Source organism: Vibrio sp. 10N.261.51.A4, from assembly GCF_041471945.1.
In the GTDB taxonomy this organism is placed as follows: Bacteria; Pseudomonadota; Gammaproteobacteria; order Enterobacterales; family Vibrionaceae; genus Vibrio; species Vibrio crassostreae_C.
The window spans coordinates 1-57671 of the sequence record NZ_JBFRPJ010000012.1 but is presented as its reverse complement, the minus strand read 5'-3'; the positions used below and the strand labels follow the sequence as shown (position 1 = coordinate 57671).

Genomic DNA, 57671 nt, shown 5'->3' with positions numbered 1-57671 from the left:
GACATCTACCACGAATTTATTTCAGGTAAGATAGACACGCCTGAGAAATATGAAGCACACCGTGAAGAGATGGCTGAGACAGTTTGGGCTCAATTCCGCGAGAATGACTCAGCGACTTGTCGCTCTTGTCACGAATTCGATGCAATGGAAGAGTTCGAGCAATCTCGTGATGCAGCAAAAATGCATGCTTATGGTCGTGAAAATAACCAAACGTGTATCGATTGTCACAAAGGCGTTGCACATTTTGCTCCTGAAGCTCAGCTAGATAGCAAAGCGTTCGATACCCTGATCGCATTTACGAAAAACACGCCAGCAGATGCGAAAGTGGTTTACCCAGTAACCGATATCGCAATGGGTGACTTCGGCAGTGTAAACCCAACAGCAGAACTGCAAGTGGTTAAGGCTGAAGGCGACAACCGTACTGTGACTTTGAATGCATTCCAAATGAAAGGTGCAGAGCAAGTGCTTTACTTCGGTGAAGGCCAACGTGCAATCGTTGCGACATTGACAGACAAAGGTCAAGAAGCACTGACTACTGGTGACTATAAAGCAGATGCTTATGGTAACGAGTGGCGTTCAGTTGCGCTAACGGGTGATATCACTTCTCCAGTTGTCGATAAACTAAACCCAATCTGGTCTTACGCAGAAGAGTTGGACAACGTTTACTGTGCAACGTGTCACGCGAAAATTCCTTCAAACCACTTCACTGTGAATGCTTGGGGGCCTGTTGCGAAAAGTATGGGCGACCGTACAGACATTTCTGAGCAAAACCTTGAGCTGCTGACTAAGTACTTCCAAAACCACGCGAAAGACGTTGTTGGTCACTAAAGAGAATTAGAAGGATAAAATTATGACTAATATGACACGTCGTGGATTTATGAAAGGCACAGGTATTACAGCTGGTGCGTTGGCATTCACATCTTTGACGCCGATGAGCGCAATTGCTTCGGACAAACGTGGTTCTGGTGTTCTAACATCAGGTCGTATGGGACCAATGCTGTGTGAAGTGAAAGATGGCAAGTTAGTGTCGACGACGAATGCACTGGCACAAACGGTTCCAAATAGCCTGCAGACCACAGGCCCTGATCAAGTACACACCAAAGCGCGTGTTAAGTACCCTATGGTTCGTAAAGGCTACTTGGCTAACCCATCTGCACCTGAAGGTGTACGTGGTAGTGATGAATTTGTTCGTATCTCTTGGGATGAAGTGTACAAATTGATTCACCAACAACACTCACGTATTCGTCAAGAGCACGGTGCGGAATCTGTATTCGCAGGCTCTTATGGCTGGCGTTCAAGTGGTGTTCTGCACAAAGCGCAAACGCTTCTACAACGTTACATGAGCATGGCTGGTGGTTACTCTGGTCACTTAGGTGATTACTCAACAGGTGCTGCGCAAGTTATCATGCCGCACGTTGTGGGTTCGATTGAGGTGTATGAACAGCAGACGACTTACCCAGTTATCCTTGAGCACAGTGATGTGGTGGTACTTTGGGGCCTAAACCCAATTAACACCTTGAAGATCGCTTGGAGCTCAACCGACTGTGCAGGTCTTGAGTTCTTCCACCAGTTGAAGAAGTCGGGCAAGACAGTGATTGCGATTGACCCAATGCGCTCTGAGACTATCGAGTTTTTTGGTGACAACGCAGAGTGGATTGCTCCTCACCCAATGACTGACGTAGCCATGATGATGGGTATCGCACACACGTTAGTGAAACAGGGCAAGCACGATAAAGAATTCTTGGGTAAATACACAACAGGTTACGACGTATTCGAAGCTTACTTGATGGGTAAGGAAGACGGCGTAGAAAAATCTGCTGAGTGGGCGTCTGAGATCTGTGGTGTGCCAGTGAAGCAGCTTGAGCTACTTGCGGATATCTTCAGTAAGAACCGTACTATGCTGATGTCTGGCTGGGGTATGCAGCGTCAACAATACGGTGAACAACGTCACTGGATGTTGGTTACGCTAGCGACAATGCTAGGTCAAGTTGGCTTGCCTGGTGGTGGTTTCGGTCTTTCTTACCACTACTCAAACGGTGGTAACCCTGCTCGTGATGCAGGCGTACTTCCTGCGATTTCAGCGTCACTTGGCGGTGGTTCTTCGGCGGGTAACGATTGGGCTGTTTCAGGATCTGTGAACGCATTCCCTGTAGCGCGTATTGTTGAAGCGCTAGAAAACCCGGGTTCAAGCTACCATCACAATGGTCACAACCTAACGTTCCCAGAGATCAAAATGATCTGGTGGGCAGGCGGTGCGAACTTTACTCACCACCAAGATACCAACCGCTTGATCAAAGCTTGGCAAAAGCCTGAGCTGATTGTTATCTCAGAACCTTACTGGACAGCAGCAGCTAAGCACGCGGATATTGTTCTGCCAATTACTACATCGTTTGAACGTAATGATATGACGATGACGGGTGACTACAGTAACCAACACTTAGTGCCAATGAAGAAAGTGGTTGAGCCACAAGGTGAAGCTCGTAACGATTTCGATGTATTTGCGGACATGTCTGAGTTACTTGCTCCGGGTGGTCGTGATGTGTACACCGAAGGCAAGACCGAGATGGAATGGCTGTATGGTTTCTACAAAACCGCACAGCAAGGTGGTCGTGGTCAGCGTATCGTAATGCCTAACTTCAGCAAGTTCTGGGAAGATAATCAGTTGATCGAGATGAAGTGGAACGAGAAGAACGCACAGTTTGTTCGTTACGCTGATTTTCGTGAGAACCCAATCATGAACCCACTAGGTACACCAAGTGGCAAGTTCGAGATATTCTCAAGAACCATTGAAGGTTACCAACTAGATGATTGCCCTGCACACCCAACTTGGTTAGAACCAACAGAGTACACAGGCAACGCTAAAGATGGCGAACTGCAACTGATGACAGCGCACGCCGCGCACCGTCTGCATAGCCAGTTCAACTACGCGAAGATCCGCGAAGAGTATGCGATTGCAGACCGTGAACCGATTTCAATTCACCCTGAAGATGCGAAAGCTCGAGGCATTAAAACGGGTGACTTGGTTCGTGCACATAATGGTCGTGGACAAGTATTGGTGGGTGCATTAGTGACGGACGGCATCAAACAAGGCTCTGTATGTATCCATGAAGGCGGTTGGCCTGATTTAGATAAAGAGACAGGCCTATGTAAAAACGGTGGCTGTAACGTGCTTACGTTAGATATCCCGACTTCTCGTTTGGCGAATGGCTGTGCTGCAAACTCTGCGCTTGTGAAGATTGAAAAATACACAGGTCCAGTATTAGAACTCACGGCATTTGATCCACCTAAAAACGGCTAATCTTTAACAAGTAATAGCTAACTGAATGAAGCCAGCCTAATCGCTGGCTTTTTTTGATCCTTTTCTTGCGATGAAGACTATTACTCAATGTCGGCTAGACATCCCATAATAATCAATGACATCTAAGCGAGAAATAAGCTCATGAATCGAATCAATCCAAAGAAACTACTTCGCAGTAAATGGACGGCCGTTAGCCCAATAAAGAAAGAAAAACACTTCATGGTCACAGAGGTCGAGTTTGAAGAAGGGGAGGTCATTCGTTGTTTAATAGAAGCGGTGATAACCAAACGTGAGGAAGACATCAACTGGCGGGATCTCACCGACAAGGATCATTGGCTTCCCGGTTGGAAATAAGGATAGCAAGTAGGGAGCAGTCCTTATTTCTAATTACCCGCTGCTGCACGTCCTTGCCAGTATTTAAGGCCTTCTAAGACACCCTCAGCATGTGTTGCTCTACTCGTGTATACGTTGTCTCTATCCGATAGGTGAGCAACCTCTGGGTAATGGTTAGCAACCAGTATCGAGTTTACGCCCTCAATCGTGAGCATTGAGGTGTCGTTAGCTGAATCACCTGCGACACACACTTCTGCAACGCTCAAATCGTGTTGTTCGAGTAGGTGGTGAATCGCAGTCGCCTTGTTTACGCCTTTTGGTGTGATATCTAAGTACCAATCATGAGAGTAAGTGAGGTGAACATCTAATCCGTGCATCTCCAAGCTAGATTCAATCAGTTCGTGTTGAGGCTCTGAAAGCTTTCCTTCAAAGGTGATCTTGTAATCGCCTTGATGGTTCTCTATCCGCTCACCCATAAAATCAAGGGGTGCGAGAGCCGTCTCTACCTTTGATTTGTTCCAAGAAGCTTCCAGTTGGTTATGCCAAACATGGTCTGGTTTTTGGGAATGAACATGATGAATTTTAGTGCCCACATCGCTAATAATACTGTGTGGTTTCGGGTAGTTATCCGATTCTAAACCCACTCGAATCGAAGGTAATGTTCTTCCTGTCGCGATGATAAAGCGAATATCAGGTTGCTCTGTGAGGTAATCAAATAGCTGGTTAACACCGTGAGATGAGCCCCCATCAAGCGTACCGTCAAAGTCACACACCAACATTTTTATCATTCGAATTCCTTGTCTTTTTCTCTATTTCGGCACGGGAAAATGTTTATTTCTTTTATAAAGAATGGCTCAGCAATGAGTACTCTACAAGGCGAAGTCCAGCTTAGATAACCATCAATTGACAGTTTGCAGCAAGTATCACAGTTGGTGTGATGTATTAAAATTCTTGGTCTAAAAGGTTGATTTCAACTCGCTGACTTTAGCTGGTTGACCTTTGGTTTTTAGGTAGATATTGAGAGCTGATCTTATCTTTTCTACCGACCTAACTTTCGCCTCGGAAACATCATGAAAGCTTAATAATTAGTTCGCGTTCGAATTATTTGTGCACGAACTAATTATGGCTTTTGTTGGTTCATTCAGCCTATTAATTACTCTAATGTAAAACTAATATTCAATAATCTACGACTACGTAATACATAATATTGGCCGTACGCTTATCTAATTTATCCCTTTTATTATCAGTAGCTTGCTTTGTTTTTGCTTGTTTTTGCTTGTTTTTGGTCTTGTTATTGCTGGTCTGGTTTCAGTCTGTTGCCTTGTTTTACCGAACGAAGAACCTTGATTTACACGTGTCAATTACTTAGAGTGCTAATTGTTTTTTGGGTTTAAATAACCAATTTAAGTTTAAATAACTGATAAAGGATTAGATTACATGGATCCCATACTGGAAGTTAAGGGACTGTACAAGGTGTTTGGTGAAGACACCGACCGTGCTTTTACAATGATTAATGAAGGCGCAAATAAAGATAAAGTTTTCGAAGAAACAGGGCTAACGATCGGCGTTAACGATGTTTCTCTTAGTATTCAAGAAGGCGAGATTTTCGTCATAATGGGACTGTCAGGATCTGGCAAATCAACCCTAGTACGCCTCCTTAACCGCTTGATCGAACCTACCAAAGGCAATGTGCTTCTTCGAGGCAAAGACATTGCCCACATCTCAGAAGATGAACTCCGCGAAGTTCGCCGCAACAACATCTCCATGGTTTTCCAAAATTTCGCTTTGATGCCGCATATGACGGTTATCGAGAATGCCGCGTTTGGTCTAGAGCTTGCGGGTGTCGAAGTTGAACAACGAAAGCAATCAGCACTTGAAGCACTTGAGCGTGTTGGCCTTGGCGCATATTCAGAATCTTACCCAGATGAGTTGTCTGGTGGTATGAAGCAGCGTGTTGGTTTGGCTCGTGCACTAGCATGTGACCCAGATATCTTGTTGATGGACGAAGCGTTCTCGGCGCTCGATCCTTTGATTCGTACTGAAATGCAAGATGAGCTTATTCGCCTTCAAAATGACGATAAACGAACCATTGTTTTTATCTCGCATGATTTGGATGAAGCGATGCGTATCGGTGACCGAATTGCGATTATGCAAAATGGCGAAGTGGTTCAAGTCGGTACTCCAGACGATATTCTTAGTAACCCAGCGAATGATTATGTCGAAGCTTTCTTCCGTGGTGTGAACGTAGCAAGCGTACTTACTGTGAAAGACATTGCGCGTAAGAAGCCAGCTGCGGTATTTAAAAAATCAGAACACGATGGCCCAGCGTCCGCTCTACAAATTTTGATGGATAACGACCGCGAGTACGGCATCGTAGTTGAGAAGAGCAGCCGTTACTCCGGCATTGTCTCTATCGACTCGCTTCGTAAAGCCCACAAAGAGAACAAATCACTCATCAGCGCACAGCTCGATGATGGACTAACGCTGAACCCTGATTTACCAATCAATGATGTGCTTGGCCTAGTTGGTGGTGTGCCTTACTCAGTGCCTGTTGTGGATGAGCAAGGTAATTACTTTGGCGTGGTGACTAAGTCACGACTGTTACAAACATTGGATAAGGGGTAGATCATGTCGTCTGAACAAACAAATAATGACCCATGGTCTCAATCGGCTCCTCCAGCTCAACCTGCAAGTGATCCTTGGGGTCAATCCGCTGATACCTCACCGTCAGCGGATTGGTTAAGCAGCGAAACCGTTGAAACGACACCTTTTGATCCACTTGACCCTTTTGCAGAGGCTGTGCTGCCTGTTGACACTTGGGTTGAGTCTGGACTGAATTGGTTAGTTGAGCACGGACGCCCACTATTCCAGGCAATCCGTGTGCCTATCGATTTTATCCTAAGTTCATTTGAAACGGCGTTGGTGTCTACGCCAGCACCATTCATGTTGATCATCTTGTTTCTAGTGGCATGGCAGTTTTCAAACTTGAAGCTTGGCGTTGCAACGGCCGTATCTTTGACTTTCATTGGCTTGATTGGCGCTTGGTCTGAAGCAATGACCACATTGTCACTGGTCATGACATCCGTATTCTTCTGCCTATTGATTGGCTTACCCATGGGGATATGGCTCGCTCGAAGTAACACGGCGGCTAAATTCGTGCGCCCAATTTTGGATGCTATGCAAACCACACCAGCCTTCGTTTATTTAGTACCGATCGTCATGTTGTTTGGTATCGGTAACGTTCCGGGTGTCGTGGTGACCATCATATTCGCACTTCCTCCTGTTGTTCGTTTGACCATCTTGGGTATTCAGCAAGTTCCGGAAGAGTTGATCGAAGCGGGTCACTCATTCGGTGCAAGCAAAAAGCAGATGCTTTACCGAATTCAACTGCCACTTGCATTACCAACTATCATGGCGGGCGTGAACCAAACACTGATGTTGTCGTTATCGATGGTGGTTATCGCATCAATGATTGCGGTAGGTGGTTTAGGTCAAATGGTACTGAGAGGTATCGGCCGTTTGGATATGGGGTTGGCCGCTGTTGGTGGTCTCGGCATCGTTATCTTAGCCATATTATTAGACCGAATCACCCAAGTACTGGGTGTCAACGCTGGTAATACAAAATTACGCTGGTATCGCATGGGACCTGTTTCCCTTGTACTGAATGTACTTAATCGCGGTAACAAATCAGAACTTCAATTAAGGAAAAACACCAATGAATAATTCATGGAAGAGTAAACTTGCAGTAAGCATCGTTTCGACATTAGCGGTATCAACTAACGTGTGGGCTGCAAGCCTACCGGGTGAGGGCGTATCAGTTCAGCCTGTTCAATCGTCTGTAGCGGAAGAGACGTTCCAAACATTGATCGTTAACCGTGCTCTAGAAGAACTGGGTTATGACGTGAAATCAACTCAAGAAGTGGATTACAACGTAGGTTACACTTCAATTGCAAAGGGTGATGCAACGTTCCTAACAGTAGGTTGGTTCCCGCTTCATGCTGACAAATACACAATGGCTGGTGGTGATGAGAAATTCTACCGTGAAGGCCAATATGTAAGCGGCGCTGCTCAAGGTTACCTAATTGATAAGAAAACGGCTGAAAAGTACAACATCACTAACATTGGTCAATTAACCGATCCAAAAATCGCGAAGCTGTTTGATGCGGACGGTGATGGTAAAGCAGATCTAACAGGCTGTAACCCAGGTTGGGGTTGTGAGATGGTGATTGAACATCAACTTTCAGCGTTCAAACTGGACGATACGGTGACTCACAACCAAGGTAACTACGCTGCAATCATCGCAGACACGATTTCTCGTTACCAAAAGGGTGAATCAATCCTTTACTACACATGGACACCTTACTGGGTAAGTGGCGTACTGGTGCCTAACGAAGATGTGGTTTGGTTAGAAGTACCTTTCTCAGCACTTCCTGGCGAACGTTCGAACGTGGATACGACGTTATCTAACGGTAAAAACTACGGCTTCGAAATGAACTCAATGCGCATCATTGCGAACAAAGAGTTTGCTAAGAACAACCCATCAGCAGCGAAGCTTTTCGAAATCATCAAACTTAACATCAATGATGTAAGTGCTCAGAACATGATGATGAGTAAAGGTAAGAACAGCTCTGCGGATATCGAAGCGCACGTAAACGGTTGGATCAAAGCGAACCAAAGCACGTTCGATGGTTGGATTACAGAAGCGAAGAAAGCTGCACTGTAACTTAGACTTGGATTTGTTCTGTCTTACCAGACATTTTGATTTGAAATGATGAGCGTGTTGAGTGATTGTGTAGAGTCACTCAATCACCTTCAAATCAAGTGAAATGGCGACAAGAGTGAACATTAAAAAGCCAGCAGTCTATTTGGATTGCTGGCTTTTTGTTTTCTGTTTCTATTTTGAGTTTTGAGCTTCTAGCCTTTAATTACAGCTCTAGCGTTCACCTTGAACTTCGAAGTCATCGCTGACAAGACGAGCTTTACCATCTTCTTGTACTGCCCAGTGTTCACGGTGTACAACACCAAATGCTTTATTCATTGTCCAACTCGCGGTAAGAATGTAACCGCCTTCTGGGTGCTCTTCCCATTTCACGTCAGTGTAATCAACGTCTTTGAAACCTTGGTCTATGATACCTTGCCAGAATGCTTGAATCGCTTCACGACCTTCAAAAGTACCAAATGGACGCGCTTCCATTACACAGCTTTTAGTATATTGATCGGCACAACCTTTCGCATCTTGGTTGTTGAAAGCCTTTTGCCACGCGTTAATGCCTTGCTTACATGCTTCTAAAATTTGGTTGTCTAACATTGTCTTTCTCCATAACAGTCTTGTTTCGAGCACTGTCTTTTTTATTTGGTATTTCGATAAGTTGAATTGAGTTTAGTCTTGGAAATTGATTTTAAAAACAGAGATAATGGAAAATACTGTTTGTAAAAAGAGAACAATAAGATGAGTAAGCTAAAGCAGATGTCGATTTTCGCTCATATCGTAGATCAGGGTTCAGTCTCGGCTGCGGCTGAAAAGTTAGAGTTGTCTAAATCCGTCGTCAGTCAACATCTCAAAATTCTAGAACAAGAGTTAGGCGCCTCTCTCCTTAAACGCACAACACGAAGACAAACTTTGACAAGCATGGGTGAGCGCTTTTATTTGAGTTGCAAAGACATCAATGTGATCGCTGAATCGGCTTGGGATATGGCAAAAGCCGAGCTAGAAGAGCCACAAGGCCGGATTCGTATCACAGCTCCGAATGCCTTGATGGATTTATTGGTAGCGCCTGTTATTGCCGATCTGATGAAACAATATCCGAAGTTAAAGCCAGAACTGATAAGCGACGATCAGCATTTAGACTTCATGGAGCACGATATTGATCTCGCGGTACGAGTGGGTAGCTCGCGCGACAGTAATCTTAAGCAGAAGAGGTTAGGTGAGTTTAAAGATGTGTTATGTGGCGTTGAAAGCATGCGTGAACGTGAGCTTGAATCGATTCCTTACATTGCAAACTCTTGGCAGGGAAAGCAGGTGACTCATCATTTTAGTTCTCAAACTGAGCAGGACTTTGTCTACCAACAGCAAGCTAGTTGCGTCACCAATTCGTTCCACAGTTGCCTTGCACTGATTAAATCAGGTGTTGGTATCGGTGTGATTCCAGATTTCTGCATTCCTCAGTTATTTGGTGATGTTGTCGACGTGCTGCCAAGCTTTGAATTACCCACCAACACGGTTTATGCGCTAAATCCATTCGCTTCAAATACGCCTATCGCCATCAAGCTGTGTATCCATGCGTTGGAAGAAAAGCTTAAGCAGGATTTAGTATAAGCTTTCTATCGTTGGTAAAATCCGGTGCTTAACCATATTTACTAATAAAAGAAATAACATGTTTATTACTCAGTAATTCAATCTTGTCGATAGTCAGTACGCAATAGCGGTAGTTTTTGTTTTTGAAGGTGATGTTCGACTTTTCTTCTGTTGGTTCTGAAAACTTCCATATTTCAAATCCAAGGTTTTTCATCAGCTCCAATGCATTTGGGTTTTTGATCATCATAGAGAATTTCTTGATCTTAGTATTGCTTGCAAGAAGCTTCATATCGGAAATCAGGTTCGCAATAGATTGTTCGCGCTTCTCAGAGTGACCGCTAACCACAATGTAATTTAAGTTCTGGTTAGAATCTAAAGAGCAAGCTTGCTTAATATGTAGATGCTTATTTTGGTATTGCTCGAACACCTCTTCGTTGAAGAAAAAACCTAGGCTATGACTAACAATATCGCCATTAACATCGACCATTTTTCTGCCATGCGCCTTTTTTTCACTGCAATAGAGAAACAGATCTATGGTATCAAGGGCTGAAGGATCCATCTTTGTATATTGTGAAATCAGCTTTATTCTATCTATTACTGCTTTGTCATTCTGATCTGTCATTAGTGGCATGATCTGACAGTCGCAGCCTTCTTCTATTTCCCCTTTAGAGATAGACGATATTCGGCTTTGAAACGAAAAGAACCTCTCACGAAGGAAGTCTTCAAGTAATGCACTGTCTTCGTTATCTTCTGAATCAAAGGATTTCAACGTTGTATACAAGTCCAGACCAAGGCAGTCCAATAGCTTTAGGGCTTTGTAATTACTTGGTTTTACTTTGCTATTTTCCCATCGATTTATCGTTACGACATCTACAGAGCTGAATTCATCATCTAAGTGATTAATGTATGCCGCAAAATCCTTTTGCGTTAACTTCAATTTCTTGCGCGCTTCGCGCAGTAATTGCGGAAATTTCATCATGGTAGAATATTCATCTTTGATTAGTGACATTACGTTCCGATTAGTCAGATACTCTATTTTATCAATCGTTAATATACAGTAGCTATAATATTTATTTTTGAATGTAATATTACATTTTTTAGCAGAAGGTTCTGAAAATTTAAATACTTCAAACCCCACACTCTTCAAGAGTCTCATCATATTGGGGTCTTTTACTAAAACAGAATATTTTTTAATGTTTTTGTTCTGAGAAAGTAACTGTATATCTGAAACTATATGCTCAATAACATGATCTTTTGTCTCTGAGTGTGAGCTTATATTAAAATAATTTATGCTTTTGCTTGAATTTAAAGAGCAGGCCATTCTTAGATCTAGCTCTTGAGTTTTTAATGTTTCAAATTGATGGTCTTCAAAGAAAAAGCCTACGTTGTGACTCACAATGTCGCCATCAACATTGATCAGCTTGTGACCATGTGCTTTTTTCTCACAGTAGTAGAGATATAAATCAATTTGGTCCAGTGGCGAAATATCGACTTTTGTGAATTTAGAAAGTAGTTTGATTCTGTCGATAACGCCAGTGTCACACGGCTCTGACATTAAAGGCAGTGACTTAAAGTTGCGTTTGCCTTGTTGTTGATTCAGGCCTGATAGAGCTGAAATTCTACTTTGAAATGAGCCATAGGATTCGTTTAAAAACAGTTCGATTAACGTGTCTTTTTGTTCGGAATTAAAGCTCCTTATTGTCTCAAACAAATCTCCGCCAAGGTACTGTAATATCTTGAGTGCTTTGTATGTACTAGGCTTTACCTTGCTGTTTTCCCAACGATTTATCGTTACGACGTCAACCGCATTAAACTCGTCGTCCAGCTGATTTAAGTAGGTTGCAAACTCTGTTTGTGTAAATTGAAGTTCCTTTCTGAAGTTACGTAACAACTGTGAAAACTCACTCATTAAAACATTAACCTTCTGATAATTAACTCAATGTCTTGATTCTAATTTAGACATCAGATTCTCTATTTAACATCTTCAGTAATTTGTTTTTTACAGATGTTAATTGTTCGGATTATTTGAACTGTATGTTGCGCATGTCCCTAACAGGCTAAGTGCCAAATTAGTGACGTCAAATCTATGGCTTTTTGCCTAGACACTTATCAATCTACTGTGAAGTGCGCGTTAATGTTTAGATACAATCTTGCCTTTTTCTTATCCATTTTGTTGTTTCCATTTGCCTCCTATGCGGACACAACGGGTCTTGTTATGGATCTGTCTGTTGACAGTGCGTCTTATGACAACGACCAAGAGGTGGCTTATACGCTTGTTTTAACGAATGAGTCGGATAAAGCTATTGCTGAGTTGGACGTTAAGGATGAGCTGTTAAATATCTTAACGACAGATGACCAAGGGAATAATGTCAGCGCGTTCTCGCAAGTCTCGACTCAAGCGCAATCCTCCTTCCTGTCATCTCCAGGTGATTACAGTCGCTTCGGAAACTTAGATGCATCAGGTGTGCGTATTGCGGCTGGTGGGTCGGTGACCTACACCATGGTCGCCACCGTTTCTGCTGACGCAGCCGGTACGATTGATAACGTCGCAAGTGCGAGCACTGGACTATTGGATGCTGTTGAATCAAATACAGAATCCATTCAGCGTGGTGTGTACCAACATGATGTTGTTGTTTCAGTCGATAAGACGAACTATCAACTCAATAACAAACTCACCTACAAGATTAAGGTTTCGAACACTGGCGATACGTTTATTCAGACGATCGACGTTCAAGATGTCATTTCAGACATAAAGGCACTCAATATTGAAGGGGCTTTGCAACAAGCCTTTACTGACAACGTTAACTCAGTAAGCAAGGTTGAAGGCAGCAAAAGCGATCCAGGCACCTTCGCCGAATCAGGGGACTTATCAGTAAGTGCTGCGTCGATTGATATAGGTGGGTCAGTGACTTACGAAATTCAAGCGACCGTTGCCGACAATTTAGTCGGCGACATTGTTAATGACGGTATAACCGCTGAAACACGCGATGACTTGGTCACAGTTGATGAGGTTATCACTCCACCCACTGAGCCTAGTATCACCCTGACACATACCTTGAACCAATCGGATAACTACCTAGTCGACGATGAGTTTTCCTATACGGTCACGGTTGCTAATCAAGCAAACACTGGTATCGCGTACCATTATTCGGTTCAGCAGTTTCTTGCGGATCTTGAAACCGATCTAGGTAACGATGTCAGCAACGAAAAGAACGCAACTGACACGGTTGGTAACCCTTACGATTTTTGGACCAATGAAGTGACCTCGATCGGTTCTAATAGCCTTTCTGAACTCAATGCATCTGGAAAGGAGTCCAACAAGTCACTAGAAGACAAAGTGTCTATCTATCCCGGTGAGCAGATTGTTTATTCCGTTGTGGTGGACGTTAGCCCTGTGTCTATTGGTCAAATTCCCCAAGTTGCAGCCCGAGTGGTTGATGCTGATGGCCACGCAGATTCTGGCGATGCTTTGGCCAATATTCTCGATTCGAAAGACGTTCTGACGACGTCATCAAGTCAAATTACACGTAATAAGAACACCACAGATACGACTTATGTTCCGGGGATAGTCGGTGATAACGAAGTGGTCTATGACATTGTTATTTCTAACAAGGACACAGAGTTCTTCGCCAACGATATCGAAGTTGTCGATAAATTTGCTTGTATCGTGACAGAGCAAGCGGATGGCTCTAATGCTTCAGCATTTTCCGAGTGGAAGCTTGAAGTCGCTGATAGAAGTGGTGAAGGATCGAATTATGGTTCATTTAATTACAATACTTGGACAACAAACGACATCAATTTGAAAGTCGACCTCGCACCTGAGGGCTTCGTTCATTATAAGCTGACCGCAAAAGTGGCAGACACCAGTGTGGGGCAGATTGTTGATGATGGTACCGATGCCGGCTTGTGCTTAGGGGATAACTTAGGCGAGTCGGGTTCTGGCGTCCAAATGCCAAACTCGAAATTAAAGGTCCAAAAGGAAGTGGATTCTCGTTACTACTCAGCTGGCGGTACCCTGAACTACGACATCACGGTAGAGAATAACGGTGACGGCTATGCGATTGATATACCGGTTTATGATGATTTAGTCTCTGTCATGACTCAGTCTATTAATGATACACCGACTAAAGCGTATTTGAGCTGGATTATTACTGCGAAATCTTATGCCTCTGACGGCTCAATTTCGACAAACAGTGATCCCGGCTTTACTGATGACATAGAAGGTAATCAGAAGAATCAAAAGATCTTAGATGTGAAGGCAAAGCTAGCTCCACACGATAAGATCGTTTATAGCATTGCCGCGATCGTAAACCCCATTGCCGATGATGAAATCCGTAATGAAGTGACGGTTGACAGCGTACTTTATTCCGATAGAGGCTCATACCCACGAGATTACTACTTAGTATTGGATAAGCGTGTTGATGGTCATGACGAACAAAACGCGTATACCGACACCACCAATACTGTCACTTATACGATCAGCATTACCAACCCAGCAGGGAACGGTTTCGCCTCTAACATCAATGTTAAAGATGAAATCAGTACCATAGAAGCAGAGTTACTTCACGAGCCGGGTGAAACCAAGCCCGTGTTCTCTTCGTGGACGATCAGTGCAGAAAGAGAGGCAGACTCCCCGTGGGTGAAAGCCGTGACTGACCCTGGATCGTTCTCGGATAACAATGATCTGGATGCCACCGCTCAGATCCCGCCAGGTGCGACGATTACTTATACCATTGTTGGGACACTCGATCGCAGTGTCGACAGTGAGATTCTTTGGGGAGCATTCACCAATACCGCAACAGTGACGGGACCAGATACTAATCTATCGGATACGGTACGTACCTATCCTAGCGAGCCGAATCTTGTAGTCGCTAAGACCGCTCAAAATACCGACTTTGTTGTAGGTGAGCGCGCTACGTTCGATATTTATATCTATAACCGCGGTGTTGGCTATGCAAATGACGCAACGGTACAAGATAGTATTTCAGCGCTTAACTTCTTTAATAGTTGGACAATTGTAGGTTCGACCAACACAGATAAACCGGGTTCTCGTTACGGTGACATTGCTAACGACACTGACATCGATACCGACGTTGATATCACTCCCGGAGGGTGGGTTCACTATGAGGTGAGCGGCATTGTTAAGTCTGACTATGAAGAAGAACAAGTATCGAACCGTGTTGATGTTTACGATCCTATTACAGACCGTGACCACAGCTCTTCCGCTCAAATAGATAACTCACACAGTACCTATGACATCAATGTTTCATTAGCCAAAACGACCGATGTTGTCCGCTACACGCCGGGTGAAGATCTCACCTACACCATCGTTATTGGCAATAACAGCGACACTGATGAGACCGATCTTATCTTCATGGATCGCCTGAGTGAGATCACTACTACGCTAGCGAATGATAAAGATGGTGAAGTAGAAGATGTTCTTAATCAAAACCCGTTTGACTATTGGTCTGTTGATACTGGCTCTGGTTTCGGCCCTCAAACGACTGAAGATGTGGAGTTCCCAGTTTCAATTCCGGCCAAAGACTTTGTCACGGTGCGTATTAAGGCGCATGTCAAAGACAATGCGGTATCTAACGGTGTAGCGGACAGAGACGGCGGCATAATCCGCAACGAAGCCGTGCTGATTCATGATGATAATGCCGGTTGTACTGACGATTGTGAGTATGCCAAACGTGCCGTGGCTGAAAACCATCAGGTACATAATAACGGCGGCGTTGTTCGCACTACTAACATTAACCGCTACTCTCCGGGAGATGAGTTGACTTATACCATTAGGTACAACTCTCAAGATGGACATGGTTATCGAAACAACGTAGACGTTAACGAACTGATTAATGACATATCAGTGGAGCTACAAGATGGCAATTCAGGTAATCCATTTTTCGATGATTCGGTAGGTTCAAACAAGTTTACGGTGGCGGTTGCTAAGAGCGATCCTGCGAACGCGGGTACAACAGATGGTACCAAAGACGGTGATGTTGCGAACGACACTGACATCGTAACCTCGATTGATATCGATGCTGGCGAAGACGTGACTTACACAGTAACAGGTACCGTAAGACCGGATGCGGTCGGTGATATTCATTATCGAGATACCGTCGTGATTCCCGATGGCTACCATTTAGATTTTGATAAAACGACTGATGAAGCGGTGTACGAGCCCGCTCAAACCGTGACCTATCACTTAGTGATTGAGAATGACGGCAAAGGTAACGCTCACGATATTCCAATCGTCGATAACCTCGAAGATATTACGGTCAGCTTAGTGGATGGTAATACAGGACCAGCGTATTCAGATTGGACCATCACATCGATCGCAACTGGAACTGATTCTGAGTATGTGGATGCGGGCGCAGGTGCTGGCAATGTTTACACATCAACCAACAGTAACCTAAATGTTGAAGCCGATATTCCGATGGGCGCTAAGCTTGAGTACCAAGTTGTCGCGACCATCAATGACAAAGCCAATGGTGATGTTGTTAACGTTCTAACCGTTGATGGTGACACGATATCTCATGATATTCGTCAAGAAGCTCGAAAAGTTGATTTTGAAAAGAACATTCTGGCGTATTACGACACGGATGAAAACGAACTGGTTGGCGCAACTAACTACATGCCAGGTGGTTATGTTGAGTATGAAATTTTAATTGAGAACATTGCGAGCGCCCACGTTGATGATATGAGCTTGCGTGATGACATCGACCAAATTAACACTCAATACTTTGATGGAACGCGTGGCCCTGCCTTTGATAGCTGGACGATTGAAACATTCACTGATAGCTCAGGTATTTCCAACCCAGATGTTGATAACTCAATCCAAGACAATAAGCCGATTGATACTCACTTCGATATCTCGGCAGACAACTTTGGCCGAGCTGCATCGTCAGCGTTTGTCCGCTATGTCATAAAAGCCAAGATCAGTCCGAAAACGGTTGGTTCTTTTACCAACAAAGCTTTCATCGACGAAGACAATGGCAATGAGTTGATCGCGGTATCGCCACCATCAACGATGGCGGATCCTGAAGTCACGTTCTCTAAAAAAGCGTTTTATGATGCAGGCTTCTCTTCGCAAAAAACTGAATATTCTCAAGCTTCTGGTGAGAGTGAGGTTTATTACCGCGTTGAGATTAAGAATGCGGGTGATGGTATTGAATATGGTTCTCGCCTAGAAGATGCGATTTCGGAAATTCAAACTCGTATTGCAGAAGACAGCACCACCACAGGTGGTGATCCTGTTGGACAACCGTTCTTGGCTGGCTGGGAAGTTAGCCTAGATAAAACGGCTGCGACAGGCTCTATTACCGACGCGATTGACTTTGTACCGGGCAATAACATCGATATTGATAACGACATTGTTATCGCGCCTCAAGAAAGCCTAACGTTCACTATTCATGCTCAAATTCGTGAAGATGCATTGGGTGACATTCAAAATAAAGCGAATTATGACGGTAAGGTTCGTACTGCGACTCTAATGCCGCTTGAAAATAATACCAGTGTTGAAAAACGTGTGGTGTCGATCAACGGCAACCCGTTCAGTGATGGTGATACCTATCTTCCGGGTGACGAAGTTGAGTATGAATTTGTAGTCACAAACCCTGAGAACGGTTGGGCGAATGATATTCAGGTCAAAGACACAATCACAGACATTCAAGTCGAAGTGATTGGCGGTAAAACGGAATCCGCTTTTGTTTCTGGCGATATGACCCATGAAGTCAGCAATGGTATTGATGCCAATATTGATACTTATGTACCAAGCTACAACACCAGTGGCAACCTTGACATTGAAACCGATATTGCCGCGGGAGAAGGGCTGACCTTTAACTTAACCGGTGTCGTTCGTGACGACGCTTTGGGCACGATTGATGCGAACCAAGTGACCGCAGGAAGTGGCTCTGCAACGTCGCAAGTGATCCCCCCTAAAGATGCCGAGCTCGATTACTTCAAAACCTTGGTGTATACCGATGGTGAATCGGCAGGGTGTTCTGTTCCTTCAAACGATGGCAGCGGTTGTACTTACGCACCACGTGGTGATGTTGAGTATCAAGTTACGTTAGATAACACAGGCGATAGCATCGCAAATGATGTGAGCGTTATTGATGCGATTCACACCATCAAAACCGAAGATGGTGATGATGCGTTCTCTAGCTGGACAACGGCTATTGCGGTTGAACCTGCAGGCACTTATGACGTGCAAGGTAACTACAACGGTAGCGTCCCATTGAATGCAACTGTCGATCTTCGTCCTGGCGAGCGTATTGTGTTTGATGTGAAAGGCACCGTGTCGACTTCAGCGACAGGCACTATTACCAACACGGCGCAAGTGAACGGTGATAACACCAACGACATCGTACTTGATCCGGGTCGCTCGAATATCCTAATTGATAAATGGACGGATACGCCTGAGTACGTGCCGGGAGGAACAGTGAATTACTACATCGACATCACCAATGACGATGTGGATTCTGGCCTGTTTTCTATTCGAGACATCATCAGCGGCTTTGAAGTCGAGACTGTCGATGGCTCAATGAAAACGGCACTGACAGAATGGACGGTTGATTACGATGTGCTTTATAACTCGGCGCCGTCAAACCCTGACGCTAATGACTTCTCTGAGCTTGATAAGCTAGTTGGTCAAAACAGTCCAGACATCGATTTACCTGTTGAATCGATCAAGATGGCTGGGCGAGACGATGCCGGGACGGGTGGTGGTGATAAGTACACAGCTGTCCGTATTCACGTTCAAGGCAAGGTTCGTGATGATGCGATTGGGCGCTTTACCAATACGGCTTATCTACGACATGGTTTGGACGATTCGAAGATCGCTCGCTTACGAGAAGGCTTTATCACTCCGAAGTCGGGTCAATTGGTTCTAACCAAAGAAACGACGCCAATTGCAGAACCTGATGCTAAGTATCAACCGGGTCAACCTATCTCATACAAGATCACCGTGGCTAACACAGGTGAAGGTTACCTTGTCGATCAAGTCCTGACGGATCGCATCGATACCATCATGACAGAGGTGGCTAACAGCCCAGATCAAGAGCAAGCGTTGACAGGTAATTGGATCATTAGCGACGAACAGCTTGATGGCAGTGGCGATCCAGCCCTGAACGCTCGCAAAGATGTGGTTAATAACGCACAGGGTTATAGTGCGACTTACAGCATTCACCCGGGTGACAGTTATTCATTTGTCGTGACCAACACTGTTAACGATAAGGCCAAAGGCGAGATCACTAACGTCGTTAAAGTTGATAGCGACGACGGTGAGCACTCTGCAGACGCGACCTACATTCCAGAAGATGCGCAAGTTGAGATCACTAAAGATGTCGATAAAGCAGAGTACCTTCCGGGAGAAACACTTCAGTACACCGTGACCGTTAAGAATAACGGCTTAGGTTGGGCTGAAGATGTTGCTATTGAAGATGCGCTGAAGTCGGTTGAAACCACGATTACAGGTGGTACGACTGAACAAGCTTTTGACCCTGCTTCAATCCAAATATCGGCGGTATCGACAACCGGTGAAACCCCAGTACCGGATGCAACCCGTGGTGAAGACCTTCATGAGACGCTCGATATTGCGCCTCAAGACAGTATTGTTTTCACTATTCAAGTTGCGACTAATCCGTTGGCGACAGGCGATATTACTAACATCGCATCAGCGACCTTTGACGGCACAACATTTGATGACAGTGCTACCAGTACACCAGTGTTGGCGACGGTTTCGGTCAAGAAGACGGTTGATACGCCATCGTATGAAGTAACCAAGCTGATTAACTACGACATCACCGTAACCAACAGCTCTGATGCGTTTGCATCTGGTGTTCAACTTCAAGACATCATCAGTGACATTCAAGTCGACACGACCGCGGATAAACAAGAGTCGGCATTCCTACTATGGGAAGTGAGCTTTGACGCCTCGGATGATCGCTCTGTTGTCACTCCCAAGACGTTCGACTTGAGTGAAGATATCGATGTGAGTATGGATGTGGCGCCACAAAGTACCGTGACATTCCATGTTAAGGCGTTGATTCGTACGACGGCGATTGGCGATATCAGTAACACGGCAACCATCACTTATAACGGAACACCACAAGACTCAACGGTAGTCATGACACCGAAAGACTCTGAGTTTGTTGCGACGAAAACTAACGTACAAACCGAGTATGAGCCGGGTGGTGAGCTGGAATTCTTGATTACCATTGAAAACACCTCTAACAACTACATCAGCGATTTAAGTGTTGTCGATGACATGAGCACGATAGAGGTGGGCTATTACGATGGTACCACTGGGCCTGCTTTTGTTGCTGGAACCACTTCTTTGGTTGTTGAGTCAACCACGGTAGGAACGACGACGGAGCAAATTAGCCCGATTGAGTACAGTGTGGATATTGCACCGCACGGCACAGTTGTGTTCCGCTCAAAAGGCACCGTAGTCGATACCGCGACCGGACACATCATTAATACTGCGCAAGTAGATGGCGGCGATGTTATCAGTCCTCCAGTTCAAACAGTTGCGGCTGTGGTTCAAGCTGAGCTGTTTACCGATGCCCCGTATTACGTGCCGGGAGAGCAGGTTGAGTATCACTTAGTGGTGCAAAACATAGGCCGAGGTATAGCCAAAGATGTCGCGCTTTACACCCAGTTCTCTGAATCCATGGGTGATCATATTGATGGTAATTTTAGTAATGCGTTTGATGAATGGACACTAACGGCAACATCAGAAGGGGCTGAAACTCAACCTGGCACCTTTGATGACGACAAAGACCTGTTCACCTTGGTCGACATATCGCCGGGCGGCAAGATTGATTACACGTTCACATTGACGGTCAACGAAGACATGCTGACTAATATCGATGTGCTTGGATACTACCTCGACTTAACTGGTAGCCCAGCGATGCGCGCTCGTTCTAAAGGCATGTTGGCATCAGAAACCTCGATGCAGGCAGTGGCAGATCAAGTATCTGCTTTGGATTTGCCGCCAGTGGGTGCTGATCTGGTTGTTGAAAAACGTTCTGATAAGCCTGAATACACCGAAGATGACGACAGTGTCACTTATTACTTAGCCGTGACCAACAACGGTCAAGGTAACGCGGCTAATGTTCGTCTAACCGATGAGATCAGTGGACTACAAAACAGCACAGGTAATAAAGTCTTTATCGATTGGACAATTGAAGGTGTGGAAGTCGACGACTCGGGCGCGGTTATTCAGCGTCATTCTTTCCCGTCGAATAAAGACTTAGACACTACCGTTAACCTGAAATCCAACAAACGAAATGCTTACGCGTTTGAGGTCGTGGGTACGCTAGGTAAGGGCTTGGATGACGACATTACCAATACCTTTACGGCGACCGAATCTGACGGTACCGAAACCAGCGACAGTGTAACTACTCATATCAAGAAGATTCCTGATAATTCTGGAGAGTTGGAGCTGACCAAGTCTGCGTTGCAAGATACCGCGCAAGTGGGTGATGCGGTTGAGTACGAGATCATCGTTGAGAACAACAATGAATCTTACTTTAAGAACGTGACTGTGGAAGACCGTTACCCAGGTGGTCTGAAATACATCGTGGATACATCAGAAGTTGTGCTAAGCGGCATTGATGGTGAGTTCGGTACGGAAGACGATCAGGTTATCTCTCAAGATCCATCAGATACGGGCAAGTTAATGTTCACATCGTTGAACTTTGATCCGGGCGAGAAGCTGCGTATTCGTTACTTATTGCGTGTCTCGGTAGGTGCCACTTTTGGTGATTACATCAACACCGCAGTAGCGAAGGTTGATGGCTCGGCTGTTTCTAATGAAGACATCGCCAAAGTGACCATTGAGCCGGACAAGGTGTTCGATACCTCATCGATCATCGGTAAAGTTTTTGAAGATCATAACAAAGATGGATTCCAAGCTGATGCAACCGCGTTTGATGTTGAGCTAACTGCGAACTTAGCAACACAAGGCTACATCGCTGATTCGACGCACATCATTCGTGATGGTCAAGACGTTGCTATTCAAGATGGTGCGATAACCACTGCACTTGAACAAGGTTTGGAGCTTGGTGACCTTTGGGGACATTCAGTGAACCGAACACTGCCAGAAACCAGCAAAGTGGTGATTCAATTTAAAACTCGCACACAGCAAAGCTTTGATTTCTACGTCACAACCGATGCGGGCTCTCGTATCGAGTTCGACGCACAAGGTCAGATTCAGTTTAAGCATGAATCGGACAAGAAAAAGGGACTGAGCGCGGAAAACCTCAACGTAACCAGAAACCTGTATCGCGATGGCGAGGATTACCTGTGGGAAATCGTTATCGAGAACAAAGGTATTTACGAAGATGGTATTCCGGGCGTTAAGTTGATGACGGTTGAGGGAATCGTTATTTACACAGACCAGTACGGTCGTTACCACGTGCCCGACCAATGGGTACTCAATAAGAAAGGTAAGAACTTCCTCGTGAAGTTGGACACTGATTCGCTCTCCACCTCCATGGAAGTGGTGAGCGAAAACCCAAAAGTGTTGCGAATTACCCCGAACAAGCTCACCAAGTTCAACTTTAGCGTTCATCGCAAAGACCAACAAAGTGAACAGAAGTAAGCCATTGGAACCGTAACTGGAAATTGTATGAAAGTATTTAGTAAGTCTCGTTTAGCGACGTGTGTGTTAACGGCCATTCCTGTGATGGCGGTAGCGAAAGACACAGGTAAGCTTGAAAAACTCGGTTCTGAGACGACTGGCATTGAAATCACCAAGCCGAACCAAGACCAAGACAGCTCGCGTATTTACTTAGAGCAAGGCGCTATTTGGGCAAGCCGTGACATCACTCGCTTTGACCCAGTATTAGATGTCAGTGTCAGCGATGAATTAGAAGTCGAACAAGGCACACTGCGTGACAGCGTCGGTTTCACCATTACCACCAACTACGGTTACTACATCAAAAAGTACCAGTTGGAAGTGTACCGAGTGGGTGACTTTGGTCTGTCTGAGCCAATCGCTGTGCTTGAAGGCGATAAACTGGCGAACGACTCTGACATCAATTGGGATGGTCAAACTGATGTTGATTATCAGTTTGAGGTCGGTGAGCAGCTGATGTTCCGCCTAAAAGCGTGGGACAAAGATGGCAACATGGATGTGACCACCGTTGGTGTGACTGACTTAGTTAAGCCGGACTCTGAAGTCGATATCGACCGAAACGATAACGACGATGAACAGAGCAAAGGTAAAAGTTACGGACAGGCAAAGCTGATGCGTCACAACATCCCGACCAATGCGGGTTTAGCGAAGTTCATCGGCACCGGTTTGAAAGGCGTTGATAAAGTCATCATCGGTGAAGATGAATTTGATGTCGAAGATGGCAACTTATACGCAGAGCAGTACTTACCAACAGATTCCTACATTTTCCCAACCAAGGTTGTGTTTGATAACGGTGATGAACGTCGTTACAAGCTTTACGTTCGTATTCCAGATACGTACTACGCACAAACTGGCTTGGCTGATCTTTATGTTGGTAAGAATAATGTGTCTGGTAATAGCGATGCATTAAGTGTCGATGACCAGTACCAAGATGACATCTACAACCAAGGTCGTTTAGCGTACTTTGGTCAGGGTAAATTTGGCGACAAACTTCGTGTAACGACTCACTTTGATACGCGAGAAAGTGAAATCAAAGACATGTTCAAACATCCGTTCGCCTCCGACGATTCGGATGTGTTCGATATCTTTGAAGACGACGATGAGCTTTATTACGGCAACTATGGCGATAGCTCAAATATCGAAAAAGTGGTCAACACCAAGGGCAAGGTTTACCTCAATGTTGAATACGATAAGTCTCAATACTTGTGGGGTAACTACAACACGGGTTTAACAGGCACCGAAAACAACGATTACAACCGCAGCCTCTATGGTTTCAAAGCTGATTATCGTACTCGCGATACTACACAATACGGTGAAGATCGTTTGAACGTGGTCGGTTTTACCGCAGAAGCTGATTCCTTGTATGCACACGATGAGTTCTTGGGTACAGGCGGTTCTCTGTACTTCCTTCGTCATGGTGAAGCGGTACCGGGAAGTGACAAAGTTTACGTAAAAGTAAAAGATGAATCTGGCCTAGTGCAGAATGAAATTCCACTTGAGCCGGGCGTCGACTATGACTTTGACCCGTACCAAGGTCGAATTATTTTGACCAAGCCACTCGACAACATCCTATCCGACAGCTTTGGCAGCGTGATTGAAAACGGCGATGATTACGAAAACTTTCTGGTTGTCGATTATGAGTATGTTCCACAAGGTTCAGATTCATTAGACGCGATGTCTTACGGTGGTCGTGCTAAAGGTTGGATCAACGATTACGTTGGTGTTGGCGTGACGTATGCAACTCAAGAAAAGGACAACCAAGACTACGAGTCTTACGGTACGGACTTAACGTTGCGTGCAACAGAAGGTACCTACATTAAGGCTGAGTTTGCACACAGTGAAGGTACTCAAACTGAGTCGAATTTTGTCTCTGTTGATGGCGGCTTAACCTTTACGCCAATTGGCGACACATTGGAAGACCGCGAGGGCGACAGTGTCCAAATCACAGCTGTCACCAGCCTTTATGATCTTGCTCCAACCATTTTTGGTGCTGTTGGTAATGACCTGAAACTTTGGTATCGAGACAAAGACGCGGGATACAGCTACGCAAGCAGCAGCGATGATTTAGAGCAAGAGGCATACGGTGCTGAACTTCGTTTGCAAGCTACCGATCGCTTGGCGGTTCTCTCTCGCTTCTCGACCAATGAAGAGCGCGATGTCGATGGTAATCTAGAAACAGATACTGAAACGATTGAGATTGAGACTCAAGTCAAAATCACCGAGCACATCAAAGTTTCGGCGGCAGGGCAACAAACTGAAGAGCTTAACCAAAACGACGAACACAGCGATGCGACCTTGGCGGGTGTGCGTTTGGAATACATGTGGGATAGCGACAATAGCGTCTACTTTAAAGGCCAAACCACAGTCTCTCAATCGGATGACTACGACGAGAACGATAGCGCATCGATTGGTGCTGAATTCCAAGTATTGGAAGACTTGTCGTTGGGTGGTGAATACACCGACGGCGACCGTGGCCAAGTTGCCGAAGCGACCGTGACTTACGATGTGTCTGATGACCACTCTACATACGTAACTTATGTAGATGATAACTACGAAGGCCAAAACAACGTGATTGTTGGTCAGCGTGCAGACCTCACCAGCAGTGTCGATTTTTACCAAGAGAACCAGTTTGTTGATGAAAATGATGGTCATGGCCGTATCGACTCGTACGGCTTTGGCTACGATGTGACGGAAGATGTCGAGATGGGGATCGGTTATCAGCTTGGGGAAATTGAAGATGACCAGAGCATCACCACAGAGCGTGAGTCCATCAGCTTCAATGCTTCAATTGACCTAGATGACATCACCCTAAGCCACAAATTTGAATATCGAGTGGATAAGAGTGAAGACGACCCTGACATCGCTCAGCGAGAGTTGCAACAAATCGTGACGACCAACCGTTACACGCATCACTTAACGGAAGAGTACACATTGTTCGGCAAGTACAACTACTCCATCACCGAAAGTGAAACAACGGGCGAAACCATGGCGCAATTCACTGAAGCCACTGGCGGCCTCGCGTATCGTCCGATCTACAACGATCGACTCAACTTACTGAGCCGCTACACCTACATTGCAGATTTCGATCAACTGGATCGCGATGTGGATTATCAAGATGAAACCAGCCAGATCATTGAAGTTGAAGCGATCTATTCAATCGACCAACACTGGGACGTCGGTACTAAGTACGCCCATAAAGACAAACAGCAAGCTTTTGAACGAGCGTCTGGTTCGAATGAGTTGGTCAAAAGCGATATCGACCTATACGGATTAAGTGCTTCTTACCGCGTGATGAAAGAGTGGGATGTGACGGGTGAATACCACTGGAAAACAGACACTCTCAACGATGAGCTAGAACACGGTGCATTAGTTTCGGTGAACAAGCACATCGGCGAGAACTTCAAAATGGGGATTGGTTATAACTTCTCTGCGTTTGATAGTGACTTAACCAATGATGATGACTACGACGCATCTGGTGTGTTCATTAACTTAGTCGGTAAGATCTAAGCCTGCCCAAGTGGGTCGAAAGTTAAGAGTTGAGAATTCAAAGTGACAGTTAAGAGTAAGATGAAAACAATTATTTTCCTAATAAGCGCAGTGATGAGTACTTTGCTGCTTTCCGGCTGTGCAACCGACACCTATGTGAGTCAGGAGAACCGAGACAAGTTTGCTGGCATCGATGTGTCTAAGTTTTTAATAAGCGAGTGTTTGGCGCCAGAGCGTGAGGTGCACATCGCCATCGCAGAGCATTTTGCGTTTGATAAATATCAATTACGCGACCTCGACAAGATCAACTTAGATACCTTTGTTAAAGAGATCAGAGGCTTAAAAGGGCGCATCACGATTGTCGGCCATACTGATTTCAAGGGTTCTCTCGAATATAATGAGCGCCTTTCACAGCGACGCGCTAAATCGGTCGCAGATTATTTGAAAGGGCAACTAGACCCAACGCAATATGACTGGGAAGTAAAACACCTTGGTGAGACTCAACCCCTTCTGCTTGGTAAGACAGATAAAGACCTAGCGGAGAACCGCCGTGCATTTATCGTGTTTGAAGAAGCTCAGAAGTACGAAGAGATGCCTTTCTGTGAGCCACCAAAACCAGAACGTAAAGTTTATATGGCAATGACGCCACACTTCGATTTCGACAAATCAGTGCTTAAGCAAGAAGATCTAACTCAGTTAGATGACTTCACAACTAAGTTGAGTGGCCTGCAAGGTAGCATAATGGTGGCAGGGCACACCGACCAAGCGGGTTCACTTTCTTACAATGAAAAGCTAGCAGAGCGCCGCGCAGAAACGGTGGTTGAATACCTCAAAACCAAACTCGACCCTAAGCAGTTCATCTGGGAAGTGAAGTCATTTGGTAAGTTGCAGCCTGCGATTAATGAACGCTCTGAAAAAGCCGATGCATTAAACCGCCGCGCGTTCATTGTGTTCAAAGAATCTGATATTACCGCCGAACAGCAGGCTCTTGCCGGCAGTGAAAAAGAGGCGGTGAGCAGCGAGAGCGAGTAGAGTTCACCGAAGAATAACGAATAGTTGCCTTTACAATAAAACGCAAAAAGCCCCATACGTTGGGGCTTTTTGTTGCTTGCTCTACGGATTAAGTTGGGTCGAAGAGCTATTCTGATGGCAAATTTTGTTTCAATTCCAGAAGCATTCGGTAGGCACTTTCTCCTGACATCTCATACGGGTTGAACTGGTCTGATGTTGAAAACTGTAAATTAACCAGTTCAGTTAGGCTAGATTGTGGAATGTCACCCATAGACCAATCACCAAACTGCCTACAATCGATTTCTTTGAAATATAAAATCATGACGTTTTTGTGTCGCGTGTCATTCAAGATATGATTGTAAGTATGGTTCACTGTGGTTCTCGAACCTTCAATACATTGCAGGAAATACTTATCATTGTGGCTTAGAAGGCCTGTTAAATGGCTTTGCTTATTGCGGTCGTGTGAAATCTGAAGAATGTCGTTCAAAGCCTGAGAATCGCAACTTTCACAGAGCGTACTGACATAAATTAACCGAGTTAGGAACATAGGCATCATTTCGATTTTTTTTTCAAAGGATATTAATAAATATAAGCCAAGATCATGGAATTGCGAGTTATTGATTTAATTGTCACTCGGTGGCTTTTGGAAGAGAAGAGGGTGGGGATGAAGTAGAAAAGGGCAGGTTGCAAGATACGCTAAAATGACTCGAATGTTGGCCATTCAATTATTTTAGCGACCTGCTTGTGAGCTCGTTAGTTGTTTAGAGTTGAAATCGATTCAACGTTAGAAGAGGAATCAAATCGAACGTTGACCAACACATTTTCACGTTCGAAAGTCACATCATCAAAGTCAGTCGTTGCGATCTTAAATCCATTTCTTGCGAATAAACTCGTCACCGTTGTTCGTTGTTTCTGTTCCATACCGCATGTCAGTAGTTCGTTCATCGTGATCTTCATTAGGTAACCGTGTGCATAGTGTAAGCGTACAGACTCTACATTATGAGATCAATTGCTTAATCGATAAGCTATATTGATATGTTCAATTGAGTGATTCAGGTATTTAACAGCCGGATGGATGGTGGGCAAGGGAGTTATGCGACCTATGACAAGTGGAGCGTTATGTGACCACTGTTCAGCATTCCTTGAACACGAAGTTTGTCGCAAAAATCGCGTTGAAATAAGTGGTTACAAAGCAGGAGGAATTATGCCCGCCGTTTGGTATGTTTGGTCGGTTATTGGAAATATTATCGGCCTATATCTCACTTAACTAAAGTACATCGATTTACGATGAGTAGACTCCTCAATAAGCCTTCTTTTTATTTGAATTTTATATGCTAAGTGGTGTTGTTATAATTGGTATTAATTGCATAGGCTTGATTTTAATATTGGTTTGATTTATAAAACAAGCATTCGTTCATTAACTTCATGATTATATTAGTTTTTACTAACCTTTAAATAACATGGAGAAAGGCGATGAATAAGAACCAAACACGCAACAGGTTAGCGAATTTAGTGCGACTTCGTAGGTCATACAAAGCATCAGACTTTCTGGTGGGTTCTGATGAACTCCGAGTTAAAAAAGATGTGTATAGCTTACGTAAAATCAAACAGTTAGAAATTCGTCAATTGGGTCTTAAAGAAAACGCAATCAATATCGTTTCGTTGGCTTTAGTCCTCTCGGCGGCGACTTGGGCATTTGTTCCTCAGTTCGGTTTACCAATGCTTGCACTGACCTTTATTTTGGCGTTTGTTACATGGCGACGATATGAGTTGCGTGCAGAGTTTAAAGGGGCCGATGAAACTGGCGACCATTGGGTTTCCGTGGCGCGCGGTTGTACTCGAGAAGAGTTCAAAGTATTGAAAAACGTTGAATTGGCTTTACGCGATCAGCTGTCTTAGTGGCTAGATCTGTTAAGGTTAAGGTCTTATAAGCGTTAAGCTCCCATAATCAACAAGGCTCGTCATTGTATGGCGAGCTTTTTATTTTCTGAAAAACACAGGTAGTGCAGGTTACTTTGAGAGGCCAATGCTTATATGTGTAATGGGGGTTGATATGAATCTTAAGTCACGGCGTTTTTGATGCTCTTTGTGGTTTTGAATATAGGGAGAGGGTGGAAATGAATACACGAGTCAGTGAGAGTTCTTTTAAAAGGCTCATCCAGTTAGTTGGTTGTGTTTTGATTATAGTGTTGAGCAATAGTCGACTCTCCAATGCTCAAAGCATCGAGTTTCCTACTTGTGTACAGAGCGAGGTTTTGAATACAGAAATCCACCTTTATGTTGATGAATCGGTGTTAGATGAATATTCCAAAGCATTTATAGCCTCTAAAATAGCGACATGGGAAAGCTATTCGAATCTGGTGTTAAAAAACTCCTGCGTCCCTATGACGAGAAAAGTCACTAAGGTGACTTATACGTCTGAAATCGACAGCCTTTGGTTTCAAGATTTGGGCGCAGCAGAGAGGTTATTAAAACTCTCGATGGAAGAACCGATTCCAGAAACAACAGAAGACGGCGTCCCCATTTTTACTGGGATAGTATTTTCTAATTATAATTTTAGCTTTGAGTCTGATTATTGTGGTATGTCTTCTTCGGTATCCTACTTTTTTTCTTTAGCGATAAACTGCCCTGATTACTTAATGGAGCATGAAATTGGCCATTTAAGTGGTGCTAATCATGACTATAAAACGTTATTGAAAGATTTTGATAGTATAGAAAGTTACATTTCTGGAACGTATCCAAGAGCTCCTCAATATTCCTTCGGTACAATTTGTGCTGACAGAGGCACAGTGATGTCTTATGAGCGAGATGTTATACCTGCATATTCCAGACCGGACATCAGAGTAGATGGCACAAAGTGCGGGGATAGCAAATACCACAATAATGCGAGAGTGCTTAGAGAGTTCGCACAAGCTTATTTAACCCCATGATTGCCTAGTTGGTAGTCTGTTGTTTTATCGAACGTTATAACGCGTTCAATTCAAAGTGTTTGTCCTGTGATCTTTAAATCTAAGACGGGCGTATTTCTTCCAGTTTATAAAGGAAGAGTATGCATGATGCTATCTAAAGAGAATGAATCAAGAATTATCGAAATGGCGTGGGAAGACCGAACGCCATTTGAGGCAATAGAGCACCAATTTGGTTTAAATGAATCACAAGTGATTCGTTTCATGCGTAGCCATCTCAAGCTTGGCAGTTTTAAGCTGTGGCGCTCACGTGTTTCTGGGCGCTCGACCAAGCATGTAAAACTACGCAGTTCGGACGTTTCGAGAGGTTATTGTCCAACTCAGTACAAGCATTGTTAAAAGAGGGGATGCCCAACCAGTATCCCAAATCAACACACAGATATGGGAAATGAAAGGAATGAAACAATTTTTCGCTCTACTTATAGTGCTGCTTAGCTTCGGCATCAGTCATGTTCAAGCGAATGATACGCGACTTAAGCAAGCTTACGAAAATCACCAAAGCGACGTTCAGGTGCGCGGATCGGGTACGGTGTATCGAGTACTTCCTGATGATAATAAAGGCTCTCGACATCAGAAATTCATTTTGCGACTCGATAGCGGACAAACCTTGTTAGTCGCACATAATATTGACTTAGCGCCTCGTGTTCAGGGACTGGCAAAGGGCGATCGAGTTGAATTTTATGGTGAATATGAATGGAACAAGAAAGGTGGCGTAATGCACTGGACGCACAAAGACCCTCGTAATCATCACACTCATGGTTGGTTGAAGCATAACGGGAAAGTATACGAGTAAACACCTCCGAGACTTTTCCTTTCAAGGCTATAAGATAAAAAGGAATTTTGATGTTTAAGCTGGAAACTGACAGGTTGATTCTTCGAGATATGAGTCTCGAAGACGAGTGTGCCTTTGTTGCGATGTCTCAAGACGCTAAGTATCAGCGTTTCTATGATGAAAGTGATTGTGAACCTAACAAATATCGAGAGCTAACCCAGTTGTTTGTTGCACAGGCTTTGGAAGTACCACGCCAGTCCTATCAGCTAGCGGTTGAAAGCAAAGATTCGGGGAAGTTTATTGGAACCGTTTGTTTACGTCTTGAACGCGATAAACAAGCTTCAATGGGCTGTGCTTTCTCAAGGGAAATTCAGGGAAAAGGGCTTTCTATAGAAGCTTCTGAAGCCCTCGCTGATTTTGGTTTCTCAGAGTTAGGCATACACCGTATCTACGCTGAAACCATCAGCAAGAACTTGGCTGCGATTAAATTATGTAAGTCACTAGGAATGAAACAAGAAGCGTGTTTTAAAGATCATCGATTCTTCAAAGGTCAATGGTGGGATACAGTTGTGTTGGCGGTTCTACGTTCTGATTGGAAAAAGGCTTAGTGATGGAAAGTGGTATGCAGAAGCTAGATAGAGGGCTCGATAGAGAAGGGTTCATTCAAAATCTTTATTCGCCAAAGAACATTGCGCCTGAATTTCAAGACGTGGTGTCAGCAGTCGTTGCTAAGAGAACTTCCAAGTCAAGTTGATGGTATCTACTTGTATGGAAGCGTGCCTAGAGGAACGGCCATTGTTGGTCGCTCTGATTTGGATGTTTCTATCGTACTCGCTACGCCTGTTGGTCAGAGAGAAAAGGAAGTATTTAACCTACTTTCCGACACCATACCCCAAACCTATCCGCAAGTGACCAAGCTTGATATCGATCCTGGCTTCCTGCGGGATGTTCTGCAACCCAACGAAGAATTCCATTGGCAGTTTTGGCTCAAGCATTGTTGCTGTTGTATTTGGGGGAATGATCTATCTATAAAGTTTCCACGATATAAGCCCAGCAATGAAATAGCCCAAGCTCTTAATGGCGATTTATCGACTTTTCTTAAGCAAATGCCCTCGAGTTTCAAAACAATGACTGATGCGGATATCGTTAAGGTAATTGGTAAAAAGTTAGTGCGAGCGGCGTATTATTTTGTGGCTGAGCAAGACGGCAGTTGGTACACCAATCTGAGCCAGTGCGCTGCAGTCGCCAAGCGCTATTACTCCAATCAAAGCGACGATATTGAGCTAGCTCATCAATACGCTCTCGGAAATTTGATATCTAAAACAGAAGCTTTTGAATTGTATGAAAGGCTGAGTAAAAAGCTTGTTGTAAATTAAGCATTAACACAAGCTAGAACAACAAACTTAACTACTTTTGTAACGGCTTTAGGAAAATTAGATGGATGTCCACGAGTGTGTTTCTTTTATCATGCTGAAGGAATCGCAGGTATTACTAGAAACGCGTAGTGAGTCTAGGGAGACCGATCCCGGTTTAATCACTATACCTGGCGGCCATATTGAACACGGTGAAAACCAGGTTCAGGCGCTGTTTCGTGAACTTGATGAAGAGCTTAATGTTGTTCCGATTGATTACCAATACTTGTGTTCGCTTTACCATCCTACGAAGGAACTTCAGTTGATTCATTATTTTATCGTGAGTGACTGGAAAGGAGATATCACCGCTCAAGAGACTGATGATGTTAAGTGGTATTCACTAGGTTCAGCTCCTGTTGGTATAGCAGCCGATGGTATTGCTTTGAAAGAAGTAGAGCGCGTGGGTAGGTATCTTTAGTTTGGATTCGATAAGATGCTTTGGACGTTTTTTGAGGGCTCAAAAACGGTGAAACCCCGATGTTGGTAGCATCGGGGTTTCGAATTTCTAGATTTCTCGACTGGTAAGATCGATTATCTTTTCTATGCAGAAGGCTGGATTAATCCAATCTTATTCCTTGGTAGGGAATTAGATGCGGATGAAGTCCATGTGCTCAACTTTTGGCTTGAACGCGTGACGTTGAACGTCTTGTGGCTTAACCTTAACTTCTGCGCCGTCAATCAGTAGAGTGATTGCTTCGTAGAATTCAGGCTTGTCCATTTGGTTGATCACGTCAGCGTGAACAAGTTCGATAGCTACAGCTTCAGCTTCGCCACCGTAGATTACAGCTGGGAATTTACCAGCGTGACGTAGGCGGCGGCTCGCACCTTTACCTAGTTCAGTACGTACTACTGCTTCAAATTTCATAGTTTTACTCTCAAATTAGTAAAAATTAACTTCACACCTCAATGCGACCTTGAGTGTGTGGTAATGCTTAAACATAAAAGTTCATGCTTAAGCGAGCGCGGATACTAACATCACATTCCAATATGAGCAAGTCAGAAGCCCATCTCAAAGTGAATTTCCTTCGATAATGGGTTCGTTTGGAGATAAAACGTTCGCTAACGCTTGTTTAGCGTATTTTACTCCCTTTTACATCGCAATCCTTATCTATTTATATCACTGCTAAATCATCAAGTTAATGAACGGAAAATGAATGTTTGCCTAAGACTTGGTTAAGTCTTAGTTCGTTAATCTTAGTGTTAATTAAACAGCAGAATGAATAGGTGAAAATATGAAACCGGTAAGCATTGTCGTAATTACGCTAAACGAAGAGAAACGCATTAGCCGCTTAATGGAAGAGTTGAGCGTGCAAACCCACCAAGAGTTTGAAGTGATTGTTGTCGACTCGAACAGTGAAGATAACACCAGAGAAGTGGCGCAAGCTTATGAAAACGCGTTGCCAAAATTAACGGTGCATCACATGGAAAACCGTGGTGTGAGCCTTGGCCGAAACACCGGGGCTGCTTTGGCGCAATACAACCGAATCCTTTTCTTAGATGCTGACGTGAGCTTGCCTCGAAACTTCCTTGCGAAAGCGCTTTATGAACTAGAAGAGAAGAAGCTTGAAGTGGCGGGTGTGTACATGAGCTCGAAAGGTTTGCCGCTTGTACACAAGTTTGGTTACGGGCTATTTAACGCAGGCTTGTTTACTACTCAGTTCTTTTTCCCGACGGCGATTGGCGCATGTATTTTCTCGACTAAACGGGCGCATGATGAGATCGGCGGTTTTGATGAAGAGATCGTCCTGTGTGAAGATTGTGACTACGTAAAACGTGCGAGCAAAACATGGCGATTTAGATTCCTAAATATGACTTTTGGTTTTGACCCACGTCGCTTAGACCAAGATGGCGTTGTGAAGACAGGCTCTACTTATCTTAAAGCCAATGTAAGACGCTTCTTTAAAGGAGAAATGCGTAATAACGAGATGAACTACAAGTTTGGTCACTACAAAGAACAGTAAGCGTTGAGGTTGTTATGTTTGATGGACTAGGGTTGTTTCTGGGAGCATTGGGTGATGCTCTCATTGGCCCAAACCTATTTGTACCGGGAGAGCCGTTCTTTATCGCAGCGGGCTTTCAACTGTATTCAGGTGCATGGATGGCGTTGGTTTTGGTGATGCTAGGTGGTTTGCTTGGTGATCAACTCAGTTATTTCATTGGTTATAAATACGGTGTTAAGGTGCAACGAAGGCTCATTAAGTTTCGCCCTAAAACCAAAAGATTAATTGCGCGCTGCCGCTATCTGGTTGCTCGCAAAGGCACATACATCATTCTTTTTGCTCGTTTATTAGGGCCTATCGCTTGGGTTGTGCCATTTATAGCTGGCTCGCATCGTGTACCGTGGCGTAATTTTAGTGTGTTGGCGTTTATCGGTTTGGCCCTTGGTGGAGGGCAGTTCATTGCTTGGGGCATGTTACTGGCGCACGGCGTTGAAAACTTCCCGTGGCTTAATAGCCTTAAGATATTTATCTCGGAGCATAATAGCTTGATCGTTGGTGTGTTCGCGGTATTAGTCTTCACCATTATCGGTTACCGAATGAAGTGGCGATGCTTAGTACTTAAGTCTAGTGCGCTGTTGTTGGCGTGGGTATTGTTTGCGAACTACGCTCACTTTTTCTGGAAAGCGGATGACTTTCAGAATCAACCAGAGACGGCTCAAATAAACAAAGTCGACTGGAACTCGGTTACCTATAAAGCGTTCCCCGGTAAATCTTCGTTCTACTCGGCGCAAGCGATCAACGTAATTTATGTTGGAGCAACCCCAAGAGACTTAATGAAGCAATTAGGCTGGATAGAGAATCAAACCTTCTCTCGAAATGAGATTGAATGGGTTGGTTATCTCGCATTGCTTAGAGAAAAAACGCCGCCAGTGTCTGATTTATATTGGCGAGACAAGCCGCAAGATATGGCTTTTCAATTGCCGGGTAACCTGATGAAGCGCAGCCATATTCGTTGGTGGCGTGCAGGTGTTGATATTAAAACTAACCAGCCTCAGTGGTTAGGCGCAATTAGCTATGATGATGGCCTTAAAGTCACGCCTTACTCAGGCATTGTGACCGTGCTTCATAACATTGACCCTAATGTTGATGAAGAGCGAGATCGGCTTGCTAATCAGATACGAACGTTACTACCAGACATCGAGTTAGACAAGTACCCATTAGCAACGGTGGAAGTGATCAATGACGATCATGACTATTACACTGATGGCCGGGTATTAACGATTGGAGCAACGACCCTTAGTGATAATTCACAAACTTTGGATGTTGCTGTGAACGATATATAGAGTTGTATATAAGGTCGATAGAATTAAGCCCTAGCATTACGTTAGGGCTTATTGGTTCAGCCTTTACTTACTTTAAGCACCAGAGAAGCTTTTAAGCCGCCCATTGAGCTCTTGCTGAGCGTTAGGCTGCCTCGGTAACTGTGTGCCATTTCATTTACGATATTAAGCCCTAAGCCTGTTCCTGGTGTGGTTTCATCAAGTCGGACGCCACGTTTGGTCACTTGCTCAAGCTTCTCTTCAGGAATGCCTTGGCCATCATCTTCAATCACCAACTCTATGTTGCCATCGTCGAGTTCATTTGCATGGACGCGAATAATGCTGCCCGCCCACTTGTAACTGTTCTCGAGTAGGTTGCCGACCATTTCATCAAGGTCGGTTTTTTCTACTGCCACTTCAATCTCAGAGTCTAGCTCGTTAATCATGGTGACTTGATTGGCAGCGTAGACTTTATCAAACGCCATTGAGATAGCTTCGACACGCTCACAAGGTGAAGACTTCACCGAAAGAATGTTCATTGCACCTGCCATACGAGCGCGGCCAAGGTGATAATCAATTTGGCTTTGAATCTGATGAATGGGCTGTTGCAGCAGTGCCTTGTCATCCTCTGGAAGTCGCTCTATCTCATTTTTTAGAACTGAAAGCGGTGTTTTCAACGCATGAGATAAGTTACCCGCGTGGTTACGAGCTCGTTCTAATAACTCTTGATAGTGAAAGAGCAGGGCATTGAGGTCAGAGACTAATGGAGAAACCTCTTTCGGGTAGTTATCGCTTAACCCTTGTTGCTCGCCGTTTCTTAGCATTACCAGTTCGCGTTGCATCTTGCTGAGCGGTAATAACGACCAACTGACTTGAATACCGATCAACATCAGCACGCCAACAAACAGCAACATTAGGATCAACCAGACTTGACCAGTAAGCTCTGTCAGTGTGGATTCTAATGGATCTTCATCAATACCAATGGTGATCGTGACAGGGTCGCTCAGTTCAGGCAGGTAGATATCTTGCTCGATGTAAATCAGCTTTTCTTTCTCTGGCCCTTTGACTGATGTGTGAATCGGTGAACGCTTGATGGTGAGGTCTTTATCCCATAGCGAGCGAGATCGAATGATCTGCTCTTGGGTAGCGGCGCGCCAATAAATACCACTGTAGGGCTGGTTGAACCTAGGATCAGACAGACGCTCTGCCATGATCAGGTTACCACTGTCATTGGTTTCGATATTGGCGGTTAACTCATCCATGGTTAAGCCAAGCTGCTGCTTCATGTCATCGACGAGGTAGTCGTTAACCAGTTTCGGAATCCCGACACCAGCCGCTAATATCATCGCACCTAGCCAAAAAGCCGCAGCAAGGAGCAAGCGGCTTTTTAAACTGATGTTTTTAAGTGTTCGTTTCTTTAGATTCATGCATTTCCAACCTGCCTTTGCTCATCGTAACTTATCGTATTGCGATGATCAGAACAGGCTGTCCACTTAATTAATGGTTGCTCTTGGCGTGATTGACGACTGAGCTATTCAGCATTCAGTTGGTAGCCAAGGCCACGAACGGTTTTGATGATCTTTGGTGCGATTTTCTTACGAATACGACCGATGAACACTTCAACCGTGTTTGAGTCTCGGTCGAAGTCTTGCTTGTAGATATGCTCAACCAACTCAGTGCGCGAGATAACCTTGTTTTGGTTATGCATGAAGTACGCGACAACTTTATATTCCAGCGCCGTGAGGCTAACTGCTTGACCTTGCCACAACACTTTAGAACTGCGTGTGTCTAGGCTTAGATCACCGATTTGAAGTATCGGAGCAGCACTGCCTGATGCTCGGCGCAGTTGAGCTCGGATACGGGCAATCAGCTCGACCATCTCAAATGGCTTAGTTAGGTAGTCATCAGCACCGGCGTTCAAGCCCTCAACACGTTGAGTTAGCGTGTCACGAGCACTTAAGATAATCACTGGCGTGTTGATGTTTTCGTCTCGAATGCCTTTTAATACCGTTAGGCCGTCAAGCTTAGGTAAACCTAAATCGAGGACAATCGCGTCCCATTCTTCTGACGTTGCACGGTAGAGTGCGTCGATACCATCTTGAGAGAGATCTGGAACCCAGTCGGCCCCCTCAAGTGTTTCAATAATTTGTTGGCCCAAACGAGGCTCATCTTCAACGACTAAAATTTTCATAATTGTTCTTCTAATTTCTTCTAATGACTGTTCGTCGTGCTTAGCTCTTCGTCGTACGTAACTAGTCGCCGTGTTTAATTGCGTCTTTAAAGTTGCGGCCTTTGATCATAAGCATTTCTAACGTCTCAGCGTTGTATTCGACTTTGATGATGTTGTTTTGGTAATTGATTTTTAGTTCATACACCCAAATGTCGTCATCTTCTTCTAGTTCTACTTTAATGATTCTGCCATGAAGATCGTTTTCAACCGCCGCATACATTTCTGAGAAAGGGCGAATGTAGCCTTCTCGTACGGCTTCATAGACTTCGTCTTGATCTTCTTCAAATTCGATGCTGGTTCCTGCTTTATGAACGTCCTGCACTAATTCATGACCATTATGATGTGAGTCAGCCCATGCGCCAGCAGAAACAAATAAGCCTAAGCTTATAGAAAACAAAGAAATCATAGCTTTACTAAACATAGCGAATCCTAGAGAAGGTTGATAGCGTTCAGTATAAAAAAGTAATTCTGAACAGAAAGTGAACCTGATTAATAATGAGAATTTGATACCGAAAAACTTAACGCTTAAATGGCGCAGGCTTTAATACATAAGATTAATTGCCGAGTGTTAAGAACGTAAGACTTACTTTTATTCTTAACCTTAACGCTGCTGTAGTTCGTCTTCGAATATCTTGTCTCTCATTTTCCAAAAGCGTCCGACTTTACGGGCAATCACGAATTGAGGTGGGCGGAATCTATGTTGGTGAGCAACCACTTTCGTCGGTGAGGCTTCTTCGAAAGGGCGATGTCTGTCTGCAAGGTGAGGGCGAACAAACTGGTCTTTGAAGTTCTGCTTCTGCTTTTTGCTGGTTAATGACCAAAACTCATGCACTTGCGCTTGGTTTTCTCCGCGATAGGTGACCTTAAGTTGTGATTTACCTTTCTCGTCTTTAAGCACGTTGAGGTCCATTTCCAAGCATTCAAATACCAAGGCATCTTTTAGGTTCAGTGCTTCTTTTAGCTTTTTGTCTGGGTCGACTAAGGTTGCATCGCACTCATGACAAATGCGCGCAGCAATGTCATTATCAGCACCACATTCACCGCAATATTTCGCTCGGAAGCGATAATTACAGTGCTCGCGCTCGCCCGTGTCTTCATCGGTAAAGTAGCCTTGGCATTTGCGCCCAAAGTGCTCAAGCAAGAAGCCATTGCTGTCTAGCTTGCCCCAAAAGTTATTATTGAAGCCGCACGCAGGGCAAGGGATGGTGATGATTTCACTGTCTGAATCGGGTTTAGGGTCGCCAACCTCAGGTTGGTAGAGGTCGTAACTGTTGCCCGCATAGTCGAGCACCAAACACTCTTTTTTACCCGGAGATAGGCGTAAGCCACGGCCAACGATTTGTTGATACAAACTGATGGATTCTGTCGGGCGCAAAATCGCGATTAAATCGACGTGTGGCGCATCAAAACCTGTGGTTAATACCGATACGTTAACCAAAAACTTGATTTTACGTTCTTTGAAGTCGCTGATAATTTGGTCACGTTCGAGAGTTGGTGTATCACCAATCACAATTGAAGCTTCACCTTCTGGCAATAAGCCGAGGATCTCTTGCGCGTGTCGAACGGTCGCAGCGAATACCATGATGCCTAGTTTATCTTGGGCTAGGTGAATAATCTGATCGACAATCTGTGGGGTCGCTCGTTTCGATTGCTCGATCACCATGTCGAGTTCTGCTTCTTTGTAGCGACCAGTGCTCGCGGGCTTTAACTGCGAAAAGTCATAGCTCAACACGGGTGCATCAATCATGCGTGCAGGAGTTAAGAAACCTTCATCGAGCAGGTAACGAATCGGCAGCTCAAAGATACAGTCGCGGAAGAAACGTGGCTCATCTGAACGCACTTGACCGCGAGTGTGGTATTGATAAATCCAACCCATCCCAAGACGATATGGGGTCGCTGTTAATCCAAGCACCTTGATGCCCGAATTATTCTCGTGTAAGTGAGTGATGACTTTCTGATAACTACTGGTCTTTTCATCGGGAACACGGTGGCATTCGTCGATAACCAACAGCGAAAATTGGTTAGAGAATGAATCGAGATTTCGCACCACAGATTGCACCGAAGCAAACACGACTTGTTGGTCGGTCTCTTTGCGTCCTAAACCCGCAGAGAAAATCGAGCCTTTCAGCCCGTAACCTTCATACTTTTCATGGTTCTGTTCAACCAACTCTTTTACGTGAGCAAGCACCAACACTCGACCTTTCGCAAGCCTTGCTAACTCTGCAATCACAAGGCTTTTTCCTGCACCTGTCGGAAGCACGAGCACTGCCGGAGTTTGGTGTTTTCTGAAGTAATGAATCACTGATTTTACAGAATCAGCTTGGTACGGGCGGAGTGTATACATATCGCGTCTTGTAAGAAGGAAAACAAATAGTGTGAAATAGCTCAACTAATTGAGCAAAGGTGACTATAATACCCGACTTAGATTAGTTGAGGTATTCATGCGTTTAGATAAATTTCTGTGCGATGCATTAGGCGTCACTCGAAGAGAAGCAACACACTTATTAAAATCCAAGGCAGTGACAGTAAATGATGTCATTCAAAAAAGCGGCTCACTCAAGGTAACTGAAGAGTGCGTTGTGGAATGGCAAGGCAATGAACTGAATGTTCACGGCCCACGTTACATCATGCTTTATAAGCCAGAAGGCTTTGTTTGTTCGCATGAAGATGGCGCAAATCGTATCGCGTTTGAATTACTTGATGAAATCAAAATGGACAAGCTGCACTTTGCTGGTCGTCTAGATATTGATACAACAGGTCTTGTATTGATTACCGACGATGGTAAGTGGTCTCACCGTATCACTTCGCCAAAGCACAAGTGCGAGAAGACGTACCGTGTGTGGTTGGTTGAACCTGTTGAAGACGATTACGTTGAAAAATTCAAAGAGGGCATCCAGCTTAAGAGCGAAGATGGCCTAACACTTCCTGCACACCTAGAAGTTCGTGCAGAGCGTGAAGTGCTGCTAACGATTCACGAAGGCAAATACCACCAAGTTAAACGTATGTTTGCTGCTCTTGGTAACAAGGTAGAAGCACTACACCGTGAACGTATTGGCGAAATTGAGATGGACGAATCTTTAGAGTTAGGTGAATACCGTTACCTAACGCAAGAAGAAGTCGATTCAATCTGGAAGTAGTCCTTAGCTAGAAGTTGCTCTTAACAAGAAATTGTTCTTCACAAGAGACCACTTTTGCTGGACATAGCCCTTTCGTTGTAAAGCCGACCATGGATAGCGTCGGCTGATGATGTTGACTGGTACTAGGAAAGTCTCAGCCAATCTTTGAGTCGCGTACTCACGCTAGTCCCTAGCTCTATCAGTTGAACATTCGGAGAACCATGCAAACATCGACCTCACAGAGCCAAAGCTCCCAACTAGAAACACCTCAATTAGGCTTAGTGCTGTTTTTGATTCTAGGTGCGATTGGTGCACTTACTCCGCTAGCCATTGATATGTATCTGCCAGCGATGCCGACCATTGCTAAAGATCTTGGTGTGACGGCGGGTGAGGTACAAATCACGCTAACAGCCTATACCGCAGGTTTCGCGCTGGGGCAGTTGCTGCATGGCCCGTTGGCGGATAGCTATGGTCGCAAGCCTGTACTGCTTATTGGTGTGTTCTTGTTTGCTATCGCTTCTATGGTGAGTGCGACAACTCATGGCATTGAAGCGCTGACTTACATCCGTACCGCTCAAGGTTTTGCTGGTGCTGCGGCGGCCGTTATCATCCAAGCGGTGGTAAGAGATATGTTCGATCGTGAAGATTTCGCAAGAACCATGTCTTTCGTTACTTTGGTGATGACAGTTGCGCCATTGGTTGCTCCGATGATTGGCGGTTACTTAGCGTTGTGGTTCGGTTGGCGTTCAATTTTCTGGGTTCTGGCTATTTTTGCGGTGATCGTGATTCTGGCGGTATCGATGAAGATCCCAGAAACGCTTCCTGCAGAAAACCGACAACCATTGCGCTTTAAAACCACGATTCGTAATTACGCCCGTTTATGTAAAAACCCGACCGCTATGGGCTTGATTTTCTCGGGTGCATTCTCGTTCTCTGGGATGTTTGCATTCTTAACTGCAGGCTCTTTTGTCTACATTGATGTCTATGGCGTACGTCCTGACCTGTTTGGTTACCTATTTGGTCTGAACATTGTTGCGATGATTCTGATGACGACAATCAATGGTCGAATCGTTAAGAAGGTCGGTTCTCATACAATGTTGAGGGCAGCGTTGGTCATCCAATTACTGGCTGGCGTAGGTTTACTTGTCGGTTGGGCGCTGGATCTCGGGCTTTGGGGAATCGTGCCGTTTGTGATGCTATTTATTGGCACCATCTCTACTATCGGCAGTAACTCTATGGGGCTATTGCTCAGTGGTTATCCAAACATGGCAGGCACGGCTTCATCGCTTGCGGGAACATTAAGATTTGGTACTGGTTCTGTCGTTGGGGCTATCGTTGCGATGCTGCCAAGTGACAGTGCTGGGTCTATGGCTATGGTAATGGCTGCATGTGCAGTAATGTCAGCATTACTATATTGGACATTAGGAAAGAAGGCATAATGTCAAAATACTATATTGAAATTCAGAAGTTAGTGAATGATGCGCTAGGCGAGCTATATGCTCTACATAAGTCTGGCAAGGCCATTGACGCACCTATCGCGAACAACCTTTATTTGGTTCGTTGGGTAACAAAGGCAATTAAATCCCAAGCTTATGATCGCGTGATTGTGCCTGACTTAGTTCGCTGGCAGAAACAGGGTCGCTCAAAAGGCAACAACTCTGATTTAACTTTTACCTTTAAACGTATTTCTGCGTTTTACGGACGTTTTTTCCCTGAAGGCGAAGAGCCTAAAACGCTAAAAGACAGTGATGTTGAAGCGTTCATGGACAAAATGTACGAGATGGGTTGGAGCGTATCGAGTGAAGACGAGCTAACGACTGGCGGCAAGATTCAATTCTTCACCGATGGCGAGCACTCTTTTGCTTTATGCGGTAAACAGTGTGACGACTCTTTCGACGGGGAGTTGATGGTTAAGCCAATGAACTGGTTTGTTCGTGGCAACCATGCTGAGTTCATCCAAGCGGCGATGGAAGCGGGCTTCATGCTTCACAAAGTAACGGACTATAAGTCTGCGGTGAAGTATCACGGTGAATACATCGTTTACCCTGCTAACCAAGGCAACCAACTGGCTGAGATCCCAATTAGCGTTATCGGCTAATAGCGGATTCGAGATGAGAGATACGAAGAGCGGAATTATCCGCTCTTTTTTGTCTCTCATAGCGCGTGTCGCTAATTTGCTGTTAAGTCTTTTCGCATCCCGTTACCCGAATCTCGCATCTGCTTTTAATCCTGTTCTTTAGCTTGCTTCTCAATTGCCTTCACCATGCCTTTAAAAATAAACAGGTGGGCTGGCATCATAGCAAACCAATACAGTAACCCTAGAAAGCCTTTAGGGTGCCACCACGCTGAAATGTTCAGCTCGCGAGAGTCACCGTGGTCAGAGACGGTAATCTCGAGTCGCCCTAAACCGGGGCCTTTCATACCGAAAAGCAGGGATAAAAACTGATTCTCTTCACAGCGAATGACCTTCCATGAATCGATTTTGTCACCGACTTTTAGGTTGGGCCCTTCTGGCATTTGTCGAACCGGTACACCGCCACCGAAAAGAACATCCAACCATTCGCGTGTGCGCCATAAAGTGTTAGCAAAGAAGTAACCTTGCTTCGGGCTTCCGATTTGCTGAGCAACATGCCAAAGCGATTCCAATGAAGCGCTTGAGGTGATACTTGCGCCTGTTTTCTTCGGGTAATAGCCATACCCAGCTTGCCAGCGTTTGAATGCGGTTTTATCAAAGCCCCATACATTGCTTTTGACAAAGTTTCCTTCAGCGTGAATGGCTTGTTCAACCATATTTTCGAACGAGATAAGCTTCTGAGGGTACTTTTCTCTAATGATGGTCGAACTGGCGATGAAGTCGTGCTTTAAGCCTGCAAGTAGTGCTCTACCTATGTTAGACGGTACAGAAGTCACCACGCCTAACCAATATGAAGCAATCTTTGGTGTCAGTAGCGATGTCGCCCATAGCCTGAGTGGACGATCGGCAGTTTTGGCAATATGAGCAAATTGGTTTCGGTAAGAGACAATATCCGGCCCGCCAACCTCAAAGGTTTGGCTTTCGCTAGGCGTGTCTTGTGCGAGTTTTAGTAAATAGTGGTTCAGGTTCTGCAAAGCAATCGGGTTGGCTTTAGAGTCAACCCATTTTGGCGCAATCATAATCGGCAAGTTGTACACGAAATCTCGCATGATCTCGAATGCCGCAGATCCTGGGCCAATGATCACGCCAGCTTGAAGTTCGGTAACGGGTACAGGCCCTTTACGAAGCAATTCGCCGGTTTTCTTTCTCGCTTGAAGGTGCTCTGAATCACCAGTCTGAGGCTGTAAAGAACTCAGGTAGATGACGTGTTGATTCTTTGGCCCAAGAGCAGAAACAAAGTTACGGGCTAAGTTCAGCTCATAATCGATAAAGTCGTGGCCTTCCGCCATGCCATGGACGAGAAAGAAGATAAGATCAAAGTCGGGGACTAAGGCTTGTGTCGCAGCTTGATCGGCCAGATCAAGATACTCAAGCAATAAGCTTTCGTGAGGCTCGGTCCGTGCCTTTAAATAGTCGATATGCCTTGCTGCTGCCGTAACTTGATAGCCTTGCTCAAGCAGGAGAGGGAGGAGTTGCGAACCAACATATCCAGAAGCCCCTAAAACCAGTACTTTCTTCATTGTTACTCCATTTATATCTGTGGTTAAAAACCGAACATTGATATAATAGCGCGATATTTATCTTTATTCATCAATACGTTCCGTTTAGGTATCTCTCTATGTTGCTCTCTTCAATTATTCATCACACACGAGGTGATTTTGTTCGCAGGCTTATTGCGATTGCACTGCCCATCACCTTGCAGAGCATTATGTTTTCAAGCCGAGGCTTGGTGGATGTATTGATGTTGGGTCAACTTGGCGAAGCAGACATCGCAGCTGTGGGTGTGGCGAGCCGAGCGATGTTCGTGACGACCATTATGCTGGTGGGTGTTACCACGGGTGGCGCGTTGTTGACGGCACAATACTGGGGAGCGGGGGACAAACAAGGCGTGAGAGAAAGTACCGCTCTGACCTGGTTGGTTTCGACGTTGTTTGCCTTACTGACTATTGTTTTCTTTGTCTCTTTCCCAGCACAAATCATGGGCGTGACGACCGACTCTCAAGAGGTCATCAACTTAGGCGTTGAATACATCGTAATTACGTCATTTAGCATGCTAGCGGTATCGTGTGTCAGCAGTATGGCTGTGGGTTTGAGAGCGATGCACAAACCCGGGCTAAGTACATTTTTCAGCGGTATCGGCATCCTGTCTAACGTGTTCTTAAACTGGGTGCTGATCTTCGGTAACTTAGGCTTTCCTGCGCTTGGAATCAAAGGTGCGGCGATTGCGACGGTACTGAGTGGCGCGATTGAAGTCGCGACTTTGTTTGGTTATCTCTATTTCTCTAAGCATTTATTAGCATTTAAGTTTTGCGATATTAAAGCGGCAGCTTCGATTGATAAGGTGGTTCGCTTCTTGAAGCTGTCTCTGCCGACCACGTTTAACTTCTTAGCATGGGCGGGTGGTTTGTTTGCTTACCACGCGATCATGGGGCAATCGGGCGTTCAAGGTCTGGCTGCGCTATCGGTCATGACGCCGGTTGAATCTATCTCATTGAGTTTATTGATTGGCCTTTCGAATGCGGCAGCTGTTTTGGTGGGTAATCAACTTGGTGCGAAAAACAATGAAGCGGTTTACTATCAAGCGCTTGGCTTAACAATTTTGTGTTTCTTAACTAGTATTGTTGTAGCCGTTTTTCTCTATTTCGTTCAAACGCCAATACTTAATGCCTTTAGCGCACTGACGGAAGAAACCAGAGCCCTCTCAGAGAAGTTCATTCTGATCCTCTGTGTGGGTATTGTCATTCGCTCGGTGCCATTGACTGTGATCGTTGGGGTGTTGAGAGCGGGTGGTGATGTGAAGTTCTGCCTCTATCAAGATTTGATTGCTCAGTGGGTGATCGGTATCCCATTGGCAGCCATCGCGGCTATCTATTTTAAGTTTCCACCTGAGTGGGTATATCTGCTTTTCCTAACGGAAGAAGTCCTCAAGTGGGGCGGGTCGCTCTATCGCATGAAAACAAGAAAATGGATTAAAAACTTGATAGGAAGTTGAAGTAGGGCGCACCAATCGCATCACTTTATCGTTGGCGTGTGATCTATCTTTCAAAATACTTCCTCATAACAGGGAATTAGTGTAGATTCTCCTTCCAAATTCTAACTAATGCGAGCTGTTTAATGTTAAAGCTGTCAGACCTATGTAAAGGCTATGTCGATGGGGGGGAGTTTCACCCTGTTTTGCAAGGTGCTGAATTAACATTAAACCAAGGTGACCAGCTGGCATTAATGGGAGAAAGCGGTTCAGGTAAAAGTACTTTACTGAATCTTATCGCGGGCTTAGACCTAGCGGACTCAGGTGAAATCGCTTTTCCTCACTTCAATATGCACGACTCAACCGAGCGTGACCGCACCGCTTACCGCAGAAACAACATTGGCCATATTTTTCAGCAATTCAACTTACTGCCAACGTTAAATATTGCCGATAACATCCGTTTTTGCCGCCAGTTAAAAGGCTTACCTGAAGACAAAGGTCTCTGGAGACAGATTCTCTCTGCTTTAGATCTTATGCCTTTACTTGGCCGTTACCCTGAAGAAGCGTCTGGTGGCCAACAACAACGTGCGGCCATTGCGCGTGCGCTGTATATGGAACCAAAAATATTGCTGGCCGATGAGCCGACCGGTAGTTTAGATGAGCGTAATGCAGAAGCGGTAATGCGTTTGCTGACCTCTTTGGCTCGTCAATTAGAATGTACGTTGCTGTTGGTAACACACAGTGAAAAAGTAGCTCTGCATATGGATGGTAGGATCCGTCTACAAGGAGGACAACTGCATGTTATGGCCCGTAGTTAAGGCACTACTCGGTCACTATCGACGTTACCCACTGCAGATTATTTTGGTATGGCTTGGTTTAACCCTCGGCGTATCACTTTTGGTTGGTGTTACTGCTATCAACCAACACGCCAAGCAAAGCTATGCACATGGCGAAAAGCTCTTTTCGAATCCTCTTCCTTACCGCATTCGACCAAAACACAACGCCAATAAAATCCCGCAAGGCTTTTATATCCAACTTCGCCGTGAAGGTTTTCAACAGTGTTCTCCTCTTGATCACCATCGTATCACTGATGAAAATGGCGCAAACTTCATGGTTGTCGGTATAGATCCTGTTTCTATGCTTCAGCTACAACCTGGTATAGCGTTAAAAGATCTCACCGCTTTGAACCTCATGAAGCCACCATATCCAATCCTTGTCAGTGATGATCTTGCTGAACACATGGAATGGCACAACGGTGATTACATCCCTTTGATGGATGGTTCTGAACTTGGTCCTGTGGTTGTTGATCAAAATAATATGATTAATGGTACAAGGTTGATTGCGGATATCTCCTTGCTCCGAATGCTTAAACGCAGTGCTGGGCTTTCAGTGATTGCTTGTTCAGACATGCCCACTGAGAAGTTTGAACGTCTTAAAAATATGTTACCTAATGGTTTGACGATCTCTCGTAGCTCTAAGGCAGAGCTTGAGTCGCTGACCAGTGCGTTCCACTTAAACCTAAAAGCGATGGGTATGCTGTCGTTTGTGGTTGGTTTATTTATTTTCTATCAAGCGATGTCGTTGTCATTTATTCAGCGCCAACCGTTAGTCGGAATCTTAAGACAAACAGGTGTATCGGGCTGGCAATTGGCTAAAGCGCTTTGCTTAGAATTGTTGATATTGGTCGTACTGAGCTGGATCTGCGGCAATGTATTTGGCGTGATGCTAGCAAACCAATTGTTACCTGCCGTATCTTCAAGCTTGGGCGATTTATACGACGCTAACGTCGGCTTAACGATCGACTGGAATTGGCGTTGGAGTGGTTACAGCTTACTGATGGCATTGATTGGTGCTTTCTTAGCGTGTGCGTGGCCACTGGTTCGTTTACTTAAGTCTCAACCGATTCGTCTGTCTTCTCGTTTGTCTTTGATGCGTTTTGCGGGTACCGAGTTCACTTGGCAAGCGTTGATTGGCTGTGGCTTCTTGGTTGCTGCTGTTGCTGTGTATCAAGCCCCTCAGACTCAAGAAACGGGTTTTGCGATTATCGCGCTAATGCTGATCAGTGTGGCGCTATTTACCCCGTTTTTGATGTGGAAGTTATTTAACAGCCTCTCTTATTCTTTGCGTTGGGTTCGCGCTCGCTGGTTCTTTGCTGATGCTGCTTCCAGTATGAGTTACCGTGGCGTGGCGACGATGGCGTTTATGTTAGCCTTAACAGCCAATATTGGTGTAGAAACCATGGTCGGTAGCTTTAGAGATACCACTGATAAATGGCTAACACAGCGTTTGGCTGCCGATCTGTATATCTACCCAACCAACAATGCCGCTGCTCGTATGAGTAATTGGTTATCTGACCAACCTGAAGTGGATTCGGTTTGGTGGCGTTGGGAGAAAGATGTGGCGTCTCCAGTCGGTAGTATTCAGGTGGTCAGTACGGGGCCTTCTGAAGGTGAGCTAGAAGGGCTGACGATCAAATTAGGTATTCCGAATTACTGGTATCACTTACATCACTCTAAAGGTGTGTTGATCAGTGAATCGATGTCTCTCAAGCTGGGGATTCGCCCTGGCGACTACATTGACCTCTATGATAGTCTCGGCTCTGGTTGGCAGGTTGTCGGTGTTTATTACGATTACGGTAATCCTTACCATCAAGTCATGATGTCGCATCGAAACTGGCTGTATGGCTTTGCAGGGCGGGGTAATGTCGGCCTTGGGGTAATACTCAAAGACGATGTGAATTCATTAGGGCTTCGCAGCCGATTAGAAAGCGTATTCAGGCTTGGCTCCGAGCGCGTTTTCGATAACAACAACATCCACAGTCAAGCGATGCGGGTGTTCGATAGGACGTTCGCGATTGCAGATACATTAGGTAACATCACCTTGGTTATCGCCGTCTTCGGTATTTTCTTTGCGACGGTTGCGGGAGAAGTGTCTCGCCAAAGGCATATTTCCTTGCAGCGCTGTTTGGGTGTCTCGGCGAAAGAACTGATCCTGACAGGTAGTTTGCAGTTGTTTGTGTTTGGGCTTATTTCCTCCTTAATTGCGATTCCGCTCGGATTAGCGCTAGCGAGCCTAATTGTTGATATCGTGATAAAGCAGTCTTTTGGGTGGTCACTTGAGTTACAAGTGATTCCTTGGGACTATTTGCAGACATTTGCATGGGCCATGGCAGCATTGATGCTAGCTGGTGCTTTACCAGTGATGAGAATGATTCGGAACACTCCGATGAAGTCACTGAGGGATGCGCTTTAGTATGTTTTTACGGAATACTTCAACTAAGTTAAGACAACGAATTCTGTCTTCTCTGCTATTAATCAGTTTCTTCGGCATCTTTTTAAGTGTTTGGGGTTATTACTCCTATTTCATCGATCCTGGTGAAAAGGGCGTGAATGAAGTTAACTCAATATTGGTTAATGAACACTTCAATGTGTTCGAACCTGTTTTGCCAGACCGTAATGTTTCGCTACCACAAGATTTTAAGTTCCACCCAGAGTTTCAGCACGAGTGGTGGCATTACTTTGCATCTTTGAAAGGTGATGATGGTAAAGACTATTCGGTCCAGTGGAGCTTTTTCCGTATCGCAACGGACGAACGTGAAACACCAGGGTGGCAAAGCCCTCAAGTCTATATCTCAAATGTAGTGGTCTCTTCTAAGTCCAAAGTATGGAAAGAACAGCGCATGGCTCGTGGCGGCATTGGCCAAGCGGGAATGACTAATCGTCCATTCAGGCTTTGGATTGATAACTGGAACTGGCGTGCACTCGGCAACACCCCATTCCCAGGACGCCTTCAAGTGCAAACAGACACGTTTGGACTTGAACTCGACACCATTGCAAAAGGGCCCTATGTGCTCAACGGCGATAACGGTTATCAGAAAAAGCACGACTTATTACCTGTCGCGTCTTATAACTTCAGCGCTCCATTTTTATCGTTGAGTGGTGTGTTGAACCTAGACGGCGTTACCAAGGAAGTGGAAGGAACTGCGTGGGTACATAAAGAGTGGGGCAGTGGCTTACTTGGAGTGGGCCAACAAGGTTGGGATTGGTTTGTATTTAACCTCGATGACGGCACAGCGCTGAGCATTAACCGCTATCGTCATAACCAACAGTTGCCTTACATATTCGGGACATTAGCAACGCGCTCAGGCAAAGTTTACCAATTAACGGAATCCGACATTTCCATTCAACCATTGCAAAATACAACGTTGATGAATGGAAGACGGATGCCTTTGCAGTGGATCATTAACGTCCCTAAGCATGATATTAACCTCACAACGCGTATTATACGCAGGGATATGTGGCTTCCATTTGTCATACCATATTGGGAAGGGCCGATTAAGGCGAGCGGGAGTCATGAAGCGACAGGCTTTATGCAGTTAACTGGCTACTAAAAAACACCTAAGGCTATAATTTGATAGCCTTTTTTTATGCCTGCGCCTTTTAGCGTCCCCCAATGAATTGTGCATACAGGTTCGATGATCTCATCTATACTTAATTCATGGTGCATAACAACATTATGGAATATACGACGTATTGTTTAGTATTTGTAGGAAAAACCGAAGTTAAACATCCGAAGAAGTGATTATCTATCAATTAAACTTGGATATAAACTCGTGGTTATTCTTTGTTATTCGTTTATTTAAATAATAAATATAAGGGCGAAATCATGACCGACGTCATCCGTGACTTCTTTAAAATGGAATCTGCTGGCGGCATCATACTAGTCATCGCTGCGGCGATCGCAATGTTTGTAGCAAACTCACCACTGAACGAAATGTACCAAGGTGTACTTCACAGTTACGTTCTTGGTATGTCTGTGTCTCACTGGATTAACGATGGCTTAATGGCTGTCTTCTTCCTTCTAATCGGCTTAGAAGTTAAGCGCGAACTTTTAGAAGGCGCATTAAAGTCTAAAGAGACAGCAATCTTCCCAGCTATCGCAGCTGTGGGTGGTATGCTAGCTCCTGCACTTATTTACGTGCTATTTAATTCAAGTAACCCTGAAGCGCTTCAAGGTTGGGCTATCCCAGCAGCGACTGATATCGCATTCGCATTGGGTATTATGGCTCTTCTTGGTAACCGTGTACCGGTTAGCTTGAAGGTGTTCCTATTGGCTTTAGCAATTATCGATGACCTTGGCGTTGTTGTTATCATTGCACTGTTCTACTCAGGCGACCTATCAACGCTTGCGTTAACGGTTGGTTTCATCGCAACTGGTGTGCTGTTCATGCTAAACAACAAGCATGTAACTAAGCTGAGTGTGTATCTCATTGTTGGTGCAATTCTGTGGTTTGCAGTATTGAAGTCTGGTGTTCATGCAACGCTGGCTGGTGTAGTGATTGGTTTTGCTATCCCACTGAAAGGCAATAAAGGTGAACATTCTCCGCTGAAGCATCTAGAACATGCTCTGCACCCATACGTCGCTTTTGCAATCTTGCCAGTCTTTGCTTTTGCAAACGCAGGTATTTCATTGGAAGGTATCTCAATCTCAAGCCTAACAGGTATGCTACCGCTTGGTATCGCTATGGGTCTATTGATTGGTAAGCCTCTTGGTATCTTTGCATTCAGCTGGGGTGCGGTGAAATTGGGTGTTGCTAAGCTCCCTGAAGGTGTGAACTTTATGAACATCTTCGCAGTATCTGTCCTGTGTGGTATTGGTTTTACAATGTCTATCTTTATTTCATCACTAGCATTTGGCCCAACGAATGTAGAGTTTGATACGCTTGCTCGATTAGGTATCCTGATGGGCTCAACGACTGCAGCTATCTTAGGTTACTTCCTGCTAAGTATTTCTCTACCGAAAACTAAGCATCAAGAAGTAAAACTATAATCGGTAGTCGGCTCGCTTAATAGGGAGCCTACTCACTGAGTAACAAGTCAACTTCTGAGTAGCAAGAAGAGTCACAGAGTCTCCCTCGACTCATGTGACGACAAAGAACAAAAAAGCCGTGATGGGCAACCCTATCACGGCTTTATTGATCTTATAACTAAGCTGCTGTTGTTCGACACTCGCTCTATGTCACATCTAGATCCACAGTGACAATGTCACGCTACTTTTCAAGCGTGGTAAATATGGTCCACTCCTCGACGATCTGTTCGCTTAGTCCGACAACTGTGGCTGTTACTCGGCGGTTCAGTGCATGAGACGTAGCATCGTTGCCATCGCTCTCTAAGCGGTTTTCACCGTAACCAACAACTCTTACTCGGCTCGGGTCGATACCATTCGACAACAGTTCATCTTCAACGTGGTGAGCGCGTTTCTTTGATAGCTCTAAGTTGTATTGACTCGCGCCGACTTTACTGGCGTAACCTTGAATCTCTATCGATGCACTTTGGTAGGTTTCTAAGAACTCAGCCATAGTGGTGATTTGATCTGAGAAGATAGGGTTAACTTCATAGGAGTCATTGGCGAAAAGGATGTTCAGCCGTCTGACTTCTTGCGAGCTAACCGTCTCTCCACAGCCTTCGTTGTCTACCAGAGACGACTCTGGTGTGCCAGGACAGGTGTCTCGTGCATTGACCACACCATCGTTATCATCGTCTTGCAGGTCAGAAATTTGCTCCGCTTCTGGCGTTTCTATGTAGGGCTCTTCATTTTGGCTAGAGCATGCACATAGCGTTATCGTTAATGCGGAAAGTAATAAATAAGGTCTCTTCATCATTAATACTCCACTGCCGTTGTCCACTCGTCTGGAATGTCGACCAGTAGAGCGTTCAATAGAGAGCCTGTCGCGTTCATTACACGGTATTTAGCGTACTGTTCAGAGTAATGCGCATCTAAGTAATCTTTGCGGGCTTCAAACAATTCGTTTTCAGTGTTAAGCAGATCCAGTAGCGTACGTTTACCGATTCGATATTGTTTCTCATAAGCGATAACGGTTTCTGATGCCGAATCCACGTGATCAGACAAGAAGTTCTTTTGTTGTAACGTCAGATCCAATGCACTCCAAGAGAGGCGAAGGCCTTCTTCAACTTGTCGATAAGCACGATCTCTTAGATCTTTTGCTTTATTGAGTTGGTAAGCTGCAGCTTCTGAATTAGCACTATCGGTACCACCGTTGTAGAGGTTGTATCGCATTCTCAACATTGCCAAAGTCTCTTGGCTCGAACCTTCATCGCCTCCAGCATCATCTCGCCATGATTGAGATGCCTCGATAGAGAACGTCGGGTAGTTAACCCCTTTTGATTGTTTGTACTGGAAGTGCGCTGAATCGACATCTGCAGTCGCGACTTTGATGACTGGGTGTTGGTCCAGAGCATCAACAAGCGCGTCTGATAATGACAGAGGAATCATAGAAATATCGGCTCTTGGGTAGACTAAGCCAAGCGGTTCTTGACCCACTATTCTTCTAAATTGGGTGTGGGTATCAATTAGGTTGTTCTGTGCGGCTAATAAGTTGCCGTGAGCTTTTGCAATCCTTGCTTCTACCTGAGATACATCTGCGGTTGAGCCTATGCCTGAGACTGCACGCTTTTTGATGTCTTTATAGATTTTCTTGTGGATAGCGAGGTTACTTTCCGAAAGGGCTAAAACTTCAGTTGCTTTGACTGCGTCTAAGTAGATCTGTGTGACCTCTAGCGCTTTGTCTTCGGCATCCGCGAGCAATTGCAAACGAACCGATTCTGCTTCTGCGGCAGTACGATCAATATCATTGAGAGTCGATGAACCATCCCACAGCAACTGAGTGAGGGAAATCGTCGCTTCCTTTCTTGTGAGATCGGTATCGGGGCCGTTATTTGGTGCAGGGTTTATGCCTTCGTAACCAATACCAGCATCCAGGTCGATACTAGGTCTATAAGCACCACCTGCGGCGTCATTTCGTTTCCGTACACTCACAAACTCATTAAAGATACTCTTTATCTCAGGATTGGTAGCCAAGGTAATGGCTACGGCCTGTTCTAAAGTTTGAGCAGAGAGTGGAGCTGCAATAACTAAGCAACACATAATAGGTAATTTCAACAGTCTCAAAGTAGGTCTCCTTCTACTTTTAAAAGCTCCCGCCGCTTCCCAACAAGCGTTTAACTACTTAATTGAAAAGGGTATTAAACGAAGCTTAGGACATCTGCAAGAAATTGCTAAGTTTGTTGGCTTTATTTCGAATGTAAGTCTCTATCCTTATTGATTAATTTACCAATAGTAGCAAGTGGCAAGCTTCGAATGGATGCACCGTAAATAGAGGAAACGTAGTATTAGGTTTGGACTCAGATAGGTAAACGTTGGCTAGTAGGTTGTTTGAAATACGAGTTCCAGTGATAACAATGTGCCAAGCATGGTAGTTCGACTCTTAGGAAGAAATGACAGCATATAAAGAGGCGGTCGCGCTGTTCAGGTTGTAGTTAGTAGCTGTGAAGAGGGGTAAGTAAGGCTCACTCTCGTCCCAAACAACAAACAAAAAAAAAGCCCAAACCAACGTGGTTTGGGCGGATACAAGTATAGGAGTTAATAAGGAAAATGCAGTAATTAAGAAAGCAGTGAGAAGAACAAGTTTGACGGCCTGTTAAACTTCTAAATACGCTGTTTTCTACCTAATTTAGGACTCTCCATTTCCATTTCAGTTCCAAGAAAATTCATTATTTTTTTATTTTTTTATAAACACACAGCGATTCAATCGTTTAGTGCTGAGTTTGATTAACTGGTACGACCAATTTGTGAAAATGTGATGTTGCTTGCTTGTTAAATAAATGTACTAAGCGTATATTTCAAACAGTTGTTTAATACGAGTGATTGAAATGGCACCAAGAAGTACAACCAAAGACAAAATCTTAGATGTGGCTGAAGGCTTATTTGCTGAGCACGGTTTTAATGACACCTCTTTACGTACGATTACGAGTAAAGCGAATGTCAACTTAGCTTCAGTGAACTATCACTTTGGCGATAAGAAGACTCTGGTTCGTGCGGTACTCAATCGTTACTTAGAAGCATTTATGCCAGCACTGCAAGATGCATTAGTGAACTTAAACTTGAACGAAACGTATTCTATGAGTGACGTGTTTGAGTCGTTGAGACAGCCACTAAGAGCACTTAATGATGTTAGGCCAAATGGTACAAGCCGATTCATGTTACTTATCGGCAGAGGCTATACGGATGTGCAAGGACACTTGCGTTGGTTCATTACTACTCGCTACAGCGAAGTACTTTCTTTGTTTACGACATCTGTAATGAAGGCGAATCCGAACCTCACTCAAGAACAGTTATTTTGGCGATTACACTTCACCCTAGGGACTTGTGTATTCACCATGGCATCAAGTCAGGCTCTGGTAGAAATTGCAGAGAATGACTATGACAGAAAGATAGATGCTAAGGCAGTGGTCGATATTCTTATTCCATATTTAGCCGCAGGCATGTCAGCAGAAGAATAAAACAATAAAAAGCGAAACATTCACAACCAATATAGTGAACAAAAGGATCTGAACTATGAGCTCTCTAAGACAAAAATGGGTAAGTGACCCAGCTTTTAAACTCTTTAAAAAAGTACTACCACCACTATCTAGCACCGAGAAAGAAGCGATGGAAGCGGGTAGCGTGTGGTGGGACGGAGAGCTGTTTTCTGGTAAACCAGATTTCACTAAGCTGCATCAATACCCAAAACCTCAGCTGACAGCAGAAGAGCAATCGTTCATGGATAATGAGCTTGAAACCTTGCTCGCTATGCTTGATGACCACCAAATTGTAAAAGAAGATCGAGACCTTCCTGAAGAGGTGTGGAACTTCTTACGCAAAGAGCGTTTCTTTTCGCTAATTATTGCGAAAGAGTATGGCGGTCGTGAATTCTCAGCACACGCTAACTCAACTATCGTAACTAAGATTGCGACTCGCAGTATCAGTACTGCGGTTTCAGTAATGGTTCCAAACTCTCTTGGTCCTGGTGAGCTGCTGTCTCACTACGGCACTCAAGACCAAAAAGACTACTGGCTACCTCGTCTTGCTGACGGTACAGATATCCCATGTTTCGCACTAACAGGCCCAGAAGCGGGTTCTGATGCGGGTGGTATCCCTGATGTCGGTACTGTGTGCATGGGCATGCACGAAGGTAAAGAGACGCTAGGTATCAAGCTTAACTGGAACAAACGCTACATTACACTAGCACCAGTGGCGACGGTACTTGGTCTGGCTTTCAAACTGCACGATCCAGAAAAGCTACTGGGTGACAAAGAAGACATTGGCATCACTTGTGCGCTAATCCCGGCTGACCACGAAGGTGTTGTGATTGGTGAGCGTCATGACCCACTTGGTCTTGCGTTTATGAATGGTCCAACACGCGGTCACGATGTATTTATTCCTATGGAATGGTTAATCGGTGGTGCCGATTACGCAGGTAAAGGCTGGCGTATGCTGGTGGAATGTCTGTCTGCAGGTCGTGGTATCTCATTACCCGCACTTGGCACGGCGATGGGCCACCTAACGGCGAAAACGACCGGCGCATACGCTTATGTTCGTAAGCAGTTCGGTATGTCGATTGGTAAGTTTGAAGGAGTTGCAGAGAGTTTAGGTCGTATTGGTGGCTTAACATATCTACTAGAAGCGACTCGTACACTAACAACTACTTCACTCGATATGAAAGAGAAGCCGGGTATCGTTACGGCTATCGCGAAATATCACATGACAGAAATGGCGCGTACTATCCTGAATGATTCAATGGATATCCACTCTGGTCGTGCAATTCAAGATGGTCCAATGAACTACTTAGCTGCGCCTTACCTAGGTATTCCAGTTGCTATCACAGTAGAAGGTGCGAACATCTTAACTCGCAACCTGATGATCTTCGGTCAAGGTGCGACACGTTGTCACCCATACGTGCTAAGCGAAATGGAAGCGGCAGCAAACCCAGATGAGAAGCAAGGTGCGAAGGATTTCGATAACTTGTTGTTCAAGCATATCTCTCACGCAACTAAGAACACGTTTGGTGCGTTCGGTGCGGCATTGACAGGCTCTAAGTTCATTAAAGCGGATATGAGCGGTCCAACGAAGCCTTACTACCAAGACTTAACTCGCTTGAGCCGTGCGCTTGCAGTGAGTGCGGATTTCGCAATGCTTACACTAGGTGGCGAACTGAAACGTAAAGAGCTTATCTCTGCACGTCTAGGTGATGGTCTAAGTTACCTATACATGGCGTCTGCAGCGCTTAAGAAGTATGAAGATGAAGGTCGTCAACAAGCTGACCTAGACTACGTACACTACGCGATTCAACACTGTTTCCATAACGCGGCTAAATCGCTACAAGAAGCGTACAGAAACTTCCCGAACAAGATGGTAGGTAAAGTACTTAAAGGTCTAGTTTTCCCTGTCGGTAACCACTTTGAAAAACCAAGTGATAATCTAACGGTACAACTGGCAGAAAGCTTGATGACTCCGGGTGCACACCGTGAACGTCTAACTCACCTTTGCTACATAGGCAAAGAAGAAGAGGATAGTGTTGGCCTAATGGAGAATGCGTTCAATGCGATGTACAGCATCAAGCCTCTCGAACGTAAGATCTTCAAAGCAGTGAAAGAGGGCAAAGTGGCTCGTAAAGGTCTATTGCAAGATAAACTTGCTCAAGCACTGGCGGCAGATGTTCTTACTCAAGACGAAGTTGACCAAATCATTGCAGCAGACAAACTTCGCTACGCAGCGATTCAAGTTGACCACTTCAGTCATGATTACAGTGAAACTTTGACGCGAAAAGAGTTAAAACCTAAGCTAAATAGCGTTGCTTAGATAAAGAAATGACAAAAGGCACCTAATTAGGCTGTCTCTTATACACAA

At 44.8% G+C, this 57671-nt stretch carries 41 protein-coding genes and 1 pseudogene (1 of these 42 running past the window's edge); 29 read left to right on the top strand and 13 right to left on the bottom strand.

From position 1 onward, the window contains the following. The 3 genes from AB4384_RS03880 to AB4384_RS03870 all read left to right on the top strand — a co-directional run. Window positions 1–828: the 3' portion of a NapC/NirT family cytochrome c gene (locus AB4384_RS03880; RefSeq protein WP_372128928.1), read on the top strand. 267 nt of this gene lie to the left of the window's left edge; only the last 828 of its 1095 coding nucleotides appear in the window; its start codon lies off the left edge, out of view; its stop codon occupies window positions 826–828. A gap of 22 nt (window positions 829–850) precedes the next feature. Next, window positions 851–3298, top strand: coding sequence for a molybdopterin guanine dinucleotide-containing S/N-oxide reductase (locus AB4384_RS03875; protein ID WP_017071931.1), 2448 nt, complete (start codon window positions 851–853; stop codon window positions 3296–3298). A 141-nt stretch (window positions 3299–3439) separates the two neighbouring features. After that, window positions 3440–3652: a TIGR02450 family Trp-rich protein gene (locus AB4384_RS03870; RefSeq protein ID WP_372128926.1), complete on the top strand. Its 213-nt coding sequence runs from the start codon at window positions 3440–3442 to the stop codon at window positions 3650–3652. Between the two features lie 29 nt (window positions 3653–3681). Here AB4384_RS03870 and AB4384_RS03865 read toward each other — a convergent pair whose 3' ends face one another. After that, the gene (locus tag AB4384_RS03865) at window positions 3682–4419 is read right to left on the bottom strand and encodes an HAD-IIB family hydrolase (RefSeq protein WP_048609434.1); all 738 of its coding nucleotides are present in this window, start codon (window positions 4417–4419) and stop codon (window positions 3682–3684) included. Between the two features lie 649 nt (window positions 4420–5068). Here AB4384_RS03865 and proV point away from each other — a divergent pair. Genes proV through proX form a run of 3 tightly spaced genes read left to right on the top strand, consistent with a single transcriptional unit; the run spans window position 5069 to window position 8354 of the window. Further along, window positions 5069–6256, top strand: a complete 1188-nt coding sequence (proV, locus tag AB4384_RS03860; protein WP_017067805.1) for a glycine betaine/L-proline ABC transporter ATP-binding protein ProV — start codon at window positions 5069–5071, stop codon at window positions 6254–6256. Window positions 6257–6259: 3 nt separating this feature from the next. Further along, a complete protein-coding gene (proW, locus tag AB4384_RS03855) occupies window positions 6260–7354 on the top strand; it encodes a glycine betaine/L-proline ABC transporter permease ProW (RefSeq protein WP_102333175.1) in 1095 nt (364 codons plus the stop codon). Continuing rightward, window positions 7347–8354: a glycine betaine/L-proline ABC transporter substrate-binding protein ProX gene (gene proX / locus AB4384_RS03850; RefSeq protein WP_017065372.1), complete on the top strand. Its 1008-nt coding sequence runs from the start codon at window positions 7347–7349 to the stop codon at window positions 8352–8354. The genes proW and proX overlap by 8 nt, the downstream gene beginning before the upstream one ends. 210 nt (window positions 8355–8564) lie before the next feature. Here proX and AB4384_RS03845 read toward each other — a convergent pair whose 3' ends face one another. Further along, window positions 8565–8939, bottom strand: coding sequence for a nuclear transport factor 2 family protein (locus tag AB4384_RS03845; protein ID WP_372128924.1), 375 nt, complete (start codon window positions 8937–8939; stop codon window positions 8565–8567). A gap of 141 nt (window positions 8940–9080) precedes the next feature. Here AB4384_RS03845 and AB4384_RS03840 point away from each other — a divergent pair, with 141 nt between their 5' ends. Next, on the top strand, window positions 9081–9947 hold the full coding sequence (locus AB4384_RS03840) for a LysR family transcriptional regulator (protein WP_372128922.1): 867 nt from the start codon (window positions 9081–9083) through the stop codon (window positions 9945–9947). 28 nt (window positions 9948–9975) lie between these two features. Here the strand turns inward: AB4384_RS03840 and AB4384_RS03835 are convergent, their stop codons facing one another. Then, window positions 9976–11835, bottom strand: a complete 1860-nt coding sequence (locus AB4384_RS03835; RefSeq protein ID WP_372128920.1) for a helix-turn-helix domain-containing protein — start codon at window positions 11833–11835, stop codon at window positions 9976–9978. A 306-nt stretch (window positions 11836–12141) separates the two neighbouring features. Between AB4384_RS03835 and AB4384_RS03830 the strand changes: the two genes are divergently transcribed. From AB4384_RS03830 to AB4384_RS03820, 3 genes are read left to right on the top strand one after another with little or no spacing between them, the layout of a single operon-like run. Beyond that, window positions 12142–22536 (top strand): hypothetical protein, encoded by a 10395-nt coding sequence (locus tag AB4384_RS03830; RefSeq protein ID WP_372128965.1) that lies wholly within the window; start codon window positions 12142–12144, stop codon window positions 22534–22536. Between the two features lie 27 nt (window positions 22537–22563). Then, window positions 22564–26079, top strand: a complete 3516-nt coding sequence (locus AB4384_RS03825) for a hypothetical protein (protein ID WP_372128917.1) — start codon at window positions 22564–22566, stop codon at window positions 26077–26079. A 60-nt stretch (window positions 26080–26139) separates the two neighbouring features. Next, window positions 26140–27090, top strand: a complete 951-nt coding sequence (locus AB4384_RS03820; RefSeq protein WP_372128915.1) for an OmpA family protein — start codon at window positions 26140–26142, stop codon at window positions 27088–27090. A 106-nt stretch (window positions 27091–27196) separates the two neighbouring features. Here AB4384_RS03820 and AB4384_RS03815 read toward each other — a convergent pair whose 3' ends face one another. Both AB4384_RS03815 and AB4384_RS03810 read right to left on the bottom strand, forming a co-directional pair. Then, a complete protein-coding gene (locus tag AB4384_RS03815) occupies window positions 27197–27616 on the bottom strand; it encodes a BLUF domain-containing protein (protein ID WP_372128963.1) in 420 nt (139 codons plus the stop codon). Between the two features lie 206 nt (window positions 27617–27822). Then, a complete protein-coding gene (locus AB4384_RS03810; RefSeq protein ID WP_017065380.1) occupies window positions 27823–28014 on the bottom strand; it encodes a hypothetical protein in 192 nt (63 codons plus the stop codon). Window positions 28015–28542: 528 nt separating this feature from the next. Between AB4384_RS03810 and AB4384_RS03805 the strand changes: the two genes are divergently transcribed. The 7 genes and pseudogenes from AB4384_RS03805 (at window position 28543) to AB4384_RS03775 (ending at window position 32637) form a co-directional block, all read left to right on the top strand. Continuing rightward, window positions 28543–28968, top strand: a complete 426-nt coding sequence (locus AB4384_RS03805; protein WP_017065381.1) for a hypothetical protein — start codon at window positions 28543–28545, stop codon at window positions 28966–28968. 218 nt (window positions 28969–29186) lie between these two features. Further along, window positions 29187–29999 (top strand): hypothetical protein, encoded by an 813-nt coding sequence (locus tag AB4384_RS03800; protein ID WP_102320617.1) that lies wholly within the window; start codon window positions 29187–29189, stop codon window positions 29997–29999. Between the two features lie 123 nt (window positions 30000–30122). After that, entirely contained in the window at window positions 30123–30374 is a 252-nt protein-coding gene (locus tag AB4384_RS03795) for a TIGR03643 family protein (RefSeq protein ID WP_017091136.1), read from the top strand. Window positions 30375–30432: 58 nt separating this feature from the next. Continuing rightward, on the top strand, window positions 30433–30828 hold the full coding sequence (locus tag AB4384_RS03790) for a DUF3465 domain-containing protein (protein WP_102320616.1): 396 nt from the start codon (window positions 30433–30435) through the stop codon (window positions 30826–30828). Window positions 30829–30878: 50 nt separating this feature from the next. After that, complete coding sequence (locus AB4384_RS03785) at window positions 30879–31415, top strand: GNAT family N-acetyltransferase (protein ID WP_102320615.1); 537 nt, start codon at window positions 30879–30881, stop codon at window positions 31413–31415. A 14-nt stretch (window positions 31416–31429) separates the two neighbouring features. Then, window positions 31430–32183: pseudogene (locus AB4384_RS03780) on the top strand (nucleotidyltransferase domain-containing protein). Between the two features lie 61 nt (window positions 32184–32244). Continuing rightward, the gene (locus tag AB4384_RS03775; RefSeq protein WP_102320614.1) at window positions 32245–32637 is read left to right on the top strand and encodes an NUDIX hydrolase; all 393 of its coding nucleotides are present in this window, start codon (window positions 32245–32247) and stop codon (window positions 32635–32637) included. Between the two features lie 168 nt (window positions 32638–32805). Here the strand turns inward: AB4384_RS03775 and rplY are convergent, their stop codons facing one another. Beyond that, window positions 32806–33084: a 50S ribosomal protein L25 gene (gene rplY, locus AB4384_RS03770; RefSeq protein ID WP_017060373.1), complete on the bottom strand. Its 279-nt coding sequence runs from the start codon at window positions 33082–33084 to the stop codon at window positions 32806–32808. A gap of 367 nt (window positions 33085–33451) precedes the next feature. Here rplY and AB4384_RS03765 point away from each other — a divergent pair, with 367 nt between their 5' ends. After that, complete coding sequence (locus tag AB4384_RS03765; RefSeq protein ID WP_102320613.1) at window positions 33452–34180, top strand: glycosyltransferase; 729 nt, start codon at window positions 33452–33454, stop codon at window positions 34178–34180. Window positions 34181–34194: 14 nt separating this feature from the next. Then, the gene (locus tag AB4384_RS03760) at window positions 34195–35502 is read left to right on the top strand and encodes an LssY C-terminal domain-containing protein (protein WP_017070602.1); all 1308 of its coding nucleotides are present in this window, start codon (window positions 34195–34197) and stop codon (window positions 35500–35502) included. Window positions 35503–35558: 56 nt separating this feature from the next. Here the strand turns inward: AB4384_RS03760 and AB4384_RS03755 are convergent, their stop codons facing one another. From AB4384_RS03755 to AB4384_RS03740, 4 genes are all read right to left on the bottom strand, one after another. Then, window positions 35559–36905 (bottom strand): ATP-binding protein, encoded by a 1347-nt coding sequence (locus AB4384_RS03755; protein ID WP_102320612.1) that lies wholly within the window; start codon window positions 36903–36905, stop codon window positions 35559–35561. Between the two features lie 104 nt (window positions 36906–37009). Further along, window positions 37010–37669 carry a response regulator transcription factor gene (locus AB4384_RS03750; protein ID WP_102320611.1) on the bottom strand — a complete coding sequence of 220 codons (660 nt, stop codon included), beginning with the start codon at window positions 37667–37669 and terminating at the stop codon, window positions 37010–37012. A gap of 61 nt (window positions 37670–37730) precedes the next feature. Beyond that, window positions 37731–38129 (bottom strand): PepSY domain-containing protein, encoded by a 399-nt coding sequence (locus tag AB4384_RS03745; protein WP_017066076.1) that lies wholly within the window; start codon window positions 38127–38129, stop codon window positions 37731–37733. Between the two features lie 180 nt (window positions 38130–38309). Beyond that, window positions 38310–40052, bottom strand: coding sequence for a DEAD/DEAH box helicase (locus AB4384_RS03740; protein ID WP_102320610.1), 1743 nt, complete (start codon window positions 40050–40052; stop codon window positions 38310–38312). Window positions 40053–40149: 97 nt separating this feature from the next. On the opposite strand from AB4384_RS03740, the gene rsuA reads away from it, so the two are divergent. The 3 genes from rsuA (at window position 40150) to AB4384_RS03725 (ending at window position 42922) form a co-directional block, all read left to right on the top strand. After that, window positions 40150–40845 (top strand): 16S rRNA pseudouridine(516) synthase RsuA, encoded by a 696-nt coding sequence (gene rsuA / locus AB4384_RS03735; protein ID WP_017060380.1) that lies wholly within the window; start codon window positions 40150–40152, stop codon window positions 40843–40845. 200 nt (window positions 40846–41045) lie between these two features. Further along, complete coding sequence (locus AB4384_RS03730) at window positions 41046–42263, top strand: Bcr/CflA family multidrug efflux MFS transporter (RefSeq protein WP_102333192.1); 1218 nt, start codon at window positions 41046–41048, stop codon at window positions 42261–42263. After that, window positions 42263–42922 (top strand): DUF2913 family protein, encoded by a 660-nt coding sequence (locus tag AB4384_RS03725; protein ID WP_017060382.1) that lies wholly within the window; start codon window positions 42263–42265, stop codon window positions 42920–42922. The genes AB4384_RS03730 and AB4384_RS03725 overlap by 1 nt, the downstream gene beginning before the upstream one ends. A gap of 125 nt (window positions 42923–43047) precedes the next feature. Here AB4384_RS03725 and AB4384_RS03720 read toward each other — a convergent pair whose 3' ends face one another. Continuing rightward, a complete protein-coding gene (locus AB4384_RS03720) occupies window positions 43048–44478 on the bottom strand; it encodes a DUF2867 domain-containing protein (RefSeq protein WP_372104065.1) in 1431 nt (476 codons plus the stop codon). Window positions 44479–44576: 98 nt separating this feature from the next. On the opposite strand from AB4384_RS03720, the gene AB4384_RS03715 reads away from it, so the two are divergent. The 5 genes from AB4384_RS03715 (at window position 44577) to nhaA (ending at window position 51755) form a co-directional block, all read left to right on the top strand. Then, window positions 44577–45950 (top strand): MATE family efflux transporter, encoded by a 1374-nt coding sequence (locus AB4384_RS03715; protein WP_372128912.1) that lies wholly within the window; start codon window positions 44577–44579, stop codon window positions 45948–45950. A gap of 122 nt (window positions 45951–46072) precedes the next feature. Next, window positions 46073–46744, top strand: a complete 672-nt coding sequence (locus AB4384_RS03710; RefSeq protein WP_017060385.1) for an ABC transporter ATP-binding protein — start codon at window positions 46073–46075, stop codon at window positions 46742–46744. Continuing rightward, entirely contained in the window at window positions 46725–49178 is a 2454-nt protein-coding gene (locus AB4384_RS03705) for an ABC transporter permease (protein ID WP_372128910.1), read from the top strand. Before AB4384_RS03710 ends, AB4384_RS03705 begins: the two co-directional genes overlap by 20 nt. Continuing rightward, window positions 49168–50316 (top strand): lipocalin-like domain-containing protein, encoded by a 1149-nt coding sequence (locus AB4384_RS03700; RefSeq protein WP_017068753.1) that lies wholly within the window; start codon window positions 49168–49170, stop codon window positions 50314–50316. Before AB4384_RS03705 ends, AB4384_RS03700 begins: the two co-directional genes overlap by 11 nt. A gap of 275 nt (window positions 50317–50591) precedes the next feature. Further along, window positions 50592–51755, top strand: coding sequence for a Na+/H+ antiporter NhaA (gene nhaA / locus AB4384_RS03695; RefSeq protein WP_372074202.1), 1164 nt, complete (start codon window positions 50592–50594; stop codon window positions 51753–51755). Window positions 51756–51975: 220 nt separating this feature from the next. Here the strand turns inward: nhaA and AB4384_RS03690 are convergent, their stop codons facing one another. Both AB4384_RS03690 and AB4384_RS03685 read right to left on the bottom strand, forming a co-directional pair. Then, window positions 51976–52587, bottom strand: a complete 612-nt coding sequence (locus AB4384_RS03690; protein ID WP_017060388.1) for an OmpA family protein — start codon at window positions 52585–52587, stop codon at window positions 51976–51978. Further along, complete coding sequence (locus AB4384_RS03685) at window positions 52587–53894, bottom strand: TolC family outer membrane protein (protein ID WP_017095900.1); 1308 nt, start codon at window positions 53892–53894, stop codon at window positions 52587–52589. Before AB4384_RS03685 ends, AB4384_RS03690 begins: the two co-directional genes overlap by 1 nt. A gap of 761 nt (window positions 53895–54655) precedes the next feature. On the opposite strand from AB4384_RS03685, the gene AB4384_RS03680 reads away from it, so the two are divergent. Both AB4384_RS03680 and AB4384_RS03675 read left to right on the top strand, forming a co-directional pair. Next, window positions 54656–55285 carry a TetR/AcrR family transcriptional regulator gene (locus AB4384_RS03680; protein ID WP_017065403.1) on the top strand — a complete coding sequence of 210 codons (630 nt, stop codon included), beginning with the start codon at window positions 54656–54658 and terminating at the stop codon, window positions 55283–55285. A 55-nt stretch (window positions 55286–55340) separates the two neighbouring features. Then, entirely contained in the window at window positions 55341–57623 is a 2283-nt protein-coding gene (locus tag AB4384_RS03675) for an acyl-CoA dehydrogenase (protein ID WP_102320605.1), read from the top strand. The last annotated feature ends 48 nt before the right edge of the window (window positions 57624–57671 follow it).

What these genes read in the sequence shown, in the direction of transcription:
- AB4384_RS03745 (WP_017066076.1), bottom strand. Translation starts at nt 38,129, where the DNA reads ATGTTTAGTAAAGCTATGATTTCTTTGTTTTCTATAAGCTTAGGCTTA.
- AB4384_RS03870 (WP_372128926.1), top strand. Translation starts at nt 3,440, where the DNA reads ATGAATCGAATCAATCCAAAGAAACTACTTCGCAGTAAATGGACGGCC.
- nhaA (WP_372074202.1), top strand. Translation starts at nt 50,592, where the DNA reads ATGACCGACGTCATCCGTGACTTCTTTAAAATGGAATCTGCTGGCGGC.
- rplY (WP_017060373.1), bottom strand. Translation starts at nt 33,084, where the DNA reads ATGAAATTTGAAGCAGTAGTACGTACTGAACTAGGTAAAGGTGCGAGC.
- AB4384_RS03730 (WP_102333192.1), top strand. Translation starts at nt 41,046, where the DNA reads ATGCAAACATCGACCTCACAGAGCCAAAGCTCCCAACTAGAAACACCT.
- AB4384_RS03820 (WP_372128915.1), top strand. Translation starts at nt 26,140, where the DNA reads ATGAAAACAATTATTTTCCTAATAAGCGCAGTGATGAGTACTTTGCTG.
- AB4384_RS03775 (WP_102320614.1), top strand. Translation starts at nt 32,245, where the DNA reads ATGGATGTCCACGAGTGTGTTTCTTTTATCATGCTGAAGGAATCGCAG.
- AB4384_RS03845 (WP_372128924.1), bottom strand. Translation starts at nt 8,939, where the DNA reads ATGTTAGACAACCAAATTTTAGAAGCATGTAAGCAAGGCATTAACGCG.
- AB4384_RS03875 (WP_017071931.1), top strand. Translation starts at nt 851, where the DNA reads ATGACTAATATGACACGTCGTGGATTTATGAAAGGCACAGGTATTACA.
- AB4384_RS03750 (WP_102320611.1), bottom strand. Translation starts at nt 37,669, where the DNA reads ATGAAAATTTTAGTCGTTGAAGATGAGCCTCGTTTGGGCCAACAAATT.
- proX (WP_017065372.1), top strand. Translation starts at nt 7,347, where the DNA reads ATGAATAATTCATGGAAGAGTAAACTTGCAGTAAGCATCGTTTCGACA.
- AB4384_RS03710 (WP_017060385.1), top strand. Translation starts at nt 46,073, where the DNA reads ATGTTAAAGCTGTCAGACCTATGTAAAGGCTATGTCGATGGGGGGGAG.
- AB4384_RS03720 (WP_372104065.1), bottom strand. Translation starts at nt 44,478, where the DNA reads ATGAAGAAAGTACTGGTTTTAGGGGCTTCTGGATATGTTGGTTCGCAA.
- AB4384_RS03760 (WP_017070602.1), top strand. Translation starts at nt 34,195, where the DNA reads ATGTTTGATGGACTAGGGTTGTTTCTGGGAGCATTGGGTGATGCTCTC.
- AB4384_RS03715 (WP_372128912.1), top strand. Translation starts at nt 44,577, where the DNA reads ATGTTGCTCTCTTCAATTATTCATCACACACGAGGTGATTTTGTTCGC.
- AB4384_RS03700 (WP_017068753.1), top strand. Translation starts at nt 49,168, where the DNA reads ATGCGCTTTAGTATGTTTTTACGGAATACTTCAACTAAGTTAAGACAA.
- proV (WP_017067805.1), top strand. Translation starts at nt 5,069, where the DNA reads ATGGATCCCATACTGGAAGTTAAGGGACTGTACAAGGTGTTTGGTGAA.
- proW (WP_102333175.1), top strand. Translation starts at nt 6,260, where the DNA reads ATGTCGTCTGAACAAACAAATAATGACCCATGGTCTCAATCGGCTCCT.
- rsuA (WP_017060380.1), top strand. Translation starts at nt 40,150, where the DNA reads ATGCGTTTAGATAAATTTCTGTGCGATGCATTAGGCGTCACTCGAAGA.
- AB4384_RS03725 (WP_017060382.1), top strand. Translation starts at nt 42,263, where the DNA reads ATGTCAAAATACTATATTGAAATTCAGAAGTTAGTGAATGATGCGCTA.
- AB4384_RS03795 (WP_017091136.1), top strand. Translation starts at nt 30,123, where the DNA reads ATGATGCTATCTAAAGAGAATGAATCAAGAATTATCGAAATGGCGTGG.
- AB4384_RS03690 (WP_017060388.1), bottom strand. Translation starts at nt 52,587, where the DNA reads ATGATGAAGAGACCTTATTTATTACTTTCCGCATTAACGATAACGCTA.
- AB4384_RS03830 (WP_372128965.1), top strand. Translation starts at nt 12,142, where the DNA reads ATGGATCTGTCTGTTGACAGTGCGTCTTATGACAACGACCAAGAGGTG.
- AB4384_RS03680 (WP_017065403.1), top strand. Translation starts at nt 54,656, where the DNA reads ATGGCACCAAGAAGTACAACCAAAGACAAAATCTTAGATGTGGCTGAA.
- AB4384_RS03840 (WP_372128922.1), top strand. Translation starts at nt 9,081, where the DNA reads ATGAGTAAGCTAAAGCAGATGTCGATTTTCGCTCATATCGTAGATCAG.
- AB4384_RS03755 (WP_102320612.1), bottom strand. Translation starts at nt 36,905, where the DNA reads ATGAATCTAAAGAAACGAACACTTAAAAACATCAGTTTAAAAAGCCGC.
- AB4384_RS03740 (WP_102320610.1), bottom strand. Translation starts at nt 40,052, where the DNA reads ATGTATACACTCCGCCCGTACCAAGCTGATTCTGTAAAATCAGTGATT.
- AB4384_RS03805 (WP_017065381.1), top strand. Translation starts at nt 28,543, where the DNA reads ATGAATAAGAACCAAACACGCAACAGGTTAGCGAATTTAGTGCGACTT.
- AB4384_RS03790 (WP_102320616.1), top strand. Translation starts at nt 30,433, where the DNA reads ATGAAACAATTTTTCGCTCTACTTATAGTGCTGCTTAGCTTCGGCATC.
- AB4384_RS03835 (WP_372128920.1), bottom strand. Translation starts at nt 11,835, where the DNA reads ATGAGTGAGTTTTCACAGTTGTTACGTAACTTCAGAAAGGAACTTCAA.
- AB4384_RS03675 (WP_102320605.1), top strand. Translation starts at nt 55,341, where the DNA reads ATGAGCTCTCTAAGACAAAAATGGGTAAGTGACCCAGCTTTTAAACTC.
- AB4384_RS03800 (WP_102320617.1), top strand. Translation starts at nt 29,187, where the DNA reads ATGAATACACGAGTCAGTGAGAGTTCTTTTAAAAGGCTCATCCAGTTA.
- AB4384_RS03705 (WP_372128910.1), top strand. Translation starts at nt 46,725, where the DNA reads ATGTTATGGCCCGTAGTTAAGGCACTACTCGGTCACTATCGACGTTAC.
- AB4384_RS03785 (WP_102320615.1), top strand. Translation starts at nt 30,879, where the DNA reads ATGTTTAAGCTGGAAACTGACAGGTTGATTCTTCGAGATATGAGTCTC.
- AB4384_RS03815 (WP_372128963.1), bottom strand. Translation starts at nt 27,616, where the DNA reads ATGTTCCTAACTCGGTTAATTTATGTCAGTACGCTCTGTGAAAGTTGC.
- AB4384_RS03765 (WP_102320613.1), top strand. Translation starts at nt 33,452, where the DNA reads ATGAAACCGGTAAGCATTGTCGTAATTACGCTAAACGAAGAGAAACGC.
- AB4384_RS03865 (WP_048609434.1), bottom strand. Translation starts at nt 4,419, where the DNA reads ATGATAAAAATGTTGGTGTGTGACTTTGACGGTACGCTTGATGGGGGC.
- AB4384_RS03825 (WP_372128917.1), top strand. Translation starts at nt 22,564, where the DNA reads ATGAAAGTATTTAGTAAGTCTCGTTTAGCGACGTGTGTGTTAACGGCC.
- AB4384_RS03810 (WP_017065380.1), bottom strand. Translation starts at nt 28,014, where the DNA reads ATGAACGAACTACTGACATGCGGTATGGAACAGAAACAACGAACAACG.